50 protein-coding genes, 6 tRNA genes and 1 pseudogene (2 of these 57 only partly in view) are annotated in these 56,588 nt (G+C 71.2%); 20 read left to right on the top strand and 37 right to left on the bottom strand.

Features of this window, described 5'->3' with window-relative positions:
* Positions 1–275, bottom strand: partial view of a sensor histidine kinase gene (locus tag IH26_RS0100820; protein WP_034213282.1) — the start only. 1,012 nt of this gene lie to the left of the window's left edge; the window shows 275 of its 1,287 coding nt (coding positions 1–275); its start codon is at positions 273–275; its stop codon lies off the left edge, out of view.
* A gap of 110 nt (positions 276–385) precedes the next feature.
* On the opposite strand from IH26_RS0100820, the gene IH26_RS0100815 reads away from it, so the two are divergent.
* Together IH26_RS0100815 and IH26_RS0100810 are read left to right on the top strand one after the other, a co-directional pair.
* The gene (locus IH26_RS0100815) at positions 386–1,393 is read left to right on the top strand and encodes a fatty acid desaturase family protein (protein ID WP_030434126.1); all 1,008 of its coding nucleotides are present in this window, start codon (positions 386–388) and stop codon (positions 1,391–1,393) included.
* Positions 1,394–1,416: 23 nt separating this feature from the next.
* Positions 1,417–2,202, top strand: a complete 786-nt coding sequence (locus IH26_RS0100810; RefSeq protein WP_030434125.1) for an SDR family NAD(P)-dependent oxidoreductase — start codon at positions 1,417–1,419, stop codon at positions 2,200–2,202.
* A gap of 10 nt (positions 2,203–2,212) precedes the next feature.
* On the opposite strand, the gene IH26_RS0100805 is transcribed toward IH26_RS0100810, so the two are convergent.
* From IH26_RS0100805 to IH26_RS0100785, 6 genes are all read right to left on the bottom strand, one after another.
* A tRNA-Met gene (locus IH26_RS0100805) sits at positions 2,213–2,290 on the bottom strand.
* 2 nt (positions 2,291–2,292) lie between these two features.
* Positions 2,293–2,366: transfer RNA gene (locus IH26_RS0100800), tRNA-Lys, on the bottom strand.
* A gap of 4 nt (positions 2,367–2,370) precedes the next feature.
* Positions 2,371–2,487: transfer RNA gene (locus IH26_RS59370), tRNA-OTHER, on the bottom strand.
* A 4-nt stretch (positions 2,488–2,491) separates the two neighbouring features.
* Positions 2,492–2,564 (bottom strand) — tRNA-Met (locus tag IH26_RS0100795).
* Between the two features lie 41 nt (positions 2,565–2,605).
* Positions 2,606–2,678: transfer RNA gene (locus IH26_RS0100790), tRNA-Ala, on the bottom strand.
* A 345-nt stretch (positions 2,679–3,023) separates the two neighbouring features.
* Positions 3,024–3,096, bottom strand: a tRNA-Trp gene (locus tag IH26_RS0100785).
* A 432-nt stretch (positions 3,097–3,528) separates the two neighbouring features.
* On the opposite strand from IH26_RS0100785, the gene IH26_RS0100780 reads away from it, so the two are divergent.
* The 3 genes from IH26_RS0100780 to IH26_RS0100770 all read left to right on the top strand — a co-directional run bounded on the left by IH26_RS0100780 (position 3,529) and on the right by IH26_RS0100770 (position 7,585).
* Positions 3,529–4,170, top strand: coding sequence for a dioxygenase family protein (locus tag IH26_RS0100780; RefSeq protein ID WP_051807173.1), 642 nt, complete (start codon positions 3,529–3,531; stop codon positions 4,168–4,170).
* Positions 4,171–4,249: 79 nt separating this feature from the next.
* On the top strand, positions 4,250–5,974 hold the full coding sequence (locus tag IH26_RS0100775) for an AMP-binding protein (protein WP_030434123.1): 1,725 nt from the start codon (positions 4,250–4,252) through the stop codon (positions 5,972–5,974).
* 9 nt (positions 5,975–5,983) lie between these two features.
* Positions 5,984–7,585: an ArnT family glycosyltransferase gene (locus IH26_RS0100770; protein ID WP_030434122.1), complete on the top strand. Its 1,602-nt coding sequence runs from the start codon at positions 5,984–5,986 to the stop codon at positions 7,583–7,585.
* Positions 7,586–7,591: 6 nt separating this feature from the next.
* On the opposite strand, the gene IH26_RS62560 is transcribed toward IH26_RS0100770, so the two are convergent.
* Positions 7,592–8,026, bottom strand: a complete 435-nt coding sequence (locus IH26_RS62560) for a hypothetical protein (RefSeq protein ID WP_245664856.1) — start codon at positions 8,024–8,026, stop codon at positions 7,592–7,594.
* A gap of 17 nt (positions 8,027–8,043) precedes the next feature.
* Here IH26_RS62560 and IH26_RS52860 point away from each other — a divergent pair, with 17 nt between their 5' ends.
* Complete coding sequence (locus tag IH26_RS52860; RefSeq protein ID WP_245664855.1) at positions 8,044–8,922, top strand: hypothetical protein; 879 nt, start codon at positions 8,044–8,046, stop codon at positions 8,920–8,922.
* On the opposite strand, the gene IH26_RS0100760 is transcribed toward IH26_RS52860, so the two are convergent.
* Positions 8,912–10,195 (bottom strand): MFS transporter, encoded by a 1,284-nt coding sequence (locus IH26_RS0100760; RefSeq protein ID WP_034213152.1) that lies wholly within the window; start codon positions 10,193–10,195, stop codon positions 8,912–8,914. The genes IH26_RS52860 and IH26_RS0100760 overlap by 11 nt on opposite strands.
* Before the next feature lie 88 nt (positions 10,196–10,283).
* Between IH26_RS0100760 and IH26_RS0100755 the strand changes: the two genes are divergently transcribed.
* Complete coding sequence (locus IH26_RS0100755; RefSeq protein WP_030434120.1) at positions 10,284–12,593, top strand: ATP-binding protein; 2,310 nt, start codon at positions 10,284–10,286, stop codon at positions 12,591–12,593.
* Position 12,594: 1 nt separating this feature from the next.
* On the opposite strand, the gene IH26_RS0100750 is transcribed toward IH26_RS0100755, so the two are convergent.
* On the bottom strand, positions 12,595–14,256 hold the full coding sequence (locus IH26_RS0100750; RefSeq protein ID WP_051807169.1) for an AMP-binding protein: 1,662 nt from the start codon (positions 14,254–14,256) through the stop codon (positions 12,595–12,597).
* 162 nt (positions 14,257–14,418) lie between these two features.
* Between IH26_RS0100750 and IH26_RS0100745 the strand changes: the two genes are divergently transcribed.
* Genes IH26_RS0100745 through IH26_RS0100735 form a run of 3 tightly spaced genes read left to right on the top strand, consistent with a single transcriptional unit; the run spans position 14,419 to position 17,953 of the window.
* Positions 14,419–15,252 (top strand): LuxR C-terminal-related transcriptional regulator, encoded by an 834-nt coding sequence (locus IH26_RS0100745; RefSeq protein ID WP_030434118.1) that lies wholly within the window; start codon positions 14,419–14,421, stop codon positions 15,250–15,252.
* Positions 15,249–16,259 (top strand): zinc-dependent alcohol dehydrogenase, encoded by a 1,011-nt coding sequence (locus IH26_RS0100740; RefSeq protein WP_030434117.1) that lies wholly within the window; start codon positions 15,249–15,251, stop codon positions 16,257–16,259. The genes IH26_RS0100745 and IH26_RS0100740 overlap by 4 nt, the downstream gene beginning before the upstream one ends.
* Before the next feature lie 53 nt (positions 16,260–16,312).
* Positions 16,313–17,953, top strand: coding sequence for a GMC oxidoreductase (locus IH26_RS0100735; RefSeq protein WP_030434116.1), 1,641 nt, complete (start codon positions 16,313–16,315; stop codon positions 17,951–17,953).
* Between the two features lie 202 nt (positions 17,954–18,155).
* Here the strand turns inward: IH26_RS0100735 and IH26_RS0100730 are convergent, their stop codons facing one another.
* Positions 18,156–19,259 (bottom strand): glycoside hydrolase family 12 protein, encoded by a 1,104-nt coding sequence (locus IH26_RS0100730; protein ID WP_030434115.1) that lies wholly within the window; start codon positions 19,257–19,259, stop codon positions 18,156–18,158.
* A 260-nt stretch (positions 19,260–19,519) separates the two neighbouring features.
* Between IH26_RS0100730 and IH26_RS0100725 the strand changes: the two genes are divergently transcribed.
* Positions 19,520–19,864 carry a histone-like nucleoid-structuring protein Lsr2 gene (locus tag IH26_RS0100725; RefSeq protein WP_030434114.1) on the top strand — a complete coding sequence of 115 codons (345 nt, stop codon included), beginning with the start codon at positions 19,520–19,522 and terminating at the stop codon, positions 19,862–19,864.
* A gap of 69 nt (positions 19,865–19,933) precedes the next feature.
* Entirely contained in the window at positions 19,934–20,653 is a 720-nt protein-coding gene (locus IH26_RS0100720; protein WP_030434113.1) for an SDR family NAD(P)-dependent oxidoreductase, read from the top strand.
* Positions 20,654–20,677: 24 nt separating this feature from the next.
* On the opposite strand, the gene IH26_RS0100715 is transcribed toward IH26_RS0100720, so the two are convergent.
* The gene (locus IH26_RS0100715; protein WP_030434112.1) at positions 20,678–21,529 is read right to left on the bottom strand and encodes an HAD family acid phosphatase; all 852 of its coding nucleotides are present in this window, start codon (positions 21,527–21,529) and stop codon (positions 20,678–20,680) included.
* Positions 21,530–21,539: 10 nt separating this feature from the next.
* On the bottom strand, positions 21,540–24,446 hold the full coding sequence (locus IH26_RS0100710; protein ID WP_030434111.1) for a putative bifunctional diguanylate cyclase/phosphodiesterase: 2,907 nt from the start codon (positions 24,444–24,446) through the stop codon (positions 21,540–21,542).
* 71 nt (positions 24,447–24,517) lie between these two features.
* On the opposite strand from IH26_RS0100710, the gene IH26_RS0100705 reads away from it, so the two are divergent.
* Positions 24,518–25,153: a class I SAM-dependent methyltransferase gene (locus IH26_RS0100705; protein WP_030434110.1), complete on the top strand. Its 636-nt coding sequence runs from the start codon at positions 24,518–24,520 to the stop codon at positions 25,151–25,153.
* On the opposite strand, the gene IH26_RS0100700 is transcribed toward IH26_RS0100705, so the two are convergent.
* The 13 genes from IH26_RS0100700 to IH26_RS0100640 form a co-directional block, all read right to left on the bottom strand.
* Entirely contained in the window at positions 25,100–25,822 is a 723-nt protein-coding gene (locus tag IH26_RS0100700; protein WP_245664853.1) for an HAD family hydrolase, read from the bottom strand. The genes IH26_RS0100705 and IH26_RS0100700 overlap by 54 nt on opposite strands.
* A gap of 37 nt (positions 25,823–25,859) precedes the next feature.
* A complete protein-coding gene (locus IH26_RS0100695; protein WP_157436972.1) occupies positions 25,860–26,615 on the bottom strand; it encodes an ROK family protein in 756 nt (251 codons plus the stop codon).
* A gap of 48 nt (positions 26,616–26,663) precedes the next feature.
* The gene (locus tag IH26_RS0100690; RefSeq protein ID WP_030434107.1) at positions 26,664–27,953 is read right to left on the bottom strand and encodes a hemolysin family protein; all 1,290 of its coding nucleotides are present in this window, start codon (positions 27,951–27,953) and stop codon (positions 26,664–26,666) included.
* 72 nt (positions 27,954–28,025) lie between these two features.
* Complete coding sequence (locus tag IH26_RS0100685; protein WP_030434106.1) at positions 28,026–28,922, bottom strand: DNA-3-methyladenine glycosylase family protein; 897 nt, start codon at positions 28,920–28,922, stop codon at positions 28,026–28,028.
* Positions 28,923–29,166: 244 nt separating this feature from the next.
* Positions 29,167–30,366 carry a Pecanex-like protein 1 gene (locus IH26_RS0100680; protein ID WP_169789695.1) on the bottom strand — a complete coding sequence of 400 codons (1,200 nt, stop codon included), beginning with the start codon at positions 30,364–30,366 and terminating at the stop codon, positions 29,167–29,169.
* A 42-nt stretch (positions 30,367–30,408) separates the two neighbouring features.
* Positions 30,409–31,143, bottom strand: a complete 735-nt coding sequence (locus IH26_RS0100675; RefSeq protein ID WP_051807167.1) for a DUF4142 domain-containing protein — start codon at positions 31,141–31,143, stop codon at positions 30,409–30,411.
* Positions 31,144–31,244: 101 nt separating this feature from the next.
* Positions 31,245–31,940, bottom strand: a complete 696-nt coding sequence (locus tag IH26_RS0100670; RefSeq protein WP_030434103.1) for a hypothetical protein — start codon at positions 31,938–31,940, stop codon at positions 31,245–31,247.
* A 202-nt stretch (positions 31,941–32,142) separates the two neighbouring features.
* Positions 32,143–32,916 (bottom strand): zf-HC2 domain-containing protein, encoded by a 774-nt coding sequence (locus tag IH26_RS0100665; RefSeq protein WP_030434102.1) that lies wholly within the window; start codon positions 32,914–32,916, stop codon positions 32,143–32,145.
* A complete protein-coding gene (locus IH26_RS0100660) occupies positions 32,916–33,584 on the bottom strand; it encodes a sigma-70 family RNA polymerase sigma factor (RefSeq protein ID WP_030434101.1) in 669 nt (222 codons plus the stop codon). The genes IH26_RS0100665 and IH26_RS0100660 overlap by 1 nt, the downstream gene beginning before the upstream one ends.
* A 343-nt stretch (positions 33,585–33,927) precedes the next feature.
* On the bottom strand, positions 33,928–34,884 hold the full coding sequence (locus IH26_RS0100655) for a hypothetical protein (RefSeq protein ID WP_211268535.1): 957 nt from the start codon (positions 34,882–34,884) through the stop codon (positions 33,928–33,930).
* Positions 34,881–37,379: an AAA family ATPase gene (locus IH26_RS0100650; protein WP_030434099.1), complete on the bottom strand. Its 2,499-nt coding sequence runs from the start codon at positions 37,377–37,379 to the stop codon at positions 34,881–34,883. The genes IH26_RS0100655 and IH26_RS0100650 overlap by 4 nt, the downstream gene beginning before the upstream one ends.
* Positions 37,380–37,449: 70 nt before the next feature.
* Entirely contained in the window at positions 37,450–38,601 is a 1,152-nt protein-coding gene (locus IH26_RS0100645) for an exonuclease SbcCD subunit D (protein WP_030434098.1), read from the bottom strand.
* A gap of 9 nt (positions 38,602–38,610) precedes the next feature.
* Positions 38,611–40,395: an ATP-binding protein gene (locus IH26_RS0100640; protein ID WP_245664852.1), complete on the bottom strand. Its 1,785-nt coding sequence runs from the start codon at positions 40,393–40,395 to the stop codon at positions 38,611–38,613.
* 188 nt (positions 40,396–40,583) lie between these two features.
* Between IH26_RS0100640 and IH26_RS0100635 the strand changes: the two genes are divergently transcribed.
* Together IH26_RS0100635 and IH26_RS0100630 are read left to right on the top strand one after the other, a co-directional pair.
* Positions 40,584–41,156, top strand: coding sequence for an RNA polymerase sigma factor (locus IH26_RS0100635; protein ID WP_030434096.1), 573 nt, complete (start codon positions 40,584–40,586; stop codon positions 41,154–41,156).
* Positions 41,149–42,141 carry a CU044_5270 family protein gene (locus tag IH26_RS0100630; RefSeq protein ID WP_051807165.1) on the top strand — a complete coding sequence of 331 codons (993 nt, stop codon included), beginning with the start codon at positions 41,149–41,151 and terminating at the stop codon, positions 42,139–42,141. Before IH26_RS0100635 ends, IH26_RS0100630 begins: the two co-directional genes overlap by 8 nt.
* On the opposite strand, the gene IH26_RS0100625 is transcribed toward IH26_RS0100630, so the two are convergent.
* Complete coding sequence (locus IH26_RS0100625; protein ID WP_030434094.1) at positions 42,129–42,836, bottom strand: pyrimidine reductase family protein; 708 nt, start codon at positions 42,834–42,836, stop codon at positions 42,129–42,131. The two genes, IH26_RS0100630 and IH26_RS0100625, sit on opposite strands and share 13 nt — an antisense overlap.
* A gap of 279 nt (positions 42,837–43,115) precedes the next feature.
* Between IH26_RS0100625 and IH26_RS0100620 the strand changes: the two genes are divergently transcribed.
* Both IH26_RS0100620 and IH26_RS0100615 read left to right on the top strand, forming a co-directional pair.
* A complete protein-coding gene (locus IH26_RS0100620; protein WP_030434093.1) occupies positions 43,116–43,832 on the top strand; it encodes an ACT domain-containing protein in 717 nt (238 codons plus the stop codon).
* A 108-nt stretch (positions 43,833–43,940) separates the two neighbouring features.
* Entirely contained in the window at positions 43,941–44,984 is a 1,044-nt protein-coding gene (locus IH26_RS0100615; protein WP_030434092.1) for a GNAT family N-acetyltransferase, read from the top strand.
* Here the strand turns inward: IH26_RS0100615 and bsaP are convergent.
* Together bsaP and bioB are read right to left on the bottom strand one after the other, a co-directional pair.
* Positions 44,974–45,210: pseudogene (bsaP, locus tag IH26_RS64385) on the bottom strand (biotin synthase auxiliary protein BsaP); the annotation flags it as partial. The gene IH26_RS0100615 and the pseudogene bsaP overlap by 11 nt on opposite strands.
* Positions 45,150–46,133 carry a biotin synthase BioB gene (bioB, locus tag IH26_RS0100610; protein ID WP_030434091.1) on the bottom strand — a complete coding sequence of 328 codons (984 nt, stop codon included), beginning with the start codon at positions 46,131–46,133 and terminating at the stop codon, positions 45,150–45,152. The pseudogene bsaP and the gene bioB, both read right to left, overlap by 61 nt.
* Positions 46,134–46,286: 153 nt before the next feature.
* Here bioB and IH26_RS0100605 point away from each other — a divergent pair, with 153 nt between their 5' ends.
* On the top strand, positions 46,287–47,423 hold the full coding sequence (locus IH26_RS0100605; protein WP_030434090.1) for an 8-amino-7-oxononanoate synthase: 1,137 nt from the start codon (positions 46,287–46,289) through the stop codon (positions 47,421–47,423).
* Positions 47,424–48,063: 640 nt separating this feature from the next.
* A complete protein-coding gene (gene bioD, locus IH26_RS0100595; RefSeq protein ID WP_051807247.1) occupies positions 48,064–48,840 on the top strand; it encodes a dethiobiotin synthase in 777 nt (258 codons plus the stop codon).
* A gap of 138 nt (positions 48,841–48,978) precedes the next feature.
* Here the strand turns inward: bioD and IH26_RS0100590 are convergent, their stop codons facing one another.
* The 3 genes from IH26_RS0100590 to IH26_RS0100580 all read right to left on the bottom strand — a co-directional run bounded on the left by IH26_RS0100590 (position 48,979) and on the right by IH26_RS0100580 (position 52,123).
* Positions 48,979–49,431 (bottom strand): GNAT family N-acetyltransferase, encoded by a 453-nt coding sequence (locus tag IH26_RS0100590; protein WP_030434087.1) that lies wholly within the window; start codon positions 49,429–49,431, stop codon positions 48,979–48,981.
* Positions 49,428–50,990, bottom strand: coding sequence for an alpha/beta hydrolase (locus IH26_RS0100585; RefSeq protein WP_030434086.1), 1,563 nt, complete (start codon positions 50,988–50,990; stop codon positions 49,428–49,430). Before IH26_RS0100585 ends, IH26_RS0100590 begins: the two co-directional genes overlap by 4 nt.
* Positions 50,991–51,055: 65 nt before the next feature.
* Positions 51,056–52,123: an ATP-dependent DNA ligase gene (locus tag IH26_RS0100580; RefSeq protein WP_030434085.1), complete on the bottom strand. Its 1,068-nt coding sequence runs from the start codon at positions 52,121–52,123 to the stop codon at positions 51,056–51,058.
* A gap of 55 nt (positions 52,124–52,178) precedes the next feature.
* Here IH26_RS0100580 and IH26_RS0100575 point away from each other — a divergent pair, with 55 nt between their 5' ends.
* Positions 52,179–53,030, top strand: coding sequence for a transglutaminase-like domain-containing protein (locus IH26_RS0100575; RefSeq protein WP_030434084.1), 852 nt, complete (start codon positions 52,179–52,181; stop codon positions 53,028–53,030).
* Here IH26_RS0100575 and IH26_RS0100570 read toward each other — a convergent pair.
* The 5 genes from IH26_RS0100570 to IH26_RS0100550 form a co-directional block, all read right to left on the bottom strand.
* On the bottom strand, positions 53,023–53,391 hold the full coding sequence (locus tag IH26_RS0100570; protein WP_030434083.1) for a DUF3037 domain-containing protein: 369 nt from the start codon (positions 53,389–53,391) through the stop codon (positions 53,023–53,025). The genes IH26_RS0100575 and IH26_RS0100570 overlap by 8 nt on opposite strands.
* The gene (locus tag IH26_RS0100565) at positions 53,388–54,110 is read right to left on the bottom strand and encodes a HipA family kinase (protein ID WP_030434082.1); all 723 of its coding nucleotides are present in this window, start codon (positions 54,108–54,110) and stop codon (positions 53,388–53,390) included. Before IH26_RS0100565 ends, IH26_RS0100570 begins: the two co-directional genes overlap by 4 nt.
* Before the next feature lie 772 nt (positions 54,111–54,882).
* Positions 54,883–55,440, bottom strand: a complete 558-nt coding sequence (locus IH26_RS0100560) for a hypothetical protein (RefSeq protein ID WP_030434081.1) — start codon at positions 55,438–55,440, stop codon at positions 54,883–54,885.
* A gap of 89 nt (positions 55,441–55,529) precedes the next feature.
* Positions 55,530–56,309 (bottom strand): ArsR/SmtB family transcription factor, encoded by a 780-nt coding sequence (locus IH26_RS0100555; RefSeq protein WP_030434080.1) that lies wholly within the window; start codon positions 56,307–56,309, stop codon positions 55,530–55,532.
* 7 nt (positions 56,310–56,316) lie between these two features.
* On the bottom strand, positions 56,317–56,588 hold the 3' portion of the coding sequence (locus IH26_RS0100550) for a ribosomal maturation YjgA family protein (protein WP_034213141.1). The gene runs 130 nt beyond the window's last position; only the last 272 of its 402 coding nucleotides appear in the window; its start codon lies off the right edge, out of view; the stop codon is at positions 56,317–56,319.

Raw genomic sequence — 56,588 nt, 5'->3', positions numbered from 1 at the left:
CACCCGGGGAACCCGCCGGCGGGCGGGCGCGGACGGTACGGCGTCGCGACCGGCACACCCCATCGCCCGGCGATCCGGCGACCGGCGCCGGCGCGCAGCCGTACCAGCTTGGTCACCTGGGGCAGCAGCAGCGCGCCCAGGCCCAGCACCGGCGTCGTCACCAACGCGAGGAGGAAAAGGCCGAGCACCACGAGGCTCGAGATCGACAGGGCGATCGCGAGCGCGCCATCGGCCACCGCCCGCAGGCCGTCCCGAATCCAGTCGCGCGTCTCCATGCCGACCATCCTGACCCCTCGTGGGCCATGATCGCGGTAGGGCTAGCACTACTCCCCGAAGTAGGCCTGGCGCCAGTGTCTTCCGGCCGCCCGCCCGGTTGGCTGGACGCATGACGACAATGGCAGAGCGGCCCAGAACGACGGCCGGGAGCGACTTCGCGGAGCTGGCCCGCCGGATCAACGCGGCCGGCCTGCTCGATCGGCGGCCGGGCTACTACGCCGTACGGCTGGGCCTGGTGGCCGTCGCACTGGCCGGCGGCTGGACGGCGTTCTTCCTGGTCGGTGCCTCCTGGTGGAATCTGGCCGTGGCCGTCTTCCTGGCCGTGGTCTTCGCCCAGGCCGCGCTGGTCGCCCACGACCTGGCCCACCGCCAGGTCTTCCGCACCAACACGCCGAGCCGCCGGGCCGGCCTGATCGCGGGCAACCTCGGGATCGGCATGTCCTACGGCTACTGGATGGACAAGCACACCAAGCACCACGCCAACCCCAACCACGACGATCTGGATCCCGATGTCGGCCCCGGCGTGCTGGTCTGGAGCCGGGAGGCCGCCCGCGGCAAGGGTTTCCTGGCCAAATACCAGGCCTACCTCTTCTTCCCGCTGCTCACCCTGCTCGGCCTCTCGCTGAAACGGGACAGCGTGCGCGCGCTGCTGGACGGCACGGTCAAGCGCCGCCGGGCCGAGGCCGCGCTGCTCGCGGCCCACTTCATCGGGTACGCCGCGGCCCTGCTCCTGGTGCTGAGCCCGGTGCAGGCGCTGGCCTTCTTCGTGGTGCACCAAGCGCTGTTCGGGGTCTACCTGGGCCTGACGTTCGCGCCCAACCACAAGGGCATGCCGCACCCCGACGGCACCGAGGACTTCCTCCGCAAGCAGGTGCTGACCTCGCGCAACGTCCGCGGTGGCGTACTGGTCGACGCGGCGCTGGGCGGGCTCAACTACCAGATCGAGCACCACCTGTTCCCCGCCATGCCGACGCCGAATCTGCGCACGGCCCAGCCGATCGTGCGACGCTACTGCGAAGAGATCGGAATCCCGTACGAGATGACCTCGCTCACCGACTCGTACGCCCAAGCCCTGCGCCACCTGCACGACGTCGGTGCGGACCTGCGCCGGGCCTGACCCGACGTGAACGGAGTCGCTCGATGGACCTGCATCTGACCGGGAAGGTCGCCGTCGTCACCGGTGGCAGCGCCGGGATCGGCCGCGCGATCGCTCACGGCCTGGCGGCCGAGGGCTGCGATCTGGTGTTGTGCGCACGCGACGAGGAGCGGTTGCGCTCGGTGGCTTCCGAGATTGCGGCCGTACGGGTGGTAGCCGTCCCCGCCGATCTCACCGCTCCCGACGGCGCCGACCGGCTGGCCGCGGCCGTGGAGCGGGAGTTCGGCGGGGCCGACATCCTGATCAACAACGCCGGCACCGGCAGCGAGGAGAAGATCCTCACCGCCCCCGACGATCGCTGGCAGTTCTACTGGGAGCTGCACGTGATGGCCGCCGTACGCCTGGCCCGCGCCCTCGCGCCCGGCATGCGCGCCCGCGGCGGCGGCGTGATCCTGCACAACGCGTCGATCTGCGCGACCCAGCCGCTGGGCTACGAGCCGATCTACAACGTGACCAAGGCGGCCCTGGTGATGTTCTCGAAGTGCCTGGCCAACGAGCTGATCGGCGACAACATCCGGGTCAACGCGGTGAACCCGGGCCTGGTGATGACCGGCGACTGGGTGAAGACCGCGAAGCTGCTGACCGAGGGCACCGACCAGACCTGGGAGCAGTACCTGCAGAAGATCGCCGAGGACAACGCCCCGATCGGCCGCTTCGCCACCCCCGAGGAGGTCGCCGACCTGTTCGTCTACCTGTCCTCGGACCGCGCCTCCTACGCGGTCGGCTCCACGTACTACCTCGACGGCGGCTGGCTGAACGTGACGACCTGACCCCGTACGTTGGTTGCAGGGGTGGGATTCGAACCCACGACCTCCGGCGTATGAGACCGGTGAGCACTCCGAGCTGCTCCACCCTGCGAGTGCGCCGCCAGGGACTTGAACCCTGAACCCTCCGGGTAAGAGCCGGATGCTCTGGCCAGTTGAGCTAGCGACGCGCAGTACCCCTGGGGAGACTCGAACTCCCAACCCTCGGACTCCCATCCGACCACCCCGCCCACCGCCCGTAAGAGGACTGAAGACGGTAATCCGACGCGCTCTCCATTGCGCCACAGGGGTGTGATGTCGTCGGGCGGTGTCGAACCATCCGGCCTCCGCCTTATGAGGGCGGCGCTCTACCGCTGAGCTACGACGACGCTGGTGTGGGAGCGGTGATGGTCCGCGGCCCCACCGCTCGTGGACCCGGCCGGGCTCGAACCGGCCACCTTCCGTTTGCAAGACGGACGCTCTTCCCGATGAGCTACGAGCCCTCCAGACCGCGGCGCCGACAACGGTGGCGGCACGGCGGCACATCTCGGTCACGACTGAACTGGTCACGGCTGACCCGCCCGTGGCAACGGCACCGAAGGCGACCGCGGCGCGACGATGACCACGCCGTGCGGAAGCCGGACGCCGCGCGGGGACGGCAGGATCGGTGGTCGACGGATGTCGTCGGGCGAGGGCGGCGGCGACCGCGTTGGCCGGGTAGCGCAAGTAGTCCCGTCCAGCTAACCCGGCGGTCGCCTCACCCGCCGCAGCCGGCCCGCGTGACCGCCGCTCCTCGCCCCTATTTCTGGGACATTCAAAGGCTATTCAATGGTACGGAAAATGGCGCGCACGGGCGGCAGGAATCGAACCCACGACAGACGGCTTTGGAGACCGTTGCTCTACCATTTGAGCTACGCCCGCAAGTCGAATATCGCACGGTTACCATCGCCCCCGGAAAGGCCCGGAGACGAAAAGGCCGCCTCTCCCGGAGGCGGGAGGGCGGCGGCGGAAACCGTGACGGCGTCAGCCGTTTCGCCAGCTCACTCCCGGGGAGCGCCACATCGTGGCTCGTCGCATGCACCGGCCCTCGAGGCTCGCGGCCCCGGGCTTCAGCATGCCGGCACGATCGAAAGTCGCAACATGTGCGGCCAGGTCTGCGCGGTAGGCGGCCTGCCACATCATCTCGATCTCCTTTCGTGCGCTCTCCCTGCGGACTCCTCAAACAGTAGAGCACCCGCGCCACCGTGACAATCCTTTTTCTCCGGCGAATACGCGAAAACAAATAGGGGAAACAACCGAACGGCAACCGGAACCGGTCCGATCGAGCAACCCACCACGGGTCTGCTGGGTCTCATGCTCGAACTGGGTACCCGGCACGACGGTGGACTGGCCAGCGACCTCCCGGTGATGCGCCGGCGACGGATGACCGGGCTGACCGGCGCGGTCACGGTGGCGACCCTGGGCCGGGCGGCCTCGCACCTGACCCGCTCGGGCATCATCCGCGGGGACATCCGGCGCGGCTTCGGCACCGCCCCCGGCGTGGCGCACGGCGTGCGGCTGCACATCCGGCTGCGGTTGGCCAGTGCGAACTCGGGACGGCCGCGGGCCGGCCACGCGGTCTACCTGTGGCACGCCGACCGGGACGGCAACTACTCGCTGCACGCGCCCGGGCTCGAGGACGAGAACTACCTGCGCGGGGTGCAACTGTCCGATTCGGCCGGCTGGGTCCGGTTCACCAGCGTCTTCCCCGGCGTGCACGACGGGCACTGGCCGCGCCTGCACTTCGAGGTCTACCCGAGCCTCGCCGAGGCGCCGGCGGCCCGGCTGCACGCCGCCGAGATCACGCTGCCGGCGGACGCGTGCTCGGCCGTCTACGCCACGTCCGGCTACGAGTCGAGCCGTGGCCTCGAGCACCCGGGCGCCCGGGTCGAGATGGCCTGCGTCACCGGCGACCTCCGCCGAGGACTGGTCGCGACTCGTACTGTCGGCATATAGGGAGCACCCTCTTTCGGCCCACCAGGGCCACCCTCTTCCGGGGGTGGCGGCGCGCCTGGCCAGGGCGCAGGCTGTGGCGATGACGACGGAGGCATTCCGGGCCGCGCGGGACTACCTGCTCGCCCACGCGGAGGACTACGAGGCGGCCACGGCCGGGTTCGCGTGGCCGGCGCTGGGCGAGTTCAACTGGGCGCTCGACTGGTTCGACGTGATCGCCCGGGGGAACGACGCGCCCGCGCTGTGGATCGTCGAGGAGGACGGCTCGGAGCAGCGGTTCTCGTTCGCCGAGATGTCCCGCCGGTCCGACCAGGTGGCGAGTTGGCTGCGCGCGCGAGGTGTCCAGCGCGGCGACCGGATCGTGCTGATGCTCGGCAACCAGGTGGAGTTGTGGGACACGATCCTGGCCGTCATGAAGCTCGGTGCCGTGCTGATCCCGGCCACTCCCCTGCTGGGCCCGGCCGACGCCGCCGATCGGGTGGCTCGCGGCGGCGCCAAGCACGTGATCGCCACGTCCGCCGCCGCGGCGAAGTTCGACGCGGTCGACGCCACCAAGATCGCGGTGGGCGAGCCGGTCGACGGCTGGCTGCCCTTCCGTGAGTCATATTCCGGAAATGTCGGGTTCGAGCCGGACGGCGCGACGCAGGCGACCGACACCCTGCTGCTCTACTTCACCTCGGGCACGACCGCCCGGCCCAAGCTGGTCGAGCACACCCACCAGTCGTACCCGGTGGGTCATCTGTCCACGATGTACTGGATCGGCCTGCGCCCGGGCGACGTGCACCTCAACATCTCCTCGCCCGGCTGGGCCAAGCACGCGTGGAGCAACGTCTTCGCCCCGTGGAACGCCGAGGCCTGCGTCTTCATCTACAACTACGCCCGGTTCGACGCCGGCCGGCTGATGGCCGAGATGCAGCGCTGCGGGGTGACCAGCTTCTGCGCCCCGCCGACCGTCTGGCGCATGCTGATCCAGTCCGACCTCTCCGCGCTGCGCACGCCGCCGCGGCTGGTGGTGGGTGCCGGCGAGCCGCTCAACCCCGAGGTCATCGACCAGGTGCGGAAGGCGTGGGGCGTCACGATCCGGGACGGCTTCGGGCAGACCGAGACGACCGTGCAGGTCGCGAACACGCCCGGGCAGCCGGTCAAGCCGGGGTCGATGGGCCGCCCGGTGCCCGGCTTCACGATCGAGCTGATCGACCCGCTGACCGGTGAGCCAGCCGCGAAGCGGCCGGGATTCTCCACACCGTCCGTAGGACCAGGTGTCGGTAATGGCACAGCCGCCGAGGGCGAGATCTGCGTCAAGCTCGAGCCGCGGCCGACCGGGCTGATGGTGGGCTACCACGGCGACGCCTCGCTGACCGCGGAGCGGATGGCCGGCGGTTACTACCACACCGGCGACGTGGCCTCCCGGGACGACGACGGCTACATCACCTACGTGGGGCGCACCGACGACGTGTTCAAGGCGTCCGACTACCGGATCTCGCCGTTCGAGCTGGAGAGCGTGCTGATCGAGCACGAGGCGGTGGTCGAGGCGGCCGTGGTGCCGTCGCCCGACCCGCTGCGGCTGGCGGTGCCGAAGGCCTACGTCGTGCTCGCGGAGGGCTGGGAGGCTTCCGCTTCCACCGCGGAGACCCTTTTCGCGTACGCCCGGGAGCGTATGCCGCCGTACGCCCGGATTCGCCGTCTCGAGTTCGCCGAGCTCCCCAAGACGATCTCCGGCAAGATCCGCCGGGTGGAGCTGCGCGCCGCGGAGCAGGAGAAGCACGCCGACCCGGAGAACCGGCCGGACGGCGAATTCACCGGCTAACGTTGCGCGGTGTCTCGTGGTCGCGTGATCTACCTGCTCGTCGTGGTGGCGTTACTGGGCGAGATGGCGTTCGCCATGGTCACCACGGCGGTCCAGCAGGCGCCGACGATCGACGAGCCGGTCTACGTGGCCACCGCCGAGGTGCTGAGCCGGGAGCACATCGTGCTCTACAACCCCGAGCACCCACCGCTGGGCAAGCTCGTCATGGCGGCCGGGCTGGCGTTCGTGGACCCGCGGCTGGACACCTCGTACCAGGGCGACCAGACGCTGCAGGGGCGCCATCTGCTGTACGAGACGGGCAACAACCCGTTCCGGCTGATGCTCGCCGCCCGGCTGCCGATGATCGTGCTGACGCTGCTGTTCGGGCTGGTGGTGCTGGCGTTCGCGCGCGACCTGGCGGGGCCGTGGGCGGGGCTGGTGGCACTCGCGCTCTACGCCTTCTCGCCGGACATCATCGCGCAGGGCTCGCTGGCGACCTTGGACATGCCGGCGGCCGGGATGCTGCTGGCCGCCTTCTGGTTCCTCTGGCGGTCTCGACAGCGGCCCCGACTGTATCTGCCACTGGCCGGCGTGGCGCTCGGGGCGGCGCTCGCTACCCGGATGAGCGCGCTTCCGGCCGTACCGCTGGTCCTGCTTCTTACGCTTTTATCGCCTTTTGCCGTCGGGAAACCGGAGACCTGGTGGAAGAAGCTGGCGTGGCGCGTCCTGGCGGCCATCGGGGTCGGGCTGATCGCGGTGGCCGTGGTGTGGGTCGTCTACCTGGCCGTCGATCCGCGGCTGCGCTGGACGCCGCCGGCCGGCCTGCCCCGGCCGGGCGGGCTGAAGGGGCTCGCGGTCGACCTGCTGCCGTTCCCCAAGGCGTACCGGGACGGGGTTTTGATCCAATTTCAGTTCGAGTCGCGGACCTTCAACGGGTTCCTGCTCGGGCACGCCTATCGCGGGTCGCTCTGGTACTACCAGCCGGTCGCGCTGCTGATCAAGACGCCGCTCGGGATGATGGCGCTGTGGCTGGCCGGCGCGATCACCATGCTGGTGAAGCCGGCGCTGCGGGTGGCGGCGCTGTACCTGCTCGTACCGGCCGGGGTGATGCTGCTGGTGGCGATGACCGGGGCGCGCGACTACGGCACCCGGTACGTAATCTTCATGCCGGTGTTCCTGGCCGTGGTCGCCGGGACGGTGGTGCTCATCCGGGTGCGGTGGGCGCGCGTCGCCACCGCCGCGCTGGTCGCCTTCGTGGCGGTCAGTTCGCTGCTGACCTTTCCGTACTACCTGCCGTATTCGAACGAGGCCTTCGGCGGCACCTCGCGCACCCACCTCAACCTGCACGACTCCAACGTCGACTGGGGGCAGGACCTGGCCCGGCTCGGCGTACGGCTGCGGACGAAGTACCCCGGAGAGCCGGTGTGGACCGTCCTCAAGGCGAGCGGCGTGCCGTCGTATTACGGGATTCAGGGTAAAAATCCGCTTGCCGTGCCGAACGACCAGGTTCATGGGCTGTTGGTGGTATCGGACTCGCGGGTGGCGCTGGCGACCGGCAAGCTCCAGCAGCTGATCTCATCGAGCCAAGAGATCGACAATGTTGGATACTCGATAACGATCTATCGACGCTGATAATTTTTAAGGATCACCAAAGCTCCTGGACATGACGTTCCGGGAGCGCGCCCAGTAGAGTCCCGCGTCGATGAACACGCACCAGGTCGAGTCCGGTGGGCAGCGGCGCCACCTTTTGTTGATCGGCATCATCGCCGGCGTTGTGGTCCTCGTCGGGGCCGCCGCATTCGTGTTGCCGGCCGGCGCCAGCGGGCTGTTCAAGTCGGCGGCCTCCACCAGCTCGTCGTCCCCGTCGACGGCGGCCTTGCCGGCCGCCGGTTCGTCCGGGGCCGCCGCGGCACCCGGCGGCGCTGTCGCATCGGCGTCCGCCGGTCCATCGGCGTCGGCATCCGCGGCCGCTTCCGCCGCGGCCACGGCGAAGACCGCCGGCCCGTGCGCCCGCCCGGTCGGCGCGTCGCCGGTCGCCCGGATCACCCAGGTCAGCGTCGGCTCGGCGGTCAAGGGCTACGGCGGCGAGGGTGACACTGCTGCTGCTGACCCGCAAGGGCGACTGCCACACCGGCCCGCTCTGCGGCGGCACCTCCAGCCCGTGCAACAAGATGTTCATGGTCCGCTTCGACAACAACGGCCACACGGTCTGGGAGCAGCAGGTCACCAACCTCACCAGCACCCGCGGCGGCTACGACGACGGCGCCCGGTTCGTCTGGTGGTACCAGCACCATGGGCGGCTGGCCTACGACGGCAGCAACTACGCCGCGTACTTCGGGGTGGCGATCACTGTGCAGAACGGCAACTGCGTGGACATCCACGAGGGCGACCGGATGCAGGTGGTCAGCAAGTCGGGCGCACTGCTGAGCGGGCACGGCAGCTTCGACTTCGGCTGCAGCCACGCCTGGACGTCACGGATCGTCTGGGATCCACGGGCCAAGAAGTTCGTGATGGTGTGCGCCACCGACAACGACTGCCGGATAGCGCAGCCCGACCCGTACCGGACGGTGGCGGCCGGCGCCTGCGACGGCACGCTCTTCGGCGGCGACCTGGTGCTGGCCAAGTCGTCCGGCTACTGGACGGCGTGGAGCCAGGGCGGCCAGGCCAGGCTGTCGCACTTCTCGGGCAGCTCGGCGGCGAACAAGACGATCACCACGGCGGCGGCCACCCACCATCCGCACCTGGTCACGTACGGGTCGGGAAAGATGCTCCTGACCTGGCAGTCCGGCTCCTCGATGCGGGCCCAGGTCTACGACTCCGGCACCGGCGCGGCGGTCGGCAAGCAGTTCACCATCGCCGTCCGCGACCACGACTACATCGCCTTCAAGTCGTACGCGGACGGCAGCGTCGCCTACCCGGCGGCCGGCGGCACGAACACCACTATCAAGATCGCTCGAGTCATGCCGTAACCGCCGCACCACGAGGGGATGCCTGCGCCGGCCGGCGCAGGCCCAGCGTCGCGGTGGCCAGCCCGGCCACCGCGACGATCACCAGATACCACGCGGGCGTCAGCGGACTGCCGGAGCGCGCGACCAGCCAGACCGACACGTACGGCGCCGTGCCGCCGACCACCGTGGTGCTCACGTTGTAGGCGACCGCGGCGGCGGTGCACCGGAGGTGGACCGGGAAGAGGACGCCCGCGAGCACGGCGCTGACGGCCGCGCCCAGGCCGACGAACACGGCCCAGATCATCTGGCCGGCCACCGCCGCGGCCACGCCGCCCCGGCCGATGAGCAGGAACCCGGGCACCACGGTGACGGCGAGCCCGGCGGCGGCCGCGAGCGCGACCGGCCGCAACGGGTAACGGTCGAGCAGACGGCCACCGGCGACGCCGCCGGCCACGGCCGTCAGCACGGCGATCAGGCTCGCCACGTACGCGCCCGCCGAGTCGAGGCCGACCACCCGGATCAGGTAACTGGACACGTATCCGAAGAGAAGGAACCCGCCGAGCGCCACCATCATCTGCCAGCCGCCGTAGATCAGCATGGCGCGCTTGGCGGCGCGCAGCGCCGCGGCGAGCGGGAACGTCACCCGGTCGCCGCCGGTCGCCGCGAACGCCGGGGTGTCCGGGAGGCGCAGCCGCAGGTACAGGCCGACCAGCGCCAGCGGACCCGCGACCAGGAACGGCAGCCGCCAGCCCCAACCGGCCAGTTCCGCCGGGGTGAGGACGGTGGCCAGCAGCAGGCCGGTGGTCGACGCGGCCGCCACCCCGAGGTAGCCGGCCACCAGGTTGACCGAGGTGGCGCGGCCGGCCCGGCCCGCGGCGGCTTGTTCCAGGACCAGGATGTTGGCGCCGGTGTACTCGCCGCCCACCGAGAAGCCCTGTCCCAGCCGGCAGACGAGCAGGAGCACCGCGCCCAGCGCGCCGGCCGTCTCGTACGGGGGCAACAGGCCGATCGCGAGCGTGCTGACGCCCATCAGCAGGATCGACGCGGAGAGCGCGCTCCGCCGCCCGAACCTGTCTCCGATGTGGCCGAAGAAGAACCCGCCGAGCGGCCGCACCGCGAAGCCGACGGCGAAGATGGCGAACGTGTTCAGCAGCGCCGTGGTGCGGTCGCCGGCCGGGAAGAACAGATCGGCCAGGGTGCTCGCCAGGTAGGCGTAGAGGAACAGGTCGTACGCCTCGATCAGGTTGCCGATGCTCGCCGCGACCACGGTCCGGCGTTCCCGGGCTTGGCTCATCCCGCCACCGTGTCGTAGCGGCACGGCCCGCGTCGAGGAAGTCCATCGTACGGGTTAACGCGCGACGGGCCGGACGTACCTTCGGAGCATGGCGGCGGGCAGGGGTGTGCGCGGCAGTGGGCTACCGGCGGAGTTGACGAGCTTCGTCGGCCGCCGCCGGGAGAGCTCCGAAGTGGTCGAACTGCTTTCCGATTCGCGCCTGGTGACGCTGACCGGGGCGGCCGGCATGGGCAAGACCCGGCTGGCGCTGCGGGTGGCGGCCCGGGTCGCGCGAGGGTTCCGCGACGGGGTGCGGCTGGTCGAGCTGGCCCCGATTGCCGACCCGGCCCTGGTCGCGTACGCGGTGGCGCAGGCCCTCGAGATCCCCGAGGAGGACGACTCGGAGCCGGAGGTGCAGCTGGTCCGCTTCCTGCGAAACCGGCAGATGCTGCTGGTGCTGGACAACTGCGAGCATCTCGCGCCGGCCTGCGCGGCGCTGGCCCACCGGCTGCTGGTCGAGGCCGACGGCCTGCGCATCCTGGCGACCAGCCGGCACCTGCTGGAGACCGTCGGCGAGCAGGTGTACCCGACACCGCCGCTGACCGTGGACGCCCCGGGCGGCGGGTACGGCGCCGCGGTGGACCTGTTCGTCCACCGGGCGGCCGCGGTCACGCCCGGGTTCGCGCTCACCGCCGACAACACCCCGCACGTGCTGGACGTCTGCCGACAGCTGGAGGGCAACCCGCTCGCCATCGAACTGGCTGCGGTGCTGGCGCGGGTGCTGGCCCCGGCTCAGCTCGCGGCCCGGCTGTCCGACCGGTTCCGGCTGTTGTCCGGCGAGGCCCGCGGCCGGCCGGCGCACCACCGCACGCTGCGCGCCGCCATCGAGTGGAGCCACCAGCTGTGCGACCCGGCGGAGCAGCGGGTGTGGGCGCGGGCCTCGGCGTTCGCGGGCGGCTTCGACCTGGAGTCGGCCGAGCGGGTGTGCGCCGGTGACGGGATCGACCCGGGCGACGTGCTCGACCTGCTCGACGGCCTGGTGGCCAAGTCGATCGTGTTGTTCGACGCGACCGGCCCGGGGCGCTACCGGCTCCTCGAGACGCTGCGCGAATTCGGCGCCGAGAAGCTGCGCGAGGCCGACGACGAGGCCCAGGTCCGCAGGGTGCACGCCGATCACTATCTCCGCCTGGCCGAGCAGGGTGAGCGGGAGTGGTTCGGGCCGGCGCAGGCCCGGTGGTTGAGCTGGGCGCGCGACGAGCACGACAACCTGCGGATCGCGTACGACTTCCTGCTCGACGCCGGCGGCCGGGGCGAGGCGGCGTTGCGCCTGGCCACCGCCCTGTGGTTCGACTGGATGGCCACCGCCCGGCCGCTCGAGGGCAACCTGTGGCTGACCCGGGCGCTGTCGCGGGTCGGCGACGACTCGCCGGGCCGGCCCGCGGGGCTGTGGGCCAGCAGCCTCGCGGCCACGCTGCTGGGCGACGTGGACGCCGGCCGCCGGCTGGCCGACCAGGCGTGGGCGGCGGTGCGCCCCGGCGATCCGCTCACTACCGCGCGCATCGTCTCGCGCCGGGCCGGGGTCGCCGTGCACCACCGGGACTACACCGGCGCCGAGGAGCTGGCCCGTGACTCGCTGAGCCGGTTCGCCGCGGCCGGTGCGGAGGCCGATCCGATGGCGGTGATCGCGTTGAGCACCCTGGCCGCCTGCCGGATAGCGCTGGGCGATCCGGCCGGCGCCGTGGCGCAATGCCAGGCGGCCGAGGCCATCTGCCGGGCGCGGGGCGACCGCAGCCTGCTGGTGCTGGTGCTGGTCTTCCTGGCCCGGGCCGAGTGGAGCGCCGGCGACCTGGCCGCCGCCGCCGAGCACGGCCGGCAGGCCGTGCTGGCCGCCCGGCCCGGGTCGGCCCGGCCCTACCTGGTCCAGGCAGTCGACATCCTGGCGTGGATCTCGGCCACGAGCGGCGACCACGATCGGGCCGCCGTGCTGCTCGGCGCCGCCGACACGCTCTGGGCGGAGTTCGGGCTGCACCTGTTGCGCGACTCGCCCCACTTCGCGGTGCCGCGCCGCGAGTGCGAGAAGACCAGCCGGGCCGTCCTCGGCGAGGCCGCATTCGCAGCCGCCTTCGTGCACGGCGCCGGCCTCGGCCTGGACGAGGTGCTCGCCTACGCCACCGGGCGGCCGGCGCCCGGCCCCACCCCCACCGGCGACGGTCCGGCCGCGAAGATCCTGACCCGCCGCGAACACGAGATCGCCGGCCTGGTCGCCCAGGGGCTGAGCAACCGCCGGATCGCCGAGAAGCTGGTGATTTCCCCGCGCACCGTGGAATCCCACGTCCAGCGGATCCTCACCAAGCTCGACTTCACCTCGCGGTCGCAGATCGCCGCGTGGACCGTCGGCGGCCAAGCCGGGTGGTCGTAGGTCAGGCGTTGCGAATCGCGTCGGCGTCCTGGAGACCGAGGATGTCGACGGCCCGCTCGCGCATCTCCACCTTGCGGACCTTGCCGGTGACGGTCATCGGGAAGCTGTCGACGATGTGCACGTACCGCGGGATCTTGTAGTGGGTGAGCCGGCCGGCGCAGTAGGCGCGGACGGCCTCGGCGGTCAGCGGGGTGGTGCCCGGGCGCATGACGATCCAGGCCATCAGCTCCTCGCCGTACTTCGCGTCGGGCACGCCGATCACCTGCACGTCGGCGATGTCCGGATGCCCGTACAGGAACTCCTCGACCTCGCGGGGATAGACGTTCTCGCCGCCGCGGATGACCAGGTCCTTGATCCGGCCGACGATGTTGAGGTAGCCGTCGGCGTCCATCGTGGCCAGATCACCGGTGTGCATCCAGCGGGCCGCGTCGATCGCCTCGGCGGTGGCCTCCGGCTGTTCCCAGTAGCCGAGCATCACCGAGTAGCCGCGGGTGCACAGCTCGCCGGGCTCGCCGCGCTCGACCACCAGGCCGGTGGCCGGGTCGACGACCTTGGACTCGAGGTGCGGCATGACCCGGCCGACGGTCTCGGTGCGGCGGGCCAGGTTGTCGTCGGGGCGGGTCATGGTGGAGACCGGCGACGTCTCGGTCATCCCGTAGCAGATCGCCACCTCGGCCATGTTCATCTCGGCGACCACCCGCTTCATCACCTCGACCGGGCAGGGCGAGCCGGCCATGATTCCGGTACGCAGCGAGGACAGGTCGTAGTCGGGGAAGTTCGGCAGGCCGAGCTCGGCGATGAACATGGTGGGTACGCCGTAGAGACTCGTCACCCGCTCGGCCTGGACGGCGGCGAGCGTGGCGGCGGGGTCGAAGCCGGGGGCGGGCAGGACGATGCAGGCGCCGTGCGAGGTGGCGCCGAGGTTGCCCATCACCATGCCGAAGCAGTGGTAGAGCGGGACGGGCAGGCAGACTCGGTCGTGCTCGGTGTAGTTGATCAGCTCGCCGACGAAGTAGCCGTTGTTCAGGATGTTGTGGTGCGAGAGGGTCGCGCCCTTGGGGAATCCCGTGGTCCCCGACGTGTACTGGATGTTGATCGGATCATCGAACGCGAGAGTGGCGGCGCGCCTCGATATTTCGGACATGTCGCCTTCGAGCGACAAATCGGCGTAGCTTGCCTCGCCGATGTACGCGACCTCGGTGAAGCCGATCTCCTCGATCATGCGGCGGTAGTCGCTGGTCTTGAAGGCGACCGCGCTGATCAGCAGGCTCAGGCCGGACTGCTTCACGACGTACTCGAGCTCGTGCGTCCGGTACGCCGGGTTGACGTTGACCAGGATCGCGCCGATCTTCGCGGTGGCGTACTGGGTGATCACCCACTCGGCGCAGTTCGGCGCCCAGATCCCGACCCGGTCGCCCTTCGCGATGCCGCGCGCCAGCAGGCCCCGGGCCAGCCGGTTGACGTCGGCGTCGAGCTCGGCGTAGGTCCACCGCCGGCCGGCCGCGACGTCGACCAGGACCTCCCGGTCACCGAAGCGGGCGACGGCGCGCTCGAAGTTCGCCCCGATCGTCTCGCCGAGCAGGGGCGCGGTGCTGGTGCCGGATGCATACGACACCCCGTCCGACCGGCCCGCCGCCACCGTTGAACGGACTGAAGACTCCATTTCTGCAGCATGAGCCGCGTCACAGCTTCGGCGCTACCCCTGTTCGGGGGTGACCCCCGCACGACTTGCCGTATCTAGCTGAGCGAGTATCTTGCTCAGCGAGTATCTTGCCCGGCGTGACATGTGCGGTGTCGGGGGCGGTTGGCGTGACATGCTGTTGACGTGCTCGAAGCAGCCGATCTACCTGCCGCGTTGGGGCGGATTCGCCGGGTTACCGGGCTTCCGGTGGCGTTCGGTGGGCTGGTTTCGGCGGATGGACGGCAGATGCGGCTGACCGACTTCGCCGGCACCGCGACGCTCGCGCTCAACGGGCTGATTGTCTGCGCCGGCAACGGTCTGGGCGGCCGGGTGGTCACGAGTGCGCGGCCGGGGCGGGTCGAGGACTATGCGGCCGACCCGCGGATCAGTCATGAGTACGACGCGCCGGTGCGCGCCGAGGGGCTGCGGGCGATCGCGGCCGTGCCGGTGGCGATGGGCGGGTCGGTGCTGGCCGTGCTCTACGCCGGCACCCGGGAGCCGATCGCGGTGGGCGGCCGCGCCGTGGAGGCGATGGGGCGGGTCGCGGTGCGGTTGGGGACCGAGGCGACCGTACGCCGGGAGGTCGCCCGCCGGATGGCCGAGCTCGAGACCAGCGCCGCCCGAGGGCTGCCCGGCGCGAGCGCGCGGGAGTGGGAGGACGTGCGGTTGGCGCACGCGGACCTGCGTACGCTCGCCGCGGAGGTCTCCGACCCGGAGCTGAAGGCGCGGCTGCAACAGATTTCCGGCCGCCTGGTCGCGCATCGGCCCGGCGCAGCCGATCGCAACCCCCTCTCCCCGCGCGAGCTGGATGTGCTCGCCATGGTGGCGGTGGGCTGCGGGAACGCGGAGGCGGCGCGGCGGCTGGGCCTGCTGCCCGAGACGGTGAAGAGCTATCTGCGCAACGCGATGCGCAAATTGGGAACGCACGGCCGAATGGAGACGATTGTGACCGCACGCCGCCTGGGATTCCTGCCGTGAGGCGGGTCGTCGTCGGTACGACCGGCGTGTCGATAGCCGAGGCCGCGGTGCCCGAACCGGGTGCGGGCGAGGTGCTCGTGCGGATGGCGATGGCCGGCGTCTGCGGCTCGGATGTGCACGCGCTGCAGGGCAGGCACCCGTTCATCACGCTGCCCTATCGGCCCGGCCACGAGGTGAGCGGCGTCGTCGAGGCGGCCGGCCCGGGCGCCACGCTGCCGGTCGGGGCGCGGGTCACGATGGAGCCGTTCCTGCCCTGCTGGGCGTGCAAGCAGTGCCGGGCCGGGCGGCAGAACATCTGCGAGAACATGCGCTTCTTCGGCTGCGCGCACGACCAGGGCGGGATGGCCGACTACTTCACCGTCGACCAGCGCCGGCTGCACGTGATCCCGGACGAGCTGGACTGGCTGCGGGCCGCGTTCATCGAGCCGCTCGGCACGCCGGTGCACGCGGCGCGGCTGGCGGGCGGGCTGGCCGGCCGGACCGTGGCGATCCTGGGCGCGGGGACGATCGGGCTGCTCACGCTGCAAGTGGCCCGCGCGCAGAAGGCCGCCCGGATCGTCATGACCGCCCGGTCGCCGCGGAGCCGGGAGCGGGCCGCCGGCTTCGGGCCGGACGCGGTGCTCGACGCGACCGCGACCGACGCGGTCGAGCAGGCCAGGGAGGCGCTGGGCGAGAGCGCCGACGTCGTCTTCGACTGCGTGGCCGAGCAGTCCACGATGGACCAGGCGCTGGCGATGGCGAACACCGGCGGCACGGTCGTGGTGGTCGGCGTCCCGGCGGGGCCGGTGACCGTCCCACTGCCGATGATCCAGGACAGCCAGTTGCGCATCCAGGGCAGCGCCACCTACCTCCCGGAGGACTTCGCGGACGCGATCGACCTGCTCGTGTCGGGCCGGGTCGACGTGGGCGGGATGGCCACCGCCGTACGGCCGCTGGATGAGGCGGCCGCCGCGTTCGCCGACGCCGCCTCCGGCGCGCACATCAAGGTGCTGCTCACCGCGTCATGAATTGACAGTCGACACCCCTTCCGATTACCGGCCGGTAATGACAGGGTGTGTCGATGGCGGACTACGACGTCGTGATCGTGGGCAGCGGCTTCGGCGGAAGCGTCAGCGCGCTGCGCCTCACCGAGAAGGGCTACCGGGTCGGCGTGCTCGAGGCGGGCCGGCGCTACACCCCCGAGATGCTCCCGAAGACCTCGTGGGACCTGAAGAACTTCCTCTGGGCGCCGCGGCTCGGCCTGCGCGGCATTCAGCGGATCACCCTGCTCAAGGACATCGTGGTGCTGTCGGCCGCCGGGGTGGGTGGCGGTTCCCTGGTGTACGCGAACACCCTCTACCGCCCGCCGGCCACGTTCTTCGACGATCCGCACTGGGCCGGCATCACCGATTGGGCGGCCGAACTGGCGCCGCACTACGACCAGGCCTCGCGGATGCTCGGCGTGATCGAGCAGCCCACGATGACCCCGTCCGACGTGGTGATCAAAGAGGTCGCGGAGGACATGGGGGTGGGTTCGACCTTCCGGCGTACGCCCGTGGGGGTCTTCTTCGGCGAGCCCGGCAAGACGGTGCCCGACCCGTTCTTCGGCGGCGCCGGACCGGACCGCACCGGCTGCACCCAGTGCGGCAACTGCATGATCGGCTGCAAGGTCGGCGCCAAGAACCGCCTCGACGTGAACTACCTCTACCTGGCCGAGAAGGCCGGCGCGACGGTGCATCCGGATACCGAGGTGACGGCGCTGCGACCGGCCGGCGACGGCTGGGCGGTGGAGACCCGCACCGGGCGCTTCACCGCCGGCCAGGTGATCCTCTCGGCCGGGGCGCTCGGCAGCCAGCGCCTGCTGCACGCGATGCGCGACACCGGCGTGCTGCCCGGCATCTCGGCCAGCCTGGGCGCGCTGACCCGCACCAACTCCGAGGCGCTGCTCGGCGCGCAGGCCCGCTCGGTGCCGGCCGAGCCGTTCTCCCGCGGTGTGGCGATCACCTCGTCGTTCCACCCGGACTCGACGACGCACATCGAGCCGGTGCGCTATGGGCCGGGCAGCAACGCGATGGGCCTGCTCGCCACGTTGCTGGTGGACGGCGGCGGGCGGGTGCCGCGGCCGGTCAAGTTCCTCGGGCAGGCGCTGCGCCACCCGTACGTGCTGCTCCGGTCCTTGTCGGTACGGCGGTGGAGCGAGCGCACGATCATCGCGCTGGTGATGCAGACGCTCGACAACTCGCTGACCGTGCGGCGCACCAGGCGCGGCCGGCTCACCACCGGGCCGGGCCACGGCGAGGCGAACCCGACCTGGATCCCGCAGGGGCACGAGGCGGTGCGCCGGATCGCCGAGAAGATCGACGGTTTCCCGGGCGGGACGGTCGGTGACATCTTTGACATTCCGATGACGGCACACATTCTCGGCGGCGCGACGATCGGCGAATCGGCGGCGACCGGCGTGGTGGATCCGTATCACCGCGTATATGGGTACGCCGGATTGCACGTCGTGGACGGCGCGGCCGTGCCGGCGAATCTGGGCGTGAATCCGTCGCTGACCATCACCGCGATGGCCGAGCGCGCGATGTCGCTGTGGCCGAACAAGGGCGACGACGATCGGCGGCCACCCGTCGGTTCGAAATATGAACGACTGACCCCGATCCCGCCGCAACGCCCCGCCGTTCCGGCCGGCGCCCCAACTGCTCTACGCCTAACCGAATTGTGAACGGCCGCACCCGCGGTCGACCAGCTGATGAGGAGAGGCCGATTTTCGGCGCCGCGGGGTTTGCCGTGTCGAAAATCGGCCTCTCCTCATCAGCCCGAAAGGGGCGATCGCCCGCGGAGCGAAGCGGAGCCAGCCAGCTCGGCGAACCGCCCCGGCACCGGAGAATCGGCGACGAGGCGGCTCGGGTCAGCGGAGCCGTCTCTCACGCGGTGGTACAGGTGCAGCCGTTCAGCGTGAATGACGGCGGGTTGGCGAAACTGCCGGAGTAGGTGCCTTGGAAACCGAAGGACGTGTTGGCCCCGGGCGCGATGCTTCCGTTCCAGGAAATGTTGCTGGCGGTGATCGCACCACTCGAACCGGTGAGGGCGGCGTTCCAGGACGAGGTGATCGTCTGGCCGCTCGGCAGCATGAAGCCGAGTTTCCAGCCGTTGATCGCGCCGCTTCCGCTATTGGCGATCGTGACGTTCGCGGTGAAGCCGGCGTTCCAAACGTTCGTGCCATAGGTGACCTTGCACGAAGAGGAGGTGCCGGTCGTAGGCCCGCCGCCGCCCCCGTTGACCGCCGCGGAGAAGTTCGTCACGGCCAGGCCCGCGCCGCCGATCCACGGCTCGAAGCCGGCCTGAATGCTGGTCAGGTACCACGAGCTGGTGATCGCGCCGCGGCTCTTCACGTCGTTGAGGAAGTCCAGGACGCTGAAGCTCCAACTGGCGATCGGCGACGGCGCCACGTACGAGATGACCGCGTTCGACCCGTTGCTGCCCCGCCAGACCTCCCAGCTACGCCCGCCGATGGTCGCGTTGCCCACCACCGAGCCGATCGGCTGGATCGAGCCCTGCCGGTTGAACCAGATCATGATTTCCTGCTGGTTGACGCCGTCCTTCTTGGGCGTCGGGTCGAGCCAGATGTCGTACGCGGCGTCGTAGGTCGCGCCGCCGACGAACTGATAGTCGACGCTGCTGGTGGCACTGGAGATCGAGCCGACCTGGATCGGCAGGTTGGTGCCCGGCGAGCAGTTGGTGTAGTGGCAGCCGTAGTAGACCGCCGGGTAGGAGACCGGGGCGCCACTGGTGCTGCCGGTGCCCTGCTGGGTCTGGATGGCGAACCCGGTGCTGGTCACGGTGATGCACTGCTGGGCGGAGGTGCCCCAGCGGTTGTTCATCACCACGTACCGGCCGCCGATGGTGGTGCTGCCGTACTGCTCGCAGATCTGCGTGTCGGCCGCCGCTGGTCCGGCGACGGCGAAGGCGGTCACGGCCGCCCCGGCCAGCAGGCCGAGGGCCGCGAGGGCGCGGATGGCACGTCTCATTTGCGAAGCTCCTTGGAGGGGATCCCGCGGGGACGGGTACTGGGAGCGCTCCCACGACACGTTACAGGACATTGACGAACCTGAAAAGTAGCTGTGCCCGAGAACCTTGCGGCACCGACAACAATTGCGACATGCGATGCGGTAATTTGCACTGAGAACTGATCGGAGACAGAATGAATGCGTATCGACATCCGCGGCGCCACGCCGCGTGCGCATAGTCGTCACTCAAATGACACCGTTGTAGTGGGAGCAGGCACACCATGGCCAAGCAGGTAATAACCCTTCTGACCGACGACATCGACGGCGGAGAGGCCGACCGCACCGTCGAGTTCGGACTCGACGGTGTGAACTACACGATCGATCTCTCCGAGAAGAACGCCGGCAAGTTGCGCAAGGCGCTCGACCCGTTCCTGAACGCGGCGACCCGGGTCGGCCGCAGCGGCGTCGTGGCCACCGCCCGGCGGGCCGCTCCCGCGAGCACCGGCCGCGCCAGCCGCGACCAGAACCAGGCGATCCGCGAGTGGGCGAACAAGAACGGGTTCGAGGTCTCCGAGCGCGGGCGTATCCCGAGCCACATCGTCGAGGCGTACCACAGCAAGCGGTAGGTTGATCTCGATCGTTTGACAAACGGCGTCACCGATCGGTGGCGCCGTTTCTCTTCCGGAGGGAAAGCCATGCCGGTCGTCATCGTCACCGGAGCGTCGAGCGGAATCGGCCGCGCCACCGCGTTGCGGCTCGGCCGGGCCGGCGTCACGGTCGTGCTCGCCGCCCGGCGCGCCGACCTGCTCGACGAGGTGGCCGCCGAGATCGGCACGGCGGTCGTGGTGCCCACCGACGTCCGCGACCCGGCCGCGATCGAGGCCCTGGTGGCCCGCGCCCGCGAGGTCGACGGCCGGATCGACGGCCTGGTCAACAACGCCGGCCTCGGCAGCAGCCCGTCGATCCTGGCCCGCGACGACGCGGTCACCGAGATGATCGACGTGAACCTGGTGGCCCCGATCCGGCTGATGCGCGCGGTCATCCCGATCATGCGGGAACAGCGTTCCGGCTCGATCGTGAACATCGGATCGGTGGCCGGCGAGATCGGCCTCGCGGGCGCCTACTCCGCCACGAAATTCGCACTGCGCGGCATGACCGACTCGGTACGCAGGGAACTGGCCGGCACCGGCATCGGTGTGACGCTGATCGAGCCGGGCTTCATCGACACCGGCTTCAACACCCGGAAGAATCTGCCGGGCCCGGAGATCGTCGCCGCCGCCGTGGAGCGCGCGCTGCGCCGCCCGCGCCGGCGCATCGTCGTCCCGTGGAAATACCGGCCGGCGATCACCGCGGCGACCACGCTGCCGTTCCTCGCCGACCGCCTGCTCGCGGGCCGGGCCGGGCGGAGGGACTGACCCCGGCCCGGCCCAGCCCGGAGCTCACGGCAGGTAGTAGTTCGGGTTCGGCAGCTTGAAGGTCTTGTCGGCGTGGCCGCCCTTCAGGTCGCTGTACTGGTCACCGAAGTTGGCCACGATGTCGTAGCCGAGCGACTCGATGTGCGCCCGGGTCGCCGACTTGTAGTGGATGGTCGTGCACTTGCCGCCCGGGTCGTCGGCGCAGGCCGCCTTCAGGTAGTCCGGGTACGCGGTCACGTCCGGCTTGGTGAACAGGCCGTCCTCGCCGTCGGACAGCGTGGTCGGCTTCGGGAAGCCGTCGTCCACGCCGACCCCGTCCGCGGTCAGGTTGCCGAGCGTGGCCTGCTCCTGCGAGGTCGGCCGCCCGGTCAGGAAGAAGATCGCGTAGCCCTCGCGCTCGGCCGCCTGCGCCATCGCGACCATGCCCGGCACCGCCGGGAACTTCTGGCCGTTCACGTAGTCGGCGTTGGTGGTCGGGTTGTACGCCCAGTTGCTGAACACCTCGTAGTTCCAGGTCGCCAGCGAGGTGTCGTCGACGTCCAGGACGATCGCCTTGGTGGCATGCCCGTGCGACCGGTAGTGGCTCAGGTATCGCGTGCCGTCGGCGGCCACGTGCGAGGCCTCCTTGGCGTAATTGCTGTCGGCGGCGAACTGGCCGGAGCCCAGCGCGTCGCCGTAGTAGTTACGAAGTTGCTGCCGGAGGACGTCGAGGTTGGTGACGTCCTTCTCGGAGCGCGGAGTGATGGTCTGGATCGCCGGTTGGGCGGTCGTCACGGCCGCGGCCCAGCCGACACCGGCGCCGCCGAGGACGGCCACGGTGATGGCCGCCGCGGCGACCGCGGCACGCCGCGGAGCACGCAAGAAAGTGATGGTCATCCACGGGACCTTACGCTGCCATCGATTGCTCCCCGTTAGACATCTGGGCCAGTGCCTCGGTGCCGTCGACCGGGGCCGACCAGAGGTAGCCCTGCCCGAACGGGCAACCGAGCCGGGCGAGCAGGTCGCGGTGCACCGCCGACTCGATACCCTCGGCGATCACCGTGAGGCCGAGCGACTGCGCCAGGCTGACGATGCCGGTGACCAGGGCCAGTTGCTGCTGACTCTCGACCATGTCGTCGATGAACATCTTGTCGATCTTCACGACGTCGATCGGGCGGCGATGCAGGTAGCTCAGCGACGAATAGCCCGTGCCGAAGTCGTCGATGGCCACGCGTACGCCATGCTCGCGCAGCTGCGCAAGGTCACGCCAGACCGTTTCGTGCTCGCCCGCGAGCAGGGTCTCGGTCAGCTCGATCATCAGGGCCTCCGGCGGAACGCCGGCGTAGGCCAGCGCCTGCACGATCTCGTCGACGAAGCCGGTCTCGCGGAACTGCCGCACGGAGACATTCACCGAGACGTACGGCGAACGGGCGCGCGGCAGCGCCCGCCGCCACTGGGCCACCGTGTGCAGGGCTTGCTGCAGCACCCAGCGGCCGATCGGCACGATCAGCCCGCTCTCCTCGGCGACCGCGATGAACTCGGCCGGCGCCACCAGCCCCTTGGTCGGGTGGTACCAGCGGACCAGCGCCTCGAAGCCGACCGGTTCCTGCGAGATGAGATCCACGATCGGCTGGTACGCGAGCAAGAAGTGGCCCTCGTTGACCGCGTGGTCGAGCGCCGACCGCAGTTCGAGCCGCTCCACCATCGCGCCATGCAGGTGCGCCTGGTAGCGCCGCCACTGGTTCTTGCCGGCGCCCTTGGCCACGTACAGCGCGAGATCGGCCTGACGCAGCAGTTCATCGGCGGTGTCCGCCTCGGGCGTGGTGGTGATGCCGATGCTGGCCACCGCGTGCAGCGAGGTCTCGCCGTCGACCACGACCGGAGGGGCGAGCGCGGCCAGGATCCGGTTGGCGGTCTCCTCGACCGCGCCCGGGTCCTGCACGTTCTCGATCAGCGCGGCGAACTCGTCGCCGCCCAGCCGCGCGGCCGTGTCGTCGGCCCGCAGCGCGCCGGCGATCCGGTTGGCCACCTCGATCAGCAGGGTGTCGCCGGCCGCGTGCCCGAGTGTGTCGTTGACGATCTTGAAGTCGTCCAGGTCGATGAAGAGCACGCCGACCACCGAGCCGTCCCGGGCGCCGCGGGCGAGCGCGTGCTCGAGCCGGTCGTGGAACAGCACCCGGTTGGCCAGCCCGGTCATCGCGTCGTGGAACGCCTGGTGGGTGAGCTCCCGCTCGAGGCGTCGCGGCTCGGTCACGTCGCGCAGGGTGATCACCAGGCCGGCCACGGTCGGCTCGTCGCGCAGGTCCGACACGTGCATCTCCAGCAGCACGTCCGCCGGCCCGCGAAGATCGACCCCGTCGCGCGGCGAGGCCAGCAACTCGTGGTCGTCCGGATGAATCCATTCGGCCAGGTACGACCTGGCCGGGTCGGCGCCGAAGACGCGCGCGGCCGACGGGCTCGCGTACCGGATGTACAGCTCGTCGTCGAGGATCAGGATCACGTCCGCGGTGTTCTGCACCAGCGTCCGGAAGTACACCTCGCTGTTGCGCCGGATCACCTCGTCGCTCAGCTGGATCCGCTCCAGCGCCAGCGCCGCCTGCCCGGCCAGCACCTCGACCGCCCGCTGCAGCCGCGGCAGCGCCGACGCGGGCGCACCCACGTGCAGCACACCGACCAGCGGCTCGCCCGCCGGCCGGTCGGCGAGCACCATCGGGCAGCGCAGCGTCGTGCTGAAGGTGGTGAGCCGTACGGCGACCGCCCAGTCCAGGTCGCGGGTCGGCACGATGCCGGCCCACCGGTCGACCGGCTTGCCCTGCGGAATGTCGTCCGGCACCGCCATCGCCAGCACCACGCCGTGCGGGGTGTCCGGCGGCAGCAGTTGCGCCACCGCGATCCGCACCGCGTCGCCGACCGCGTCCACGTCGGCCGCCGAGACCAGCGCCGCCGACGCCTGCCGCAGCCCACGCTCGCGGGCCAGGGCCTGCCGGTGGTTCGACATGATGCCGGCCATCCGCACCAGGACCAGCAGGAAGATCAGCGCGCTCAGCACGGCGACGACGGTGGGGCCGGCGCCGAGCAGCACGGCCGGCGCGACCAGCCCGAGCAGCGCCACGCGCCACCAGCCCGGCTCGCTCGGCGGCCCGTCGGCGGGCACGCTGAGCAGCGTCATCGACGGATGCAGCGCGGCCAGCCCCGCGCCCGCGTACAGCGCGAACCGGCCCATCGTCGCCACGTCGCCGGACAGCCAGCCCAGCTCGTAGCCGACGTCGGCGGCCAGCATGGCGACCAGCCCCGCGCCGAGCAGCCCACCGGCCACCGGCTTGCGCCCCGAGGCGGTCAGCAGCCGGGTCAGCAGCCCCAGGCAGAGCAGATCGCCGAGCGGGTACGCGAGCAGCACCCAGTCGCGGTGGGCGAGCCGCGGCCCGAGCAGGAACGTCCAGACCAGCAGCGCCCCACCCGCGGTCACGACAAGCGCGTCGAGCAGCGCGGCCCGATCCCGGCTCGCCCCCGTCCGCCGCCGAATGAAGACCAGCAGTACGGCCGCGAGCACCGGATAGGTGGCGATGATCAGCGCCGCGCCGGCCGCCCGCAGGCTCGGCGTGACGACGTAGGCGAAGGTGCCGGCCGCCGACAACCCGACGGCCACGGAGAGCCATTGCCACGGCGTACGGTCGCCTGCTCGGTTGAAGCGCAACCCCCACGCGATGGCCGCCACCGCGGAAAGGCCCGCCGCCAGGCGAATGACCGGCTGCCCGGCGGGCACCAGCCAGAAGGCGACGCCGAGCGCCACCATCCACCCGCCGAACAGCGGCATCCTGCTCCCCCAACCGTGCACGTCGCCACTGCAAATCGGCCCGGCGACGCCGAAACTGAGACAATCGGCGCGTGCTCCTGGAGTTCATCCGCACCCACACCCGCCCCGCGCCGGTGCCGTTCGTCCCCGAAATCACCCTTCACCAGGCCGACGAGCCGATCACCCTGTGGGAGAAAACGGAGGAGGGCGGCCCCCAGCAGCCACCGCCGTTCTGGGCCTTCGCCTGGGCGGGCGGCCAGGCCCTGGCCCGCCACGTGCTGGACCACCCGTCACTGGTGACGGCCCGCGCAACCCTCGACCTGGCCACCGGCTCCGGCCTGGTCGCCGTGGCGGCCGCACTGGCAGGCGCCTGCCCGGTCACCGCCAACGACATCGACCCGTATTCACTCGCTGCCGCCCAGGCCAATGCCGCCGCGAACAACGTGCGGATAGAAACCCTCGAGGCGGACATCCTGGACACCGATCCGCAAGCCTCGGTAGTCCTCGCCGGCGACGTCTTCTACAGCCGCGAAATGGCGGGCCGGGTGCTGCCGTTCCTGCGCCGGGCCGCCGGCCGAGGATGCCTGGTCCTGGTGGGCGATCCCGGCCGCGCCTACCTTCCCACCGACGGCTTCATCAAACAGGCGACCTATTCCGTCCCGGTAATCGAATCCTTAGAAAGCGTCGAAGTACGTGAAACCACCATCTGGCAGGTGGCGCTGCAGTAGCTCGTTCAACTCGAATCCATCGGCGACGGTCTCGTCGGCGGCGGGACCGTTCGGCTCACCAACAGTGCGCGACGACCGCATCAAGACAGCCAACGCCACATCGGCCCGCCGGGCACATTCGATGTCGCGACGCGGCGTATCCCCGACAAACCAGCACGATTCGGCGGCCACGCCCAACTCGTCACAGGCGTTCCAGATCATCTGCGGGTTGGGCTTACGGACTCCGGCCTCGTCGCTGTAGATCTGCGCCGCGAAGTATCCCGAAATTTCGGACTTCTTCAGGAAGTCGCGGTGAGCAGCCCCGGAAAGCGTGTTCGATACCACCGCGAGTGGAATGTCCGTCGCAGAAGCGCGGCTCAACACCTCCCGCATTCCGGCACGAATCTCCCAATTGTCCCGATAAGCCCACTCATAAGACAGCTGTCGAACCGCCCCCCGCACCCGCACCTGAGCCCCCGACGGCCACCCCGGCAACACGAACCGCTCCCAGACCTCAGCCTGCGGCAGCTCATCCGGCCAGTCCTCATCCCGCCACTCAGCCCACGCGGCGGCCCCCGACGTAAGCGACCGCTGAATCTCCCCCGGCGTCAACACCCCGCCCACCAGGTTGTAGATCCGCAGCACCAGCGAGGGCGGCGCCGCCCGCTGAGCCGGCGCCTCCGCGATCACCCCGCCGAAGTCCAGAAGCAGAGCACCCGGCCGCATCTCAGCGCGCAGTCCCCAACGACCAGGCCCGCACCCCACCGACGATCCCCGCCGTATTGGGCACGACCACCACGTCGTCCCCCATCCGCGCCAGCTGGGTCGGCGTGATCAGCCGGGAATTGCCACCACCGATATACAGCCGGTCCCAGAGAAAGACCGGTCGCAGCCCGTCCACCACGTTCCGCACCCGGCGGGACCAGAGCGCGTCCCCGAGCCGCCGCCGCTCGTGCTCCCCGATGTACGTGTCGTACGACATCCCCCACCGCACCGGCGCCTGCGACATCTCCAGATGCGGCGCCAGCACCCCGCCGTCGAAGAGGGCACACCCCAGCCCGGTCCCCAGCGTCAGCATCAGCTCGCAGCCGGTGCCCGCGACCACGCCCGCCCCGTGCACCTCGGCGTCGTTCAGCACCAGGGTCGGCAGCCCGAACGCCTCCGCCAGCGCCGTACGCGCGTCAAACCCGTGCCACGCCTCCACCAGTTCGGGGTCGATCCGGGTACGCGGCCCCGAGCGGGTCACGTAATGCGGCGTGGCCACCACGACACCGTGCCGGAGCATGCCCGGCATTCCCACGGTCACCCGATCCGCGGTCGGCAGCCGCTCCCCGAGCTGCACCAACGTCTTGACGAAAAGCTCGGGCGGCAACGGATACGGGGTCGGCACCCGCAACGGCTGGGCCCGCATCGTGCCCGCCTCGTCGAGCACCGATCCCTTGATGCCGCCGCCGCCACAATCGATCGTCAGGGTGAAAGCCACGCCGCCAGTTTGCATGGAGGTCACCTCCTCGCACAGCAATTGTGACGCCTATGCCTCCTCGGCCGCCGTCTGCAGGGGACGCAGGCGTACGCGGGTGATGGCGCGGCCGGTGACCTCCACCACCTCGGCGGTGAACTCCGGCAACTGCACCACCTCGCCGGGCGCGGTGGGAATGTGCCCCAGCACAGCCAGGACCATGCCGGCCACCGTGGTGTAGTCGCCGTCCTCGTGCCCGTGCGACTCGTCGTGCAGCCCGATGTCCGGCAGGTCGTGGATCGGGAACGAGCCGGGCATCAGCAGTGCCCCGTCCGCCTCGCGGACCACGGCGGCCACATCCCGGTCGGTCTCGTCGTAGATCTCGCCGACGATCTCCTCGACCAGGTCCTCCATCGTGATGATCCCGTCGATCGCGCCGCGCTCGTCCACCACCAGGGCCAGCTGGGCGTGCTCGGTGCGCATCTGCCGCAGCGCGTCGGAGACCCGCAGCGTCTCCGGCAGGAACAGGCCGGGCCGGCAGAGCGCGTCGACCGGGCCGTCCGCGTCGACCAGGTCGCGCAGGTGCACCACGCCGATCACGTCGTCCAGGCCGGCCGGGCCGACCACCGGGGCGCGGGAGTGGCCGCCGGCGATCAGCGAGCGCAGCGCCTGGTGCGCCGGGCAGCCGGTGGGCAGGGTGAGCACGTCGCGGCGGGGCACCAGGATCTCGCGCAGGATCCGGTCGGCGATCTCGAAGGCGCCGCTGATGATCGTGCGCTGCTCGATCGAGAAGTCCTGCTGGGCGGCGACCATGTCGCGGATCTCCTCGGCGGTCACCTCCTCGCGCTGGGCCGCCGGGTCGCCGCCGGCCAGCCGGACCACCCCGTTGGTGGCCGCGCCGAGCAGCCACACCACCGGGCGGGAGAGCGCCGCGAGCACGTCGATCGGGCGGGCGACCAGCAACGCCCAGCCCTCGGTGCGCTGCATGGCGATCCGTTTCGGGGCCAGCTCGCCGAGGACCAGGGTGACGAAGGTCAGCGCGATCGTGACCAGCACGATCGCGACCGGCTGGGCGGCGCTGCCGAGGAACTTCAGCGGGCCCAGCAGCGGCTTGGAGAGCGACACCGCGGCCGCCGCCGAGGCGAGGAAGCCGGCCAGGGTGATGCCGATCTGGATGGTGGCCAGGAACCGGTTGGGGTCGCGGGTGAGCCGGGCCAGCGTCCTGCCGCCGCGGGACTGCCGCTCGAGCCGCTGCACCTGGCTCTCGCGCAGCGACACCAGCGCCATCTCGCTGCCGGCGAAGGCCGCGTTCACCAGGACCAGCACCAGGACCAGGACGATCTCACCGGCTGTGCCACCCATTGTCGTCAGTTCTCCCGGGCCAAAGCGATCACGAGGGGATCAACCGTACCCAGAGTGACACCGGTGCGCTCATCAGAATCTCGCGAAAGAGCGAACCGGCATTCTGGGGCCGAATCGGGGCGCCCCGATCCCGCCGTGCGCGAGCAGATCGCAGACTCGGCCCCGGTGGCCGCGGAACGGCTCGAGCAGCTCCAACATCCGCTCGTCGGTGCCGCGTGCCTCGCCGGCCAGCGCCCAGGCCACCGTGTTGGGCACGTGGTAGTCGCCCACGCTGACCGCGTCGGCGTCGCCGTAGGCCACCCGGACCACCTCGGCGGCCGTCCACGGGCCGATGCCCGGCAGCGCGGTCAGCCGCCGGGTCGCCTCGGCCGCGTCGGCGCACCGCTCGAGCCGGCCGGCCTCGCGGGCCGCGCGCAACAGCGCCTGGGTGCGGCGCTGTTCCACACCGAGCGGATGGAACATCCAATACGGGCTGGCCGCGATCGCGGCGGGGTCGGGCGGCAGCAGCAGATCTCGCGGGCCCGGCGCCGGCTCACCGAACTTCCGGCAAATCTTGCGGTACGCCCGGAAGGCCTCGACGCCGGTCACCTTCTGCTCGAGGATCGCCCGCAGCACGCGATGGAATACCAGGCCGGTGGCCGGCAGCCGGAGCCCGGCGAAGGTGCGCGCCAGATCGTGCACCACCGGGTGGGCCCGGGCGACGGCCGGGAAGCCGCTGACGTCGTCGCGCAGGCCCGCGATCGCGTCGGCCCGGTCGAGCAGCCATCCCGCGCCCGGGCCGAACGCCTCGGCGACCAGCTCGCCGCCCTCGCGGGCCAGGTGGAAGGTGCCGGGGCCGTCGGGGGTGCGGGCCGCCATCCACAGCTCGGCGCCGGTGACCCGGACGCACGGGTCGCCGTTGGGCGCCTGCAGCGAGGCGAGCGACGCGCCGAAGGCGTAACGCTCGGGCGGGATCAGGCGGCGGGTCACCCGGCAACTGTGCCACAACGACCACACGACCGATGGCCCTGACCGCGCTCCCGGTCAGGGCCATCGGGGGCGACCGAACACCCGAGTGATTCGATCGCCGAGGTGGAGCTTGCCGTAGAAGTCGTCCGTCAGGGGGAAGGGCGACCCCCGGTGCCGATGGGGGGTCCCGCCCGGGACGGGGCAATGTCGGTTACCCCGTCCCGAGCCGGGTCGGCTCCCGGTCTCCGCGGCTACGCTCCTCGATTCAGTTGCCGCCGCGCTTCTTGCCGCCGTTGTTGGCCGCACCACCGTTGTTAGCGGCACCACCGTTGTTAGCGGCACCACCGTTGTTAGCGGCACCACCGTTGTTGGCCGCACCACCGTTGTTGCCGCCGCCGGCCTGGACGGTGATCTTCACCGCGTCGAAGGCCGGGGTCTGGTTGGCCCGCTCCATCATCGGGATGCGGTGCGAGCCGTCACCGGCCCACGAGGCACACTGGGCGACACCCGCGGTGGGCAGGCCGGGCACCTGGATGGTCACCACGTCCGGGGCGACGCCGCCCTTCTTGTCCTCGGTCGCCGCGAAGAACGCGGGCACCGGCGACGGGTCGGGGGCCTCGGTGGTGTTCGCCAGCATCCGGCAGGCGGTGTGGAAGTGGCCGCGCTCGATGCCGTTCTCCAGAACCGAGCTCTCCACGTAGTAACCGCCGGCGCCGGCCGCGAGGAACCGGTCGCGGATCAGGTTCCGGGTGCTGACCTGCAGCGTGAACGGCGTGTTCACGGCCACCGACTTCGGCGCCGAGGTGATCAGCAGCGACGGGTTGTTCGCCGCCGCGCCGACCTCACCGAACTCGGTGGTGACGCAGCGATTGGGGTTCTGGAAACCGTCGAACAGCTGCAGCTTGCTTTGCGTGCAGTTGTTGGCGAGGACGCCGAGACCGGCGCCGGGCGGCGGGGTGGGCTGGTTCCCGGCGTTCGGGTCGGCCTGACCGCCGTTGTTCCCGCCGTTGTTGTTCCCACCGTTGTTGTTGCCGCCGTTGTTGTTCCCACCGTTGTTGTTGCCGGCGTTGTTGTTGCCGGCGGCGACGGAGGCTGCCGTGGTCGGCGCGGCGGTGCCGTTGTTGCCCACGTTGGTCATGACCCACTGGCGGCACCGGGCACGGAGCTGAGCCGTGGTCACGGTCTCGCCCGCGCCGTCGTCCGGGTGCTGGATCACGGTGCCGTTGTTCGTGGTGTACGTGGTCCGCTTGGTCTTGGTTGACAGCTTCGCCGGCGGCGGGGCCTGCACGTTGTCACACGCCGAGAGCGCCTTCTTCTGGGTCCGGGTGGTGGCCGCGTTCGAGACCTGAGTGACAGTCACGATGCCGCCGAACGCCACGAGCGTGGCAGCGACCGCGATGATCCGGCGACGGCCGCTGAACCAACCCGAATTACTGGATGCGCGCCGGTACTGGGACCTTCGCATGTGGGACACCTTTCTCTGTCGACCTGGACGGGGTTTCGGGGACTACCTCGCCCGGAAGATGCGCATGGTCGTGATGACGCCGGCCACGAGGGCGACGGCGAGGACAAGCAGAACCACGGTGGTGTTGACACCCGGGATCCCGCTGGTGCTGCTATGCGCGGCAGCGACCATCTGCCCGTCAACGGGCACCGGGCCCGAGCCGGGAGTAGTGGGGGCGGCCGCCGTCGGCAGCGCGCCGTAGTCGACGATCCCGCTCGACTCCAGCAGCGTCATGTGCGTCATGACGAACTGGTTGGCCTGCTGCGCGAGCTGGCGAACCGCGTCGTTGCGGGTGCTCGCGCGGATCGTCGCGATGGCCGGGAAGATCTTGCCGTGCGCCGCCCGGAGCCGGTCGATGTAGATCTCGTCGAACGTCGTCGAGTTGGCGGCGCGCATCTCGCTCAGCCAGTACTGCTGGTCACCGTTCGGCTGATTGGGCAGCTCGATGTCCAACTTCTTGGCGACGTCCCGGTCCAGCTGGTCGAGCAGCACGTGCTGCGCGCTGATCGACTTGCCGATGTTCACGATCCGCGGGTCGTCCGACTTCTCCTGGGCCATGTTGCTGGCGGGGATCTCCCAGAGCCCGGCCAGCCGCACCTTGATCACGAAGTCGCGATCGGCCGGGCTGACCGAGCCTGCGCCCTTGGCGTTGAAGGACGTGGACGGCACCGGGATGCCCGGGATGGTCGAGTCCGCGCGGGCCGGGGAGATCGGCGTCAGCAGGAACGTCAGAACCATTGCCGAAATGCCCACCAACCAGCGCGACGGCCGGCCTGCGAAGCGAGCGGCAACCATTTCCAACCTCCGGTAGTCAGCAGTTAGGGAATCGGGCGTTTGACTCAGTAGCTGTAGTCGCCACCGGAGCTACTGGAATCGGAGCCGGATCCGGCGGGCGGGGAGACCGGCTTCGAGATGGCCGGCACGCAGGTGAGGTTCTTGGCGCCGTCCGGCTTGATCACGAACCACTTGCCCGAGACGTTCTGGCCCTTCCACGTACCCGGCGTCTTGTCGCCGATGTAGTGGTAGACCGGCCAGCCCTTGATGGTCAGCTGCTTGGTGCCGTCCGCACGGGTCACCGTGCCCACCACGTTGGCCGCGACGCCCTTGAGGGTCGGCTTGCCGTCGTTGGTGAGGGCCGGCTCCCAGACCTTGGCGCAGTCACCGTTGCAGTTGGACTTGGCCGGGTTGTTCGAATCGCCGTCGAAGCGGTAAAGCACGAAGCCCTTCTCGTCCTCCACGACCTCACCCATGCGCTTCACGGCGGTGCCGGTGAGCGTCTTGGTGACCTTGGAGGCGGGAAGTGCCGCGGTGGAGCCGGAACCGGGAGGCGCGGTGGCATCCGGGTCGGTGTTGGCGGCTGGGTCGCTGGTGGCCGACGGGTCGGCGGTGGCCTTGGGGTCGGCCGTCGCGCCGGGGCTCGCCGCGGAGTCGTTCGAGGCGGGTTGGGCGGCGTTTCCGTAGTCGGCGGCGTTGTATGACGCTGGCGCGCAGCCGGTCACTGCGAACGCCGCCGCGATGGCCGCTCCCACGACCATCAACTTTCGCTTCTCCGGTACCACTTGCCCTCCAGGGATTGCTTCTTCTGGCGTTTCCGGGCAGTAGTACGAGGGCCGGGCCGCGTTGGTTGAACACTCAGGCCCATCAAATTCCTTAATTTTCTTTGAAGCACTCGGCGTGTCGGCGTGCACACGAAGAAGGGCCCGGCCGATTCGGCCGGGCCCTTCTGAAAAAAATCCGTTACGGTACGCGGACCAGCGTCTCGCCGCCGCCGGAGGACGTGACCTCCTGCACCTGGACGTGCGCGATGTCCTCACGTGGCGTCGCGGTGACCGCCTGCAACAGCAGCGGGCTCGGATTGGCGGCGGTGCCCCAGCCCTTCTCCCCCACCGTCCAGGAGCCGAGCGACTCGGTGGTGCCGTCGGTGTGCACCACCACCATCCGGCATTCCAGCGGACCCTTGATGCTGGAGACGGCGAGCGATATCTGCGTGCCGAAATCCTTCTTCTCCAGGGCCACGTCGGCATGCACGCCGGAGCGCGGATCGGTGCCGCTGTATTTCTGCCCGGTCAGTTCGGGACCACCGATACCCGGGCCGTCCTGCGCATTGGGCAGCGGGTCGAGTTGCGAACTGCCGCGCTGGGCGGTCTGGTTCGTTTTCTGGTCGGGAGCGAACCACTTCCCGCCGGCGAACAGCGCGCCGATCGAAAGCATCGCGAAGATGACCACGGCCGCGGCCAGTGAATAGAGCCGCCGGCTGTTGGCGCGGCGCCGCTCCGTCCGCACCTCGCCCAGCATCTTGTGCAGCACGAGGCCGTCGCGCTTGACCTCCTCGGCGGCCACCACGGCGCTCGCGTCGACATCCGCCAGCAGGTCGGCGACCTGCACGAAGGACTCGAGCTCGAACGCGCAGCGTGGACACTCGATGAGATGATCTTCGAAACGTGCGGCATCGTGCTGGTCCAGCACACCCAGCGCGTACGACGCAACGTCGTAGTGCTCTTCCTGCGTCATTACTCCGTCACCCCCCGCTGCTGCAGCGCGGTACGCAGCGCACGCAGAGCGTAATACACGCGTGACTTGGCGGTACCCAACGGAAGGTTGAGCTTCTCCGCCGCCTCCGGCACCGTCCGGCCCCGGAAGTACGTCTCGATCAGGATCTCACGGTGCGACTGGGACAGCTCGCGGAGGGCATCGGAGACGGTCATCGACTGCAGGACGCGGTCGGTGTCGTCCGCCGTGCTGGGGAAGCTCTCCAGCTCACGGTCGTACGTCTCGGCGGGGCGGGCGCTCGCGCTGCGGTGGTCGTCGATGGCGATCCGCCGGGCGACGGTCACCAGCCACGGACGCAGCGACTGCTGGCCCTGCGCGCCGAGCCGGTGCGCGTTGCGCCAGGCCCGCAGCAGGGTCTCCTGCACGATGTCCTCGGCGCGCTGCCGGTCGCCGCCGGTCAGGCGCAGCACGAACATCAGCAGCGGGCCGGCGTGCTCCTCGTACAGCATCTTGACGAGGGTGTCCTCGTGGCTCGGCTCCGAGGAGCCGTGCCGCGGCGCCTGCCGGGGAATCACCGAGCCACCGTCACCGCGGCCGCCGTCGAGGGACTGCCAATGGCCGCCGGACCTCTGTTGTGTCATCAGGCACACCCCGCCCGGCGCGAGCCGTTCCTCGACCACCGCATGCATTGATACCTCCGCCCGGAGCCTTCCCCGTCGCCTGAGATACGGGCGGGGGGACCTGGGGGGATCAACGCTCTCGCGGAAATTTCCGGGACGCGGGGGGTCAACTGTCCTCCGGTGTCGTGTGGGGGGCGGCACGGGCATATCGGCGACGATCATTGAATCGATCAAATCAATCCATCACGACCGATATGCCTACCAGGGCGACCGAATAATACTCAGACACACCGGTAACAGGGAACGCCCTTCTGAGCTGGGGCGACGCACTCGGGGTGCGGTTTCTCACCGCTGCGTGTGCACGTGCATCCGCACCGTACGCATCCGCGCCCTTGGGAGCGCTCTCAGTGGCTTATGCCCGATTACGCGAAGTGGCCAGCGTCAACGCCCGATGCAGGACCCGGGCGTCGCCGAGCATCCCGCGCAGCCGCCGCTCCAGGCCGGCGATCGGCACGAGGTTCTGCGGGGCGCGCGGATCCTTGTACGCCGACGAGGCGAACCGCGGCAGCGTCGCCCCGGACAGCTCGGCCAGCTCGATCGCCTGCTCCGGAGTGAGATCGGGCGAACACTCCACCCGGACGATGCCCGACCAGGGCGCGCCCGAGCCGCCGGGCAGCCGCAGATACCACGACCAGCCGCCCCAGACCGTGCCCAGATGGAAGACCGGGGTGCGCTGGCCCGGCTTCAAGGCGGTGACCACGGCGTTCAGCGTCGCGGACAGATACTGCGACTGCTGGCGCTTCACGAAGCCCAGCGTGCGTGGCAGGTGACGCCGGTTACGCAGCGGGCCGTCCACCACGAGCAGGTCCTCGGTCTGCCGGGCCATGGCCGAGATCTCGATCTCCAGCGCGGTCAGCTGCGGCTGTACCGCCGCCGGCAGCTTGCTCGCCTCGCCCTGGCCGGAGACCCGATGCACCTCGTACCGGATCATTCCGGTCTGCAGGTCCTGCGCGGAGGGGCTGGCCGTGAACAGGCCCCGCCCGACCCGCGCGTCGACCAGCTCGGCCGAGCCGCGGCCCAGGTCGCAGCGGACCACCCCGGCGGCGAACGAGGCGGCCAGGCCGGCGTACGAGGTGCCGTCCTCCTCCTGGGTCCAGAGCCCGGCGTCGTTGCGCCGCACGCCGTCCACCAGGAACACCACGTCGGGCGCGCGCCGGCCAGGGGGCACGTCGATCGGGGCCCACTCGGCGGCCGGCACCTCGACGTCGGTGTCGACCTGAGCACTCGACGGCGAGGCCGGGCCGTCCTCGCCACCCTCGAAGGACGACCCGTACGACGGGTCCCACGCGTCGACGAACATCCTCGTCACAGGCCGACCCTCTCCACCCGGGCGGACCGGGCGTCCTTGCTCACCTCGAAGCGCACCGGCACCCGCTCGGCCAGCGCGGTCACGTGGGTCACCAACCCGACCATCCGGTCGCCACGGGCGGCGAGGTTCTCCAGGGTGGCGGCCACCACGTCGAGCGTGGCGGCGTCCAGCGAGCCGAAGCCCTCGTCCAGCACGATCGACTCAAGGCTGGCCGCGGTGGACGACAGGCCGGCCAGCTGCTCGGAGAGCGCCAGCGCCAGGGCGAGCGACGCCTGGAACGTCTCGCCGCCGGAGAGCGTGCGCACCGCGCGCCGCAGCCCGGCGTCGTGGTGGTCGATCACGGAGAACTCGCCCTTGTCGTGGATCAGGTCGTACTGGCCGCCGGTCAGCTCGCGCAGGAGCCGGGACGCGCCGTCGACCAGCAGGTCCAGCGCCTCCTCGAGCAGCCAGCGCTCGAAGTTGTTGGCCCGCAGGTGACCGGCGAGCGCCTTGGCCACCCGGCCGTCGCGCTGCAGGGTCATCCGCTGCTCGCTCAGCTCCCGCACCCGGTCGCGCCGGTCGGCGATCTTTTCGCGGTCCCCCTCGGCGGTGGTGGCGGCGACGGCGGCCGCCCGGATCAGGTCGGCCTCCCCGTTGCCCTCACGGTGCGGCGGCGCGGCCAGCCCGGCCGCGGTGAACAGGGCGGCGATCGTCGCGTACGCGTGCACGGTGGCCTCGTGCGCGGCGCTGACCCGCGCGTCCGCCTCGTCCCGCGCGGCGACCCGGCCGCGGTGCTCACCCTCCGCCCAGCCGACCAGGACGGACCAGGCGGCGGCCAGGTCGTCGCGCTCGGCCGGCGGCGGGCCGAACCGGGCCACCCCGTCGCGGACCTGGTCGAAGGTGCGCCACGCGGTGCGCTCACGCTCCTCGGCGCGCAGGGCCGCGGCCTGCGCCCGCCGCTGCGCCTCGCGGGCGGCGCGGACCGCCGTGCCGGACTGGTCGAGCTTGCGCTGCAACGAGTCGATCTCGGCGACCTGACGCTCCAGCGCCGGCACGCCGGGCGAGCCGGCCACCACGGCGCGGACCTCGGCCAGCCGGGACAGGTGGTGCTCGTGCTGGGCCCGCTTGCGCTCGAGGTTGCCCTCCAGCTTGCGGGCCACCGCGTCGCGCTGCTTCCAGCCCGACTCGGCGACCTCGGCGGCGGCCCGGGCGGCCTTGCCGGTGGCCTCGGCCGCGCGCACGGCCGAGCCCTCGGGCATGGCCGGGACGGTGGTGACGGTCTGCTCGCAGACCGGGCAGTGGTCGCCGGCCACCAGGTGCGCGCGCAGCGCCGCCGCTCGGTCGATCCGCTGCGCCTCGGTGTAGTCGAGCCGGGCCTGCTCGAGCAGCTGGGTGGCGCCGAGGTGGGCGCCGTGCGCGAGTTCGGCCGCGGCCTGCGCGTCCTTGAACTCGACCTCGGCGACCTGCACCTCGCCGGCGAACCACTCCTCCTGCCCGAGCAGCCGGTCGAGCTCGGCGTGCCGGTCGAGCAGCAGCTTCAGCGAGCCCACGTCCCCGGCGGCGGCCAGCTCGCCGCGCACCTTCTCCTCGCGCTCCTCGGCGACCCGCACCTCCTCCGCGGCCTCCGCGGCGCTCGCCCTGGCTGCCGCCGTCGCGCCGGCGATCTCCGCACTTCCCTCGGGCGTACGGACGGCCCCGAGCGCACGCAACTCCGCCTCCAGGGCGTCGCGGGCGGCGGCGGCCTCGGCCTCGGCGGCGCGGGCGGATCGCAGCCCCGGAACCGACTCCTCGACGGCGACGGTCAGCTCCCTCATCCGCGTCAGCCGCTGGTCGGCCGCGTCGACCGCCTCGTCGGTCGCATCGGCGAGCCCGGCCAGCTGCTGCTCGATCACGCCGAGCTTGTCGGTGGCGGTGCGCTCCCGGGCCACCGCCCGCTGCTGCACGTCCTCGTAGACGCGCAGGCCGAGCAGGTTGATCAGGATCTGTTGCCGGACGGCCGGCTTGGCGTGCAGGAAGTCGGCGAACTGGCCCTGCGGCAGCACCACGCAGCTGGTGAACTGCTCGTACGGCAGGCCGACCGCGCCCAGGACCGCCTCGTCCATCTCGGCGGGGGTGCCGGCCAGCACCTCGCCCAGGTCGTCGAGGTCCATGCCGGTGTCCAGCTTGGTCACGTCGAAGCCGGTGGGCATCAGCTGCAGGCCGGCGCCGGCGGTCTTGACGTTGCCGCGGCCGTCCCGGCGCACCACCCGGGTGGCCACGTAGCGGTCGCCGGCCGACTCGAAGACCAGCCGGACCTTGGCCTCGGCGGCGGACGGGGCGAGCGCGTTGGCGATGCCGCGGGCGCCGCCCCAGCGCGGGACGGTGCCGTACAGCGCGAAGGTGATCGCGTCGAGCACCGTCGACTTGCCCGAGCCGGTCGGCCCGACCAGCGCGAAGTAGTCGGCGTCGGTGAAATCCACCGTGGTGTCGTCGCGGAAGACGGTGAACCCGGACATGTCCAGCCGGATGGGCCTCATGACCCGGCCACGCTTCGCTCCGCCGCGCCGTCGGCAAGGCCACTGAGCCACCTGCGTTCGCTGCGCTCACTCATGAGTTGCTGCTCACCTCGTCGTACAGCTCGTCGAAGAGCTCGCGGACGCCCTCCTCGGCGTTCCCGCGACTGTCCAGGTAGTCACCGAACAGCTCGCGCGGCGACCGGCCGGCCCGCTGCGCCATCCGCTCCCCCGCCTTGTTCGGCAACATCTCTGGGTCGATCCGCACCTCGAGCGCGTTGGGCAGCAGCTCCTGCACGTCCTCGCGCAGGCCGACCCGGGGCGACTCGCGCACCAGGACACGGAGCCAGGCATCCGGAAGGTTCACCGTGGCGAGCTGGTCGAGCGTGCCGCGGACGGTACGCAGCGCGCGGGCCGAGGAGATCGGCACGTCCCGCACCCGGGCCGCCTTGTCGGTGGCCACCTCGACGATGGCGACCGAGGGCACGTTCTCCTCCTCGCCGAAGTCCACCGCGAGCGGGCTCCCGGAATACCGGGTGGGGCAGGGCGCGATCACCTGCTGGGCGCGGTGCAGGTGGCCGAGGGCGACGTAGTGCGCGTTCCGCGGGAAGACGGTGGCGGGCACGGCGTAGCCCATGATGGTGTGCGCCTCGCGCTCGCCGCCGCCGGCCGACGCCCCGACGATGGTCAGGTGGGCCGTCACCAGGTTGATCACGCCCGGCTCGGCGAACGGCTCGCTGAGCTTCTCGATCAGCCGGGCGATGTGATCGGCGTACGTCTGGGTCGCCTCCGCCGCCGTCAATTCGTACATTTCGGACGCCCGGATGGCGTAGCGCTGAGAGAGGAACGGCACGGTGACCAACTGCCAGCGTTCGCCGCTCGCGGTCTCACCCTGGACGAGCAATTCGTCCGGATTTTCCCGAAATGACCCGCGCAGGACGATGCCGGCCGCCTCGGCCCAGGGACGCAGCGCATCCAGGGCCGCGCCGTTGTCGTGGTTGCCGCCGATCGCCACCACCTGCGCCCCGGTACGCCGCAGCGCGGAGAGCGCGCGGGTGACCACCCGGGTCGAGTCGGCCGTGGGCGCGGCGGTGTCGTAGAGATCACCGGCCACGATCACCAGATCAGGCTGCTCGGCCTGGGCGATCTCGACCACCTGGGCCAGCACCTTGATGTGCTCCTCGTGCCGGGTGCGGCCTTTGAGGACCTTTCCGACATGCCAGTCGGAGGTGTGCAGGATGCGCATCGCAGAACCTTAGAACGGGATGTCGTCGTCGGCGCCGGGGCGGCCCACCACCGCGAACGGATCGGCGCCCTGGACGATCGAGCGCATCGAGGCGGCCGGCGGCGGGCCGGACTCGGACTTGCGGGTGGCCCAGGCCGGGAACGGGAACTCGACGCAGAGCGGGACCGGGATGTCGGGCTGGTTGACGAACATCGTGCCGGGCCGGGCCAGCAGGGCGCGCTGCCGCATGGCCGGCGGGAGGAAGCCGTACTCGGGCCGCGCCGCCTCGGCCGGGTCGAGCCGGCCGACCACCCGGATCGCCGAGTTGGTCACGATGCGGCGCTCGACCTCGCTCGCGGTCTGCTGGGCGCCGATCAGGATCACGCCGAGCGAGCGGCCGCGCTCGGCGATGTCGAGCAGCACCTCCTTGATCGGGGAGCTGCCCTCGCGCGGGGCGTACTTGTTCAGCTCGTCGAGCACCACGAACAGCAGGGGGCGGCCGGTGCCCGCCTTCTCCTTCTCGTCGAACTCGGTCTTCAGCGTCACGCCGACCACGAAGCGCTGCGCGCGATCGGGGAGATTGTGCAGGTCGACGACGGTGACCTGGGCCGACTCGGCGGTCTTGATCTGGTGGGGACGGCGGGTGGCCAGGTCGCCGCGGATCAGCCGGGACAGGTCGCGCTTGCTGCCGATCAGCCGGCGGGCGAACGCGTTGACCGTGCCCATGTTGACCGCGCTGCCGGCCCAGGTGGACCGGGTGTCGTCGTCGGTGAGCTGCTCGACGATGTGGTCGACCAGATCGCCGTACGACGAGATACGCCGGCCGTCGATGCTGATCCCGCCCTCGGCGGCGACCGCGTACCGGTTCAGGTGGGCGGTCACCGAGTGGACCACCATCGTGTACTGCTGGCGTTCGTCGTCGGCGTCGGCGAACACGTACGGCAGCAGTTTGCGGTCGCAGAACTCCTCGAGCGTCCAGTAGAACGCGTCGACCCCGGTCAGCCGGCTGCTCACGTCGGGCGCGCCGGACGAGTCGCCGGCGCGTGGGGGCGCGTAGACGCGTACGTCGGAAAAGGGGGTCGCGGGCAGTTCCAAGAGCTTGTACGCCGCGGTCGTCGGCTGGTCGAGCTTCGTATTCGCGTGGTCGAGGAACAGCAGGTCCTCGCCCTTGACGTTGAAGATCAGGGCGCGCGCGTTGGCCCCGTCGGCGCCCAGCTGGCCGGAGCGGAACACCGAGTAGAGCAGGAACGTCGCGAAGCTGGTCTTGGTGGCCACGCCGGAGATGCCGGAGATCGAGACGTGCGCGCCGCGGGTGCCGTCGAGGAAGTCGGCATTGAGGAAGACCGGCACGCCGTCGCGGCCGGTGCCCATCGGGATGCGCCGCTCCATTCGGTCGAAGTGCAGCGCCGCGTCGCGCGCGCTGCCCTCCGCCCGGTGCACGACGGCGCCGGGGGCAGGCGGCACATACAGCTCGGGGTCGACCCGGGTGGTGGTGATCTCGGCCGCCTCCTGCACCAGGGCCGGCAGCGTGCCCTCGGCGATGGCGAAGACGTCGGAGTCGAACTGCGCGCCCTCGTGCCGCGCGCGAACCTGGGTGACCACCCCGGCGATCGTCACCGGCTCGCGGTCGGGCAGCTCGCGCTGGGTCACCACGACGTCGTCGAGCTGCAGGTAGCTCCCCGGGGTCACGGCCGTCCAGAACTGGAGCGGCGTGGCATCGGCGGTACCGAGAACCCGCCCGACGGGGTCATTGTCCGGTTTTGCATTCAGTTTTCCGCTGCGGGGAAGCTCAGCTTCGTCAGACACGCGGATCATGTTGCCTCAGAGGTACGACAGAACGAGCAGCCGGCGGGGGTTGGCACTGGTTGTCCACAACTTCTGGTGGCCATCCACAGATTTATCCACAAGATCTTGCCCGGGCTGTGGAGGCGCGCCCGACATCGAACCGATTGCCGCCGATCGGTCAATGACCGGGTGACGACTCGTTGAAAAGGGGACCCTGCATGAGTCCACCCGCCGTCGTCGTGGGCGACCACGACCTGATCCGGCAGTCGGCGGCCGATCCGGAGGCCTTCGGGCAGATCTTCGACCGGCACGCCGCCACCATCCACCGCTACCTGGCCCGCCGGGTCGGGCCGCTGCTCGCCGACGACCTGACCGCGGAGACGTTTCTGATCGCCTTCCGCAGTCGCGATAAGTACGACATGTCGCATGCGGACTGCCGGCCCTGGCTGTACGGCATCGCCGCCAACCTGCTTCGCGGCCATCAGCGCGCCGAGGTCCGGCAGTACCGGGCGCTCGCCCGCACCGGGGTCGACCCGGTCTACGACGCCTCCGAGGACTCCGACGCCCGGGTGACGGCGGCCGGCGATGTGCGCGCGCTGGCCGGCGTGCTCGCCAAGCTGCCGGCCGGCGAGCGCGACGTACTGACCCTGATCGCCCAGGCCCAGCTCAGCTATCCCGAGGTGGCCCGGGCCCTGGACGTCCCGGTCGGGACGGTCCGCTCCCGCCTGCACAGCGCCCGCAAGCGCATCCGTTCCGCCCTCCCCGACCTTCCTGGAGACGACGATGAGTGACCTCGACCTGGTCGAGCGCTTCCGCGCCGACCTGCCGCCGGCCGAGCCGGCCGTGCTGAGCCGGGCCCGCGCCCGGATGTTCCACGACCCGGCGCCCCGGCGCCGCGCCCGCTGGCAGTGGGGACTGATCCCGGCCGGTGCGCTCGCCGCCGTGGTGGCGGCCGCCGTCGTGCTCGGCGGGACGGGCCACGCACCGGTCCCGACTCCGCCGGCCGCCCACGGCTCGCCGGGCTCCCCGGCCACCGACGCGGCCGGGGTGCTGCGCCTGGCCGCCGCCGAGGCCCGCCGCGACCCGCTGCTGACCGCACGTCCCGACCAGTTCCTCTACGTGGAGTCGCGGGTCGCCTGGGCCGGGGCCACGACCGCCCTCGGCAACTCCGCCACCCCCGGCACGATCGGGACGACGGGCTACCAGCCGCCGGTCGAGAAGCTCCGCCGGGTCTGGCTCTCGGTCGACGGCACCCGCCCCGGCCTGTTGCGGCAGCAGCGGGCGAACGGCGGCAAGGTGCAGACCATCCCGCTGGGGAACGAGGACGCGCCGGGCGTGCGGCTGCCCTCGCCGTACCGCGACGACCTCCCCACCGACGCGACCGCCATGCGGGCCTACCTCTACTCCGCCAAGCCCGACCCGGCCCGCAAGTCCGACCTGAGCCCCGACACGATGGCCTTCACCAAGGTCGGCGACACGCTCCGGGAGGAGTATGTGCCGCCCCGCGCGGTGGCCGCGCTCTTCGAGGCCGCCGCCACGATCCCGGGCACCACCGTGAAGAAGCAGGCCGACCTCTCCGGTCGCCGGGGCATCGCGGTGTGCCGCGCCGACCAGGGCCAGAGCTACGAACTGATCTTCGACGCCTCGACCTACGCGTTCCTCGGCGAGCGCGACGTCGTGGCCGGGGACCACCCCGGGTTGCCGAAGGACGCGGTGCTCGGCTGGACCGCCCAGCTCCGGATGGCGATCGTCGACCGGGCCGGTCAGCTGCCCTGACGCCGCACGTACCGCAGGAAAAGCATGTCTTGCCGGGAGAGCACGTGCCGCAGTGACATCTCCCGCGCGACACCGGGCGTCCCGGCCGCGATGCGGCCGGGACCGCCGCCCACCAGCAACGGCGACATCGTCAGGCAGAGCTCGGTGACCAGGTCGAACGCGATCAGGCTGCCGAACAGGGACGGGCCGCCCTCGGACAGCAGCTGGGTCGCGCCCCGGTCGTGCAGCACCCCGATGCCCGCCGCGAGGTCGTTCACCGTGATCACCTCGGCGACCTCGGCGATGCGGCCCGGCCGCGCGTCCCGGTAGGTGAGGACGATCGGGCGGATCGGAGCGTCGCTGAAGATCAGCTGGTCGGGGTCGAGGTCGAGCGCGCGGGAGACGACCACCATCAGCGGAAACTCGGGCAGGCCGTGCTCGACCCGCCAGGCGCGAGCGGCCGGGGTGAGCCGCAACGCGTCGTATTTCTCCGTCCTGATCGTCCCGGCGCCGACGATCAGCGCGTCGCACACCATCCGCAGCGAGTCGAAGATCTCCTTGTCGCCGGGGCCTTGCAGCCCGGCGGAGAGTCCGTCGACCGTGACCGCGCCGTCCAGGGCGGCGATGAAGTTGACCCGCAGCGTCGGCTGCGGGTTTCGCGGATAGAGCTCGACCAGCCCGGCCGGGTCGGCCGGCCACTCCCGACATGCGCTCATGGGCCGGGCGGGCCGGTCACCGGCGGGGTCGGCGTCGGCGGCTTGTGCTGGCAGTCGCACCACGAGCCGCCACGGCACTCCTCGTGGCGGCGCTCCCGGCAGGCCCGGCAGATCACCCCCCGACCCTACTGTCTTCCGCGTCACTCGCGCCGCCAGTACGCTCCTGTGACGCGGGGCATACCGCCATGCCCTTGACGCGCGAGACACCGCCGCGCAATCAGGACGAAACGCCGCCTTGGCAGGGTTGACCATCACGGTCGCTGACTCAGGAGGAGACGAATGTTGCTGCGGGTACGCGTCACCCTGCCCGACCGCCCGGGAGCCCTCGGGCAGGTGGCGCGCACGCTCGGCGTCGCCGGCGCCGACATCGTGCAGGTCGTCGTCCTGGAGCGGCTCGGCGGCCGGGCCGTCGACGACTTCACCGTGGTCTGGCCGGGCGCGTCCCGCGTGGAACGGCTCCTCGCCGGCCTCGCCGCCATCCCGGGCGTCCAGGTCGACGGCGTCTGGAAGGCGATCGGCGCGCCGGTCAACGGCGGCCACGACGCGGAACTGCTGGCCCAGGTCGCGGCGAACCCGTCCGACGGTCTCGCCACGCTGGTCGACGCGGTCCCCGGCCTGCTGGCCGCGGACTGGGCCGCGGCCGCGGTGGTGCCGGCCGACTGGGCGTCCCGCTCCTCCGCGCCCCGCTCGCTGCCCGGCGTCGCGGCCGAGCCGACGGTTGTATACGCGAGCTGGCGCGCCCCCGGCCCGCTGCAGCTCCCGGAGATCACCCCGCTGCGGGCCCGCCCGCTCACCGGCGCCGAGGGCACGCGCTACGCGATCGCCCCGTTCGGCCGGGCCGGGCTGGTGCTCGTGGTGGCCCGCGCGGACGACGAGGAGCTGCCCGCGGCCGGCTTCCACGTGACCGAGGTGGACCGGGTGGCGCAGCTGGTCCGGGCCGCCGCGGTGATCCTCGGCGACCGCCTCGACGCGGCCGCGGTACCCGCCGCCATGTGATCCGACTCTCCATAAAACCGCAGCTCAGGCAATGTCCGGTTAACACCCGCCAGGCAGAATTGGGACAGGAAAGCTGAACCTGAACTCGCCGGAAGGAGTGCCGGGACCATGGCGCTGTGGCGGATCCGGGCGACGGTCGACGACCGGCCGGGCTACCTCTCCGTACTGACCGCCAGCCTCGCGCTGAAGTCGGTCAACATCCTCGCCGTCCAGGTGCACACCACCGAGGCCGGCGCGGTGGACGACTTCCTGGTGGACGCGCCCGACGCGCTCACCGAGGAGGACCTGCTCACCGCCGTCGGCCGCGGCCGGGGGCGGAACGCCTTCGTGTGCCGGGCCGAGGCCGAGGGCCTGGCCGACCAGCCGACCCGGGCGCTGGCCCTGGCCGGGCGGCTGGTGCACGACCCGGACGCGCTGGGCGAGGCGCTGGTCGCCCTGCTCGACGCGGCCGAGGTGCGCTGGCGGCCGGAGCCGCTGCCGGGCCGGCCGGGCTACACCGACGACCGGATGACCCTGGCCGACCCGTCCGGCGGCTCGTACGAGGTGCTGCGGGCCCGCCCGTCGTTCACCCCGGCGGAGTACGCGCGGGCCCGGGCCCTGGTGGGGGTGGCCGGCGCGACCGTACGGCACCGGCAGGAGGAGACCACGCTGCTGCTGACCGACGGCAGCGAGCTGACCGTGCGCACCGCCACGCCGGACGACGCCGACGGCGTGCTCGGCCTGCACGAGCGGGCCTCGGTGGCCTCGGTGCGGAGCCGCTACCTGGGCGGCAGCGCGCCGAGCGAGTCCCGGCTGCGCCGGCTGCTCGACCCGGCCGGCGGCCGCACGCTGCTCGCGGTCACCGCCGGCGGCCAGGTCGTGGCCATGGCCAACCTGCTGGCCGAGGGCGACCTGGGCGAGATCGCGGTGCTCATCGAGGACGACTGGCAGCGACGCGGCATCGGCACGGCGCTGGTCCGCCGGCTGCGGGCCTGGGCCGAGAAGGGCCACTTCGCCGCGCTGGTGGCGCACACCGCCGCCGACAACGTGGCGATGCTGCGCACGCTGCGCCGGCTGGGCGCGGGCCCGGCCGAGCGGGACGGCGCGATGGTCAGCGTCACGATCGCGATGCCCGGCCGCGTCGACACGCCGACCGAGGCGGTCAAGCGGTAACCGTGCCGTGCTCCACACAGGTCGCCGTCCAGCCGGCCGGCACGACCTGCACCTTCATCCGGCGACGGCAGTGCGTGCAGTAGCGGGGCGGCTCGAGCTTCCGGGCCGCCTCGCAAAAACCATGATCACTGTTGTCCTTCGGGAAGCCACAGCGGTCGCAGTACATCAGAGCGTCGCCGAAAGGGCCTTGACCGGCATCTTCAGGTCGGCCAGCAGAGCCAGGTCCTCGGTGGCTGGCCGGCCGAGCGTCGTCAGGTAGTTCCCGACGATCACCGCGTTGATCCCGCCCAGCAGGCCGTCGCGCGTGCCCAGATCGCCGAGCGTGATCTCCCGGCCCCCGGCGTACCGAAGAATGGTCCTGGGCATTGCCAGCCGGAACGCGGCGATCGCCCGCAGCGCGTCGGGCCCCTCGACGACCGGCTGATCGCCGAGCGGCGTGCCCGGGCGCGGGTTCAGGAAGTTCATCGGCACCTCGTGCGGGTCGAGCTCGGCCAGCTGGGCGGCGAACTCGGCCCGCTGCTCGATCGACTCGCCGAGCCCGAGGATGCCGCCGCAGCACACCTCCATGCCCGAGTCGCGCACCATCTTCAGGGTGCTCCAGCGCTCCTCCCACGAATGGGTGGTCACCACGTTCGGGAAGAAGGAGCGGCAGGTCTCGAGGTTGTGGTTGTACCGGTGCACGCCCATCTCGACCAACTCGTCGACCTGTTCCTGGGTGAGCATGCCGAGGCTGGCGGCGACCTGGATGTCGACCGCTTCCCTGATCGCCTTGACGCCCTCGCGCATCTGGTCCATCAGCCGCCGGTCGGGCCCGCGCACGGCGGCGACGATGCAGAACTCGGTGGCGCCGGTGGCGGCGGTCTGCTTCGCGGCCTCGACCAGCGACGGGATGTCCAGCCAGACCGAGCGCACCGGCGAGGCGAACAGGCCGGACTGCGAGCAGAAGTGACAGTCCTCCGGGCAGCCGCCGGTCTTCAGCGAGACGATGCCCTCGACTTCGACTTCCGGACCACACCACTTCATGCGTACGTCGTGCGCCGCCTGCAAAAGCTCGGGCAATTCCTCGTCCGGTGATCGCAGAACCTCCAGGATCCCGGCCTCATCGAGGCCCACACCGGTGGCCAGCACCCGTTCGAAGATCTCCCGCATCCACGCACCCTACCGTGCTGCTACCGACGCCTGGTCCTACGGACGGCGTGGAGAACCCGGGCCCCCGCGGGGCCGTTCGGCTGTGGCTGGAGGGTCCGTTGAGTTGTCGGTGGTGAGTGATAGTTTGCCCTTCTCGTGATCGTTGGAGGTGCCTTGACGGGCTGGTTGGATGCGCTGGAGCGCCTCGCCGGGAGCCGGGCCAAGGCCGGGCTCACCCGTCAGTTGCGGCCGCGTCCGGCCGCCGACTTCGTCGTCGACCTGGCCGGCAACGATTATCTCGGGCTGAGCGTCCACCCCGCGGTGCTCGAGGGTTCGGCCCAATTCCTTGCGGCGTACGGGTTGGGAGCCACCGGTTCACGCCTGGTCCGCGGCTCGACCGAGGCGCACGCCGCCCTGGAGTCCGCCCTGGCCGACTGGTTGGGTGCCCCGGCCGCCCTGGTGTTCTCCTCGGGCTACCTGGCCAATCTGGCCGCGGTCCGCGGGCTCACCGCGGTGTGCGACCTGATCGTGTCGGATGCGTATAATCACGCCTCCCTGATCGACGGCTGCAAGATCTCCGGCGCCCGTACGATCGTGGCGCCGCACAACGACCCGGCCGCGGTCGCCGCCGTCCTCGACGCTCATCCCGGCCAGACCGCGCTGGTCGTCACCGAGTCGGTGTTCTCGGTCGACGGCGATCTCGCCCCGCTGGCCGCCCTGCACGAGGTGACCTCGGCCCGCGGCGCGCTCCTGCTGGTCGACGACGCGCACGCGCTCGGCATCCTCGGCCCGGCCGGCGCCGGCGGCGTGCACGCGGCCGGCCTCGCGGGCCGCGAGGACGTCATCGTCACCGCCACACTGTCCAAGTCCCTCGGCGGCGCCGGCGGCGTGGTGGCCGGCCCAGCGCGGTTCATCGAGCACCTGATCGACACGGGCCGCACGTTCATCTACGACACGGCGCTGCCGCCCGCCGTGGCCGGCGGCGTCCAGGCCGCGATCGGCATAGCCCAGGCGGCCGACGATCGGCGCGCGATCCTCGCCGCCCGGGGCGCGCAGATCGTGTCGCGCCTGGGAGCGGCCGGTTTCGCCGTGCCCCCGCCGGCCGCCGCGGTGCTGTCGGTGGTCGCGCCCGGCCCCGAGGCCGCCGTCGCCTGGGCCGCCGACTGTCGCGACCGCGGGGTGGCGGTCGGCTGCTTCCGCCCGCCGTCCACCCCCGACGGTTCGAGCCGGCTACGCCTTACCCTGAACGCCGGCGTCGCCGACGAGGCGTTCGCCCACGCCCTCGACGTCATCGTGGAGTGCGCCCCATGACCGACGACGCTGCCCACCTCAACCCGTCCCCCTTCGACCGCACCCACCTCGACCCGGCCCACCTCGACCCGGCCCACCTCAGCCCGGCCCACCTCGACCCGGCCCACCTCAGCCCGGGGCCCACCTCGACCCGGCCCACCTCGACCCGGCCCACCTCGACCCGGCCCACCTCGACCCGGCCCACCTCGACCCGGCCCACCTCAGCCCGGCCTACCTTGGCCCGGTCCCGGTGCCCGAATTGCCGCAGCCCGCCCGGCCCTTCAGCCTGCGCCCGGCTGTCCCCGCTCCTCGCCCAGCCGCCGAGCCACCCCAGCCGCCGCCATCCCAGGACAGCCCACCGCCATCCCAGAACAGCCCACCGCCATCTCAGGACAGCCCGCCACAATCCCAGGAGAGCCCACCGCCATCCCAGGAGAGCGCGCCGCCCGCCGCGCCCGAGCCGATGCCTGCCGAGCCGGAGCCGGTGCCTGCCGAGCCGGAGCCGGTGCCTGCTGCGCCCGTGCCCGCCGAGCCGGAGTCATCCCCTGTCGAACCCGTCGAGCCGGATGCTGCTCCGCTGAACGCGCCGATATCGCCTGCGCCGGTGGGAGACGATCTGGCCGCCGCCGAGGTGCCCGATGGGGACGCTCTCGGGGAGGAGATCGCGGCCGAACTCTCCGCGCAGGCCGCCCCGCAGCGCCCCGACCACGGTGAGTGGCGCGGGGTGGTGCTGGTCACCGGGACCGATACCGACGTCGGGAAGACGATCGTCACGGCGGCGGTGGCCGCGGCCGCCCAATCGTCGGGGCTACGGGTGGCCGTCATCAAGCCGGGACAGACCGGCATCGCCACCGGCGCGCCGACCGACATCGAGGTCGTCACCCGACTGGCCGCGCCGGACACCACCCGGGTGCTCGCCGAATATCCGGAGCCGATGGCGCCGCTCGCCGCGGCCACCGTTGCCCAGCTGCCGCCGCTGGAGCTCTACGCCGTTGTGGACGCCATCCGGGCCGAGGCGGACAAGCACGACCTGGTCCTGGTCGAGGGCGCGGGCGGGCTGCTGGTGCCGATGGGCGTAAGGCCGTCCGGCGAGGCGTGGACCCTGGCCGACCTGGCGATCGCGCTCGGGGTCAAGACCATCGTGGTCGCACGGGCCGGGCTCGGCACACTCAACCACACCGCGCTGACCCTCGAAGCGCTCAGCCGGCGGGGCGTGCCGGCCGGGGTAGTGATCGGTGCCTGGCCGCCCGACCCCGAGTTGGTGCACTGGGCCAACCTCAGCGAGCTGGTCCCGCATCTGATGGGCGCCCTGCCCGACGGCGCCGGCCGGATGGATCCCGGGGTCTTCCGCCGGTCGGCGCCCGGCTGGCTGACCCCGCCGCTGTACGGCGTCATCGACAACTGGCGGGTCTGGGCCGAGGAGACCGACGGCCACTGACGTACGGCATGCTTCGGACGCCGCCTCTACTCGCTGCGGCAAGAGGCGCTGGATCCGGTGCGCAGCCTGCTCGCCGAGTTCTGGCCGGACGCGACAGCGCCGTGACCGCATCGGCGACCACGCCTTCCCGGGGGCGCCTCAGAGGGTCAGTTTCATGCCCTCGTGACTGGCGACGAAGCCGAGCGCCTCGTAGAACCGATGCGCGTCGATCCGGCGCTTGTCGGTGGTGAGCTGCACTATCCGGCAGCCGCGATCAAGGGCGCGATCCATCGCGTACGCCATCAGCTTCTTGCCGAGGCCGGCCGAGCGACGGTCCGCGCGGACTCGGACCGCCTCGATGGTCATCCGCCAGGCGCCGCCGCGGCTCAGGCCGGGCGTGAAGGTGAGCTGGCAGGTGGCGATGACCTCGTCGTCGGCGGCGACGATCAGCTCGTTGTTCGGGTCGGCGTCGATCGCCTCGAACGCGGCCCAGGTCGCGGCATCCACCTCCTCGGGGACCACGCCGAACCCGCGGGACCGGGCGATGTCGTCATCCGCCAGCAGGTGCAGGATCGCGGGCACATCGGCCCGTCCGGCCGGGCGGAACGTCATTTCGCCGGGCACCGCAGGCCCGTCTGGGGCACCTGGAGATCGATGAGGTAGCCGTCCACCGCCTGCACGATGCAGGGCGTGCTGGGGTACGCCGTGTGCCCCTCGCCCTCCCAGGTGAGCACGTGCCCGACGCCCAGCATGTTCGCCAGGTCGGCGGTGTTCTCGTACGGCGTCGCCGGGTCGCCGGTGGTGCCGACCACCACGATCGGCGGGGCGCCGGTGGCCGCGCCGGCCGGGTACGGGTCGCGCGGGCCCGGCCACAGGCTGCAGGACAGCATGCCGACCGCGAGCGAGGCGCCGAACAGCGGATACTTCTTCCGCCACTCGCCCTGCAGCTGGCGGATCTCGGCGACGCTCGGCACGTCCTTGGTGTCCGAGCAGTTCACCGCCAGGTTCGCGTCGAAGAGATTGCTGTACGTGCCGTCCGGTTTTCGCTCGGCGTACTGGTCGGCGAGGGTGAAGATGCCCTTCGCGTTGCCCTGCTTGAGCGTGGACACCGCCCCGGCCAGCGCCGTCCAGCCCTGCTCGGTGTAGAGCGAGGAGATCACCGCCAGGAAGATCCAGCCCGCGGTCGCCTTCCGCCCGTCGGTATATGGCACCGGGTTTTTGTCGGCCGCGGCCATCGCGTCGGTGACCGCCTTGCGCGCGTCCGGCGCGATCGGGCACTTCCCGGGCGTGGCCTTGCACCAGTTGCTGAAGTTGGTGAACGCCCGCTCGAAGCCCTTGGCCTGTGTCTCGGAGCCCTGGACGAAGGTCTGCTTGGGGTCGACCGCGCCGTCCAGCACCATCGCCCGGATCTTGGTCGGGAACTGCTGGGCGTACGTCGCGCCGAGCAGCGTGCCGTACGAGAAGCCCAGGTAGGTCATCTGGTTGTCGCCGACCGTCTGGCGGATCGCATCCATGTCCTTGGCCGCCTGCTCGGTCGAGAAGGTGACCAGCTGGTCGCCGTACTTGTTGCCGCAGCCGTCCACGATCTTCTTGTTCAGCGCGACGAAGCTGTCGAACTGCGCCTGGGTGGCCGGGTCGGGCGGGGAGGCGAAGTTCGCATCCTGGTCGGCGTCGCTGATGCACTTCACCGGGTCGGACCGGCCGACGCCGCGCGGGTCGAAGCCGACGATGTCGAACTGGTTGGTGACCGCGGTGGGCAGGCCGCCGAAGGCCGCGCCGTAGGACAGGTAGACCGCGGTCTCGACGCCCGAGCCGCCCGGGCCGCCCGGGTTGATCAGCAGCGAGCCGATCCGGTTGGTCTGCGTCTTCGACCGGATGCGGATCAGGGCGATCCCGTACGTCCGGCCGGTGGTCTTGTCGTTCCAATTCTGCGGGACCTGGACCGTGGTGCACTCATACGTCATGTTCCGAGCGGCCTGGCCGACCAGCGACTTCGGGATATCCGAGCAGTCGCGCCAGTCGGTGGTGCCGCCGGTCGGCGAGGTCGAGCCGTTGACCCCGGGCTTGGCCTCGCCCGAGCCGTCCGGCGCGAACGTGGGCACGGTGCAGCCGGCGACGGCGAGCACCGTCGCGAACAGGAGTCCGGCGACCAGACGGAGACGACGCGGCACGATCACGGCCCTTCGACAGCTGTTGTGGCGAGATCGAGGTTATCCGGTCGATCCGACAAGTTTGCTCAGCGGCTGGTGAGGACCTCGGCCAGATTGAACTGGACCGGGCGTTCCAGCTGGTCGTACGTGCAGGTTCGGGGATCTCGATCGGGCCGCCAGCGCTCGAACTGCGCGGTGTGCCGGAACCGGATGCCCTCCATGTAGTCGTAGCGGACCTCGACCACCCGCTCCGGGCGCAGCGGCGTGAAGGAGAGGTCCTTGCCGTTGTTCCAGCGGCTGTACTCGTTCTTGCGCGGGGTGCGTTCGCCCTGCTCGTGCGCCGCCCAGTCCCACGGGTGCCCGTCGAACGAGGTGACCAGCGGCTGCATCTCCTCGAACAACTCCTCGCGGACGGCCATCGGGAAGCTGCCGATCACGCCCACCGAGACCAGCACGTCGCGCTCGTCGTACAGGCCGAGCAGCAGCGAGCCGATCCGATTTTCGCCCGACTTGTGCACCCGGTAGCCGGCCACCACGCAGTCCGCGGTCCGCTTGTGCTTGATCTTGGTCATCACCCGCTTGTCGGGCTGATACGTGAGATCCCGCGCCTTGGCGATCAACCCGTCCAGCCCGGCGCCCTCGAACTCCGCGAACCACCGTCGCGCGGTAGGAAGATCGTCGGTGGCCGGGGTGATGTGCACCGGCGGCTGCGCATCCTTGAGTACGTCGAGCAGCCGCTCGCGTCGCTCGGCGAACGGGCGTTCGGTCAGGTCCTCGTCGCCGATCGCGAGCAGGTCGAAGGCCACGAAGCTGGCCGGCGTCTGCTCGCTGAGCAGCTTGACCCGGCTGGCGGCGGGGTGGATGCGCTGCTGGAGCGCCTCGAAGTCGAGCATGTTGCGCCCGGTGTCGGCCACGATCACCTCGCCGTCGATCACCGCCCGCTCCGGGAAGTTCGCCAGCACGGCCCGGACGACCTCGGGAAAGTACCGGGTCATCGGCTTCTCGTTGCGGCTGCCGATCTCCACCTCGTCGCCGTCCCGGAAGATGATCGAGCGGAAGCCGTCCCACTTCGGCTCGTACACCTGGCCGGGTGGGATCTCCGCGACGGGCTTGGCGAGCATCGGCTTGACCGGCGGGTTGATCGGCAGCTCCATGGCACCAGTGTGCCCTCTTTACTCTCCCCCTGTGGTAGGCCACAGACTGCGAGTCATGGACTACACACGGCAGACCGAGTTCTCCGACCCCCGCGCCCACGCGCGCCTGTTCGACCCGTTGCCCGACGACCCGGGCGGCATCGGGGAGGTGATCCGCAACCTCGTCGTCCACTACCGCGCCTCGGGCATCGACTTCCCGCCCGACCGGCTGGCTGAGATCGACAGCCGCTGGGCCGACCGCCTGCTGGACGCCGACCGCCGGCGGTTCGACACCCCGCTGGCCGAGCCGCGCGCCCCGGAGCAGCGGATCGTCGGCTGCTGCCGCGACTTCACGCTGCTCACGGTGGCGGCGCTGCGGCACAAGGGCATCCCCGCCCGCAGCCGGGTCGGCTTCGCCGACTACTTCGCCCCGGACTGGCACTACGACCACGTGATCACCGAGTACCGGGACGGCGACCGCTGGGTCAGCTTCGACAGCGAAGAGGACAAGTACGTCCCGTTGGCGCCCGGCGGCCTCCGGACGGCGGCGCAGGTCTGGACGGCCTACCGGCGCGGCGAGATCGACGTGGACAAGTTCGGCGTCCACCCGTCGATCGCCGAGCTCCGCGGCGGGTGGTTCGTCCGCAACTACGTCATCTCGGAACTGGCCCACCGCCGCGGCGAGGAGTTGCTGCTGTGGGACCTGTGGGGCGGCATGAGCCTCGACCTGGACGGCGACCTGGCGTTGATCGACCAGGTGGCCGACCTGCTGCTCGCGGCGGACGCGGGCGACGACGCGGCCGAGACCAAGCTGGCCGAGCTCTACCTTTCCCGGGCGGAATTGCGGCCCGGCAGCCGGGTCCGGTGCGCGTCTCCGGCCGGCGCCGAGGTCACGATCGACCTCGAAAAGCGGGGTGTGGCTACCTGACCAGCAGCTCGACGAGGCGATCCAGTTCGGCTTGCGGGTCGGCGGCCAGGCCCATGTGCACCGGGCCGGCCCGCAGGATCGTGCTGCGCGGGGCGACCAGCCACCGGAACCGCTCGCCCGGCTTCATCTCGCCCGCGGCGCCCGCGCCGGTGCAGGTCGCCTCCCAGGACGCGAGGGCGGCGGCGACCGCGGCGACGTCGACCTCCGGGTCGAGCGCGCGCAGCCGGTCCTCGTGCAGGTGGGTACGGGCGGCGAGGAAGTCCAGGCGCTGGCTGTAGAGCACCACGCCCACGTTGATCAGCTCACCGCGCTCGATCCGGGGGACGGCCTGGATGATGGCGTACTCGTACGGGATTCTCATGGCAGCCACGCCTCCGGCCGCTCGGCGCGCCGGGACAGATGACGCAGGTAGGCGTCGCGGTCGCCGTCGTCCAGCCACTCCTCCGGCACCAGCGCCAGCACCTCGGCGAGCAGGGCCGGGGTCAGCCGCTCGGCGAGCGCGGGACCCTCCGTGGCCAGCGCGGTCGCGTACGGCTTGAGGACGTGGTCGTCCCACTTGTAGGCCCGGTGCACCACGCTCTCGGCGCGCGGCCAGTTGTGGTGGAAGTACAGGGTGGCACCGTGGTCGATCAGCCAGAGGGCGTTGTGCCAGATCAGCAGGTTCGGGTTGCGCCAGCTGCGGTCGACGTTCTCGACGTACGCGTCGAAGGCGACCACCCGCGAGGCCAGCGCCGGGTCGACCGGGTGCGCGTTGGGATCGTAGCCGAGCGAGCCGGGCAGGAAGTCCATCCCCAGGTTGGTGCCGGCGCTCGCCTTGATCAGCTCCTGGACCTCCTCGTCCGGCTCGGCCCGGGCGACGATCGGATCCAGGTGCACCACGGCGAGATCCGGCACCGGCAGGCCGAGCCGCCGCGCGAGCTCGCCGGAGATCACCTCGGCGACCAGCGCCTTCGGACCCTGCCCGGCGCCGCGGAACTTCACCACGTAGGTGCCCAGGTCATCCGCCTCGACCACGCCGGGTAGCGAGCCGCCCTCACGCAGCGGAGTGACATACCGCAGCGCGGTGACGTCTCGTAACACGCCGCCCACCCTAACCGCCGCCGATCACCACTTGGCGCCACCCCGGCAAGGGCAACGCGGCCCCCTCACCGCTCGGCGCCGCACCGTGCCGCTGCCTCCGCCGTGCAGCTGCCCCGCCGTGCGCTGCCCCGCCATCCTGCTGCCCCGGCCGTGCGCTGCCCCGCCACGCTGCTGCCCCCGGCCGTGCGCTGCCCCGCCACGCTGCTGCCCCCGGCCGTGCGCTGCCCCGCCATCCTGCTGCCCCCGGCCGTGCGCTGCCCCGCCACGCTGCTGCCCCCGGCCGTGCGCTGCCCCGCCATGCTGCTGCCCCCGGCCGTGCGCTGCCCCGCCGTGCTACTGCCCCCGCCGTGTTACTGCCCCCGCCGTGCTACTGCCCCGCCATGCCGCTGCCGCTTCCCCGCCGTGCTGCTGCCCCGGTCCAGCCGCCGTGCCGCGCGACACTCCGGTGGCCCCCAGCCCGGCGAGTTCCCAAAGGCCGGGGTGCTGCGCCCGGCCTTTGCTCTGCGCACCGATACGCACCAATATCGAGCGGCCGTTCGCTTTCGGTGACGCAGGCTGAAGAGCGCCGCCGACGCGCGGCCGACCCGGACGTGCGTATCGGTACGCAGAGCAAAACGCCCACGCAGGCTGAAAGGCGCCGCCGACGCGCGGCCGACCCGGACGTGCGTATCGGTGCGCAGAGCAAAGTGGCCGGTGGACACAACGCGGACGCGGGCACAATGCGGGCACGGACGCGGGCCGCGAGTCGGGGACTCGCGGCCCGCGTCGAGGGTCAGACCGTGGTCGGGCCCTGGCGGCGCAGCTCGTCGACCTTGGTCATGGCCTCGCGCAGGCCGGCGAGCCACTCCTCGGTGTGCTGGCCGACCAGCTTCACGCACCAGGCCAGGGCCTCGGAGCGGGAGCGGGCCACGCCGGCGTCGACCAGGGTGTCGAGGATGTGGCGCTCGGGCTGGCGCAGGCGGGTCATCACCGGGGCGGCCAGGTGGGTGAACAACTCGTTGGTGTCGCCGCAGCGGACGCCCCAGGCGACCTTGCGCTGGTAGCGGTGCTCGATCTGGCGGGCCACCCGGATCCGGTCCTCCCGGGTGTCCTCGCGGAACTGGTTGATCCGGCCGGCCTGGCTGGCGGCCCGGTCGGCCTCGGCGGCGTCGGCGCCCAGGTCGGGCTCCGGAATGCGGCCCCAGATGATGATCTCGTCGCGGTCGACGACGATCTCGGGGCGCTCGGTGAACCACCCATCCGGGATGGCGCCGGTCACCCAGGCGGCGGCGTCATCCGCGGCGGGCGGCTCGGCCCGGCCACCGCCGGGCGGTGCTTGACGAAAACGCATGTCCAACCTCCCCAAACGAACCTGATTACAGAATTACACCGTTACAGCGCTTACTGCCATCGCGTTCGCTGGGGGCGGAAGCCGGAGCCTCAACGGAGCTGGTCGGCGTACATCTCCCAGGGCGCCTGCGGCAGCACGTGACCGGTCTCCAGCAGGGACTTCAGGTTGGCCATCACCGCCGGCCAGCCGAGCGAGACCATCCGCAGCGCCTCCTCGTCGGCCAGGTTCTCCTGGGTAACGGTCAGCCGGACGATCTCCTGCCACGGCTCGATCTCGAAGGTGACCGTGGACGGCACGGCCGGCTGCACCTCGACGGCCGGATCCTCGAAGGTGACCACCAGGCGGCGCGGCGGTTCGGCCGTCAGCACCTTGCCGCCGACGTCCGAGATGCCCGAGCCGTCGGTGCGCAGGTGCTCCCACGTCGAGCCGGGCTGCCAGTCCGACACGTTGCTGTGGCCCCAGTACCGGGCGGTCAGGTCAGCGTCGGTGAGGGCCTGCCAGACCCGTTCGGGCGTGCTGTGGATGTACGTCACGTACACAAAAGTGGGTTTGTCGGTCATGTCTCGCTCCTCCGCGCTCTTCTTGATGGCAGCCAGCGTCCGCAACCTCGGCTGCTCGAACGGCGCCAGCCATCGCTGCTGGATGTCGTAGATCGGAACCGGGTTGAGGAAGTGCAACTTCTCCCGGCTGCGGCGAACCGTGCTGATCAGGTTCGCCTCCTCGAGGACGGCCAGGTGCTGGGTCACCGACTGGCGGGCCATCGCCAGCTGCCCGCAGAGCTGCCCGAGCGTCTGCCCGTCGCGTTCGCGCAGGCTGTCGAGCAGGCGGCGCCGGGACGGATCGGCGAGCGCTCGGAACACCTTGTCCATGGCGCCATTATGCAGTCGTACGCCTGCATAACGTCAAGTAGTGAACGACGCCCGCAAGCAGAACGCCGACGACGTACCAGAGCAGGTCGGCGGAATCGAAGACCCGGCCGAGGACCAGGCGGGCCACCACACTGTGCGCGGACAGCGCCGTCGGCACGCCGGTGAGCTGGAAGAACTCGACCGCCCAGCAGTAGCCGGTCGAGATCAGCGCGACCGGCAGCGGGCGTCCGCGCGGCCAGAGGACCAGCACCCCGCCGTAGAAGGCGGACGCGTACAGCG

Source organism: Actinoplanes subtropicus (assembly GCF_000721705.1).
GTDB lineage: Bacteria > Actinomycetota > Actinomycetes > Mycobacteriales > Micromonosporaceae > Actinoplanes > Actinoplanes subtropicus.
The sequence above is the reverse complement of the archived record's forward strand: the minus strand, read 5'-3'. Positions and strand labels throughout refer to the sequence as shown.

Bases quoted from the DNA above. Each gene is read 5' to 3' on its own strand.
- IH26_RS0100725 (WP_030434114.1), top strand. From the start codon at position 19,520: ATGGCCAAGCAGGTAATAACCCTTCTGACCGACGACATCGACGGCGGA.
- IH26_RS0100690 (WP_030434107.1), bottom strand. From the start codon at position 27,953: ATGGGTGGCACAGCCGGTGAGATCGTCCTGGTCCTGGTGCTGGTCCTG.
- IH26_RS0100645 (WP_030434098.1), bottom strand. From the start codon at position 38,601: ATGCGCATCCTGCACACCTCCGACTGGCATGTCGGAAAGGTCCTCAAA.
- IH26_RS0100815 (WP_030434126.1), top strand. From the start codon at position 386: ATGACGACAATGGCAGAGCGGCCCAGAACGACGGCCGGGAGCGACTTC.
- IH26_RS0100675 (WP_051807167.1), bottom strand. From the start codon at position 31,143: ATGGTTCTGACGTTCCTGCTGACGCCGATCTCCCCGGCCCGCGCGGAC.
- IH26_RS0100715 (WP_030434112.1), bottom strand. From the start codon at position 21,529: ATGACCATCACTTTCTTGCGTGCTCCGCGGCGTGCCGCGGTCGCCGCG.
- IH26_RS0100560 (WP_030434081.1), bottom strand. From the start codon at position 55,440: ATGCGTTTTCGTCAAGCACCGCCCGGCGGTGGCCGGGCCGAGCCGCCC.
- IH26_RS0100590 (WP_030434087.1), bottom strand. From the start codon at position 49,431: ATGACGTTCCGCCCGGCCGGACGGGCCGATGTGCCCGCGATCCTGCAC.
- IH26_RS0100575 (WP_030434084.1), top strand. From the start codon at position 52,179: ATGGACTACACACGGCAGACCGAGTTCTCCGACCCCCGCGCCCACGCG.
- IH26_RS0100670 (WP_030434103.1), bottom strand. From the start codon at position 31,940: ATGGTCGTGGGAGCGGCCATCGCGGCGGCGTTCGCAGTGACCGGCTGC.
- IH26_RS0100735 (WP_030434116.1), top strand. From the start codon at position 16,313: ATGGCGGACTACGACGTCGTGATCGTGGGCAGCGGCTTCGGCGGAAGC.
- IH26_RS0100810 (WP_030434125.1), top strand. From the start codon at position 1,417: ATGGACCTGCATCTGACCGGGAAGGTCGCCGTCGTCACCGGTGGCAGC.
- IH26_RS0100775 (WP_030434123.1), top strand. From the start codon at position 4,250: ATGACGACGGAGGCATTCCGGGCCGCGCGGGACTACCTGCTCGCCCAC.
- IH26_RS0100580 (WP_030434085.1), bottom strand. From the start codon at position 52,123: ATGGAGCTGCCGATCAACCCGCCGGTCAAGCCGATGCTCGCCAAGCCC.
- IH26_RS0100750 (WP_051807169.1), bottom strand. From the start codon at position 14,256: ATGGAGTCTTCAGTCCGTTCAACGGTGGCGGCGGGCCGGTCGGACGGG.
- IH26_RS0100760 (WP_034213152.1), bottom strand. From the start codon at position 10,195: ATGAGCCAAGCCCGGGAACGCCGGACCGTGGTCGCGGCGAGCATCGGC.
- IH26_RS0100630 (WP_051807165.1), top strand. From the start codon at position 41,149: ATGAGTGACCTCGACCTGGTCGAGCGCTTCCGCGCCGACCTGCCGCCG.
- IH26_RS0100650 (WP_030434099.1), bottom strand. From the start codon at position 37,379: ATGAGGCCCATCCGGCTGGACATGTCCGGGTTCACCGTCTTCCGCGAC.
- IH26_RS0100755 (WP_030434120.1), top strand. From the start codon at position 10,284: ATGGCGGCGGGCAGGGGTGTGCGCGGCAGTGGGCTACCGGCGGAGTTG.
- IH26_RS0100710 (WP_030434111.1), bottom strand. From the start codon at position 24,446: ATGCCGCTGTTCGGCGGGTGGATGGTGGCGCTCGGCGTCGCCTTCTGG.
- IH26_RS0100640 (WP_245664852.1), bottom strand. From the start codon at position 40,395: ATGATCCGCGTGTCTGACGAAGCTGAGCTTCCCCGCAGCGGAAAACTG.
- IH26_RS0100615 (WP_030434092.1), top strand. From the start codon at position 43,941: ATGGCGCTGTGGCGGATCCGGGCGACGGTCGACGACCGGCCGGGCTAC.
- IH26_RS0100635 (WP_030434096.1), top strand. From the start codon at position 40,584: ATGAGTCCACCCGCCGTCGTCGTGGGCGACCACGACCTGATCCGGCAG.
- IH26_RS0100625 (WP_030434094.1), bottom strand. From the start codon at position 42,836: ATGAGCGCATGTCGGGAGTGGCCGGCCGACCCGGCCGGGCTGGTCGAG.
- IH26_RS0100680 (WP_169789695.1), bottom strand. From the start codon at position 30,366: ATGCGAAGGTCCCAGTACCGGCGCGCATCCAGTAATTCGGGTTGGTTC.
- IH26_RS0100665 (WP_030434102.1), bottom strand. From the start codon at position 32,916: ATGACGCAGGAAGAGCACTACGACGTTGCGTCGTACGCGCTGGGTGTG.
- IH26_RS0100555 (WP_030434080.1), bottom strand. From the start codon at position 56,309: ATGGACAAGGTGTTCCGAGCGCTCGCCGATCCGTCCCGGCGCCGCCTG.
- IH26_RS0100660 (WP_030434101.1), bottom strand. From the start codon at position 33,584: ATGCATGCGGTGGTCGAGGAACGGCTCGCGCCGGGCGGGGTGTGCCTG.
- IH26_RS0100570 (WP_030434083.1), bottom strand. From the start codon at position 53,391: ATGAGAATCCCGTACGAGTACGCCATCATCCAGGCCGTCCCCCGGATC.
- IH26_RS0100720 (WP_030434113.1), top strand. From the start codon at position 19,934: ATGCCGGTCGTCATCGTCACCGGAGCGTCGAGCGGAATCGGCCGCGCC.
- IH26_RS0100730 (WP_030434115.1), bottom strand. From the start codon at position 19,259: ATGAGACGTGCCATCCGCGCCCTCGCGGCCCTCGGCCTGCTGGCCGGG.
- IH26_RS0100620 (WP_030434093.1), top strand. From the start codon at position 43,116: ATGTTGCTGCGGGTACGCGTCACCCTGCCCGACCGCCCGGGAGCCCTC.
- bioB (WP_030434091.1), bottom strand. From the start codon at position 46,133: ATGCGGGAGATCTTCGAACGGGTGCTGGCCACCGGTGTGGGCCTCGAT.
- IH26_RS0100780 (WP_051807173.1), top strand. From the start codon at position 3,529: ATGCTCGAACTGGGTACCCGGCACGACGGTGGACTGGCCAGCGACCTC.